Source organism: Anaeromyxobacter sp. SG64, from assembly GCF_022690745.1.
Taxonomy (GTDB): domain Bacteria; phylum Myxococcota; class Myxococcia; order Myxococcales; family Anaeromyxobacteraceae; genus Anaeromyxobacter; species Anaeromyxobacter soli.
In genome coordinates, this window is record NZ_JALCZB010000022.1 from 1 (window position 1) to 55,252 (window position 55,252).

At 74.9% G+C, this 55,252-nt stretch carries 47 protein-coding genes (1 of these 47 cut by a window edge); 26 read left to right on the forward strand and 21 right to left on the reverse strand.

The features are described 5' to 3' along the window. The 4 genes from MNZ29_RS09085 to MNZ29_RS09100 all read right to left on the reverse strand — a co-directional run. Positions 1-248 (reverse strand): hypothetical protein (locus MNZ29_RS09085; protein ID WP_242354967.1); only part of this gene is annotated, 248 nt, incomplete at its 3' end. A gap of 121 nt (positions 249-369) precedes the next feature. Continuing rightward, a complete protein-coding gene (locus MNZ29_RS09090; protein WP_242354969.1) occupies positions 370-999 on the reverse strand; it encodes a cyclopropane-fatty-acyl-phospholipid synthase family protein in 630 nt (209 codons plus the stop codon). A gap of 13 nt (positions 1,000-1,012) precedes the next feature. Then, complete coding sequence (locus tag MNZ29_RS09095; RefSeq protein ID WP_242335051.1) at positions 1,013-2,368, reverse strand: APC family permease; 1,356 nt, start codon at positions 2,366-2,368, stop codon at positions 1,013-1,015. Between the two features lie 202 nt (positions 2,369-2,570). Next, complete coding sequence (locus MNZ29_RS09100; protein ID WP_242335053.1) at positions 2,571-3,770, reverse strand: 3-phosphoglycerate dehydrogenase family protein; 1,200 nt, start codon at positions 3,768-3,770, stop codon at positions 2,571-2,573. A gap of 336 nt (positions 3,771-4,106) precedes the next feature. Here MNZ29_RS09100 and MNZ29_RS09105 point away from each other — a divergent pair, with 336 nt between their 5' ends. Beyond that, complete coding sequence (locus MNZ29_RS09105; protein ID WP_242335056.1) at positions 4,107-5,681, forward strand: GNAT family N-acyltransferase; 1,575 nt, start codon at positions 4,107-4,109, stop codon at positions 5,679-5,681. Next, positions 5,678-6,244, forward strand: a complete 567-nt coding sequence (locus tag MNZ29_RS09110; RefSeq protein WP_242335059.1) for a methyltransferase — start codon at positions 5,678-5,680, stop codon at positions 6,242-6,244. Before MNZ29_RS09105 ends, MNZ29_RS09110 begins: the two co-directional genes overlap by 4 nt. 18 nt (positions 6,245-6,262) lie before the next feature. Here MNZ29_RS09110 and MNZ29_RS09115 read toward each other — a convergent pair whose 3' ends face one another. The 3 genes from MNZ29_RS09115 to MNZ29_RS09125 form a co-directional block, all read right to left on the reverse strand. Further along, complete coding sequence (locus tag MNZ29_RS09115) at positions 6,263-8,899, reverse strand: HD domain-containing phosphohydrolase (RefSeq protein ID WP_242335062.1); 2,637 nt, start codon at positions 8,897-8,899, stop codon at positions 6,263-6,265. 123 nt (positions 8,900-9,022) lie between these two features. Then, entirely contained in the window at positions 9,023-11,593 is a 2,571-nt protein-coding gene (locus tag MNZ29_RS09120; protein WP_242354971.1) for a PEP/pyruvate-binding domain-containing protein, read from the reverse strand. Between the two features lie 91 nt (positions 11,594-11,684). Next, entirely contained in the window at positions 11,685-12,371 is a 687-nt protein-coding gene (locus MNZ29_RS09125; RefSeq protein WP_242335069.1) for a DUF2059 domain-containing protein, read from the reverse strand. Between the two features lie 198 nt (positions 12,372-12,569). Between MNZ29_RS09125 and MNZ29_RS09130 the strand changes: the two genes are divergently transcribed. Next, a complete protein-coding gene (locus tag MNZ29_RS09130) occupies positions 12,570-13,010 on the forward strand; it encodes a hypothetical protein (protein ID WP_242335071.1) in 441 nt (146 codons plus the stop codon). Between the two features lie 84 nt (positions 13,011-13,094). Here MNZ29_RS09130 and MNZ29_RS09135 read toward each other — a convergent pair whose 3' ends face one another. Next, the gene (locus tag MNZ29_RS09135) at positions 13,095-14,036 is read right to left on the reverse strand and encodes a LysR family transcriptional regulator (protein ID WP_242335074.1); all 942 of its coding nucleotides are present in this window, start codon (positions 14,034-14,036) and stop codon (positions 13,095-13,097) included. Positions 14,037-14,719: 683 nt separating this feature from the next. Here MNZ29_RS09135 and MNZ29_RS09140 point away from each other — a divergent pair. From MNZ29_RS09140 to MNZ29_RS09155, 4 genes are all read left to right on the forward strand, one after another. Next, positions 14,720-16,480 carry an MASE1 domain-containing protein gene (locus MNZ29_RS09140; protein ID WP_242354973.1) on the forward strand — a complete coding sequence of 587 codons (1,761 nt, stop codon included), beginning with the start codon at positions 14,720-14,722 and terminating at the stop codon, positions 16,478-16,480. Positions 16,481-16,644: 164 nt separating this feature from the next. Continuing rightward, positions 16,645-18,033: a NapC/NirT family cytochrome c gene (locus MNZ29_RS09145; RefSeq protein ID WP_242335080.1), complete on the forward strand. Its 1,389-nt coding sequence runs from the start codon at positions 16,645-16,647 to the stop codon at positions 18,031-18,033. Next, positions 18,030-19,001 carry a patatin-like phospholipase family protein gene (locus MNZ29_RS09150; RefSeq protein ID WP_242335084.1) on the forward strand — a complete coding sequence of 324 codons (972 nt, stop codon included), beginning with the start codon at positions 18,030-18,032 and terminating at the stop codon, positions 18,999-19,001. The genes MNZ29_RS09145 and MNZ29_RS09150 overlap by 4 nt, the downstream gene beginning before the upstream one ends. 34 nt (positions 19,002-19,035) lie before the next feature. After that, positions 19,036-19,317 carry a GIY-YIG nuclease family protein gene (locus MNZ29_RS09155; protein WP_242335087.1) on the forward strand — a complete coding sequence of 94 codons (282 nt, stop codon included), beginning with the start codon at positions 19,036-19,038 and terminating at the stop codon, positions 19,315-19,317. Between the two features lie 78 nt (positions 19,318-19,395). Here MNZ29_RS09155 and MNZ29_RS09160 read toward each other — a convergent pair whose 3' ends face one another. After that, the gene (locus tag MNZ29_RS09160; protein WP_242335090.1) at positions 19,396-20,070 is read right to left on the reverse strand and encodes a site-specific DNA-methyltransferase; all 675 of its coding nucleotides are present in this window, start codon (positions 20,068-20,070) and stop codon (positions 19,396-19,398) included. 145 nt (positions 20,071-20,215) lie between these two features. Here MNZ29_RS09160 and MNZ29_RS09165 point away from each other — a divergent pair, with 145 nt between their 5' ends. Together MNZ29_RS09165 and MNZ29_RS09170 are read left to right on the forward strand one after the other, a co-directional pair. After that, the gene (locus MNZ29_RS09165) at positions 20,216-20,608 is read left to right on the forward strand and encodes a VOC family protein (RefSeq protein WP_242335093.1); all 393 of its coding nucleotides are present in this window, start codon (positions 20,216-20,218) and stop codon (positions 20,606-20,608) included. 95 nt (positions 20,609-20,703) lie between these two features. After that, the gene (locus MNZ29_RS09170) at positions 20,704-21,768 is read left to right on the forward strand and encodes a DUF475 domain-containing protein (RefSeq protein WP_242335096.1); all 1,065 of its coding nucleotides are present in this window, start codon (positions 20,704-20,706) and stop codon (positions 21,766-21,768) included. A 24-nt stretch (positions 21,769-21,792) separates the two neighbouring features. Here the strand turns inward: MNZ29_RS09170 and MNZ29_RS09175 are convergent, their stop codons facing one another. Next, the gene (locus tag MNZ29_RS09175) at positions 21,793-21,939 is read right to left on the reverse strand and encodes a hypothetical protein (RefSeq protein WP_242335099.1); all 147 of its coding nucleotides are present in this window, start codon (positions 21,937-21,939) and stop codon (positions 21,793-21,795) included. A gap of 136 nt (positions 21,940-22,075) precedes the next feature. On the opposite strand from MNZ29_RS09175, the gene MNZ29_RS09180 reads away from it, so the two are divergent. The 3 genes from MNZ29_RS09180 (at position 22,076) to MNZ29_RS09190 (ending at position 24,326) form a co-directional block, all read left to right on the forward strand. Beyond that, complete coding sequence (locus tag MNZ29_RS09180) at positions 22,076-23,062, forward strand: aldo/keto reductase (RefSeq protein ID WP_242335100.1); 987 nt, start codon at positions 22,076-22,078, stop codon at positions 23,060-23,062. Positions 23,063-23,145: 83 nt separating this feature from the next. After that, positions 23,146-23,625: a YbhB/YbcL family Raf kinase inhibitor-like protein gene (locus MNZ29_RS09185; RefSeq protein WP_242335101.1), complete on the forward strand. Its 480-nt coding sequence runs from the start codon at positions 23,146-23,148 to the stop codon at positions 23,623-23,625. Continuing rightward, the gene (locus tag MNZ29_RS09190; RefSeq protein ID WP_242335102.1) at positions 23,622-24,326 is read left to right on the forward strand and encodes an endonuclease V; all 705 of its coding nucleotides are present in this window, start codon (positions 23,622-23,624) and stop codon (positions 24,324-24,326) included. The genes MNZ29_RS09185 and MNZ29_RS09190 overlap by 4 nt, the downstream gene beginning before the upstream one ends. A gap of 23 nt (positions 24,327-24,349) precedes the next feature. Here MNZ29_RS09190 and MNZ29_RS09195 read toward each other — a convergent pair whose 3' ends face one another. Then, positions 24,350-25,075: a hypothetical protein gene (locus MNZ29_RS09195; RefSeq protein ID WP_242335103.1), complete on the reverse strand. Its 726-nt coding sequence runs from the start codon at positions 25,073-25,075 to the stop codon at positions 24,350-24,352. A 212-nt stretch (positions 25,076-25,287) separates the two neighbouring features. Here MNZ29_RS09195 and MNZ29_RS09200 point away from each other — a divergent pair, with 212 nt between their 5' ends. Then, positions 25,288-25,728 carry a thioesterase family protein gene (locus MNZ29_RS09200; protein ID WP_242335104.1) on the forward strand — a complete coding sequence of 147 codons (441 nt, stop codon included), beginning with the start codon at positions 25,288-25,290 and terminating at the stop codon, positions 25,726-25,728. A gap of 72 nt (positions 25,729-25,800) precedes the next feature. Here the strand turns inward: MNZ29_RS09200 and MNZ29_RS09205 are convergent, their stop codons facing one another. Next, positions 25,801-28,338: a fibrinogen-related protein gene (locus MNZ29_RS09205; RefSeq protein ID WP_242335105.1), complete on the reverse strand. Its 2,538-nt coding sequence runs from the start codon at positions 28,336-28,338 to the stop codon at positions 25,801-25,803. Between the two features lie 294 nt (positions 28,339-28,632). Here MNZ29_RS09205 and MNZ29_RS09210 point away from each other — a divergent pair, with 294 nt between their 5' ends. Continuing rightward, complete coding sequence (locus MNZ29_RS09210; RefSeq protein ID WP_242335106.1) at positions 28,633-29,019, forward strand: ACT domain-containing protein; 387 nt, start codon at positions 28,633-28,635, stop codon at positions 29,017-29,019. A 222-nt stretch (positions 29,020-29,241) separates the two neighbouring features. Here MNZ29_RS09210 and prpR read toward each other — a convergent pair whose 3' ends face one another. Further along, the gene (prpR, locus tag MNZ29_RS09215) at positions 29,242-31,176 is read right to left on the reverse strand and encodes a propionate catabolism operon regulatory protein PrpR (RefSeq protein ID WP_242354975.1); all 1,935 of its coding nucleotides are present in this window, start codon (positions 31,174-31,176) and stop codon (positions 29,242-29,244) included. Between the two features lie 315 nt (positions 31,177-31,491). On the opposite strand from prpR, the gene MNZ29_RS09220 reads away from it, so the two are divergent. From MNZ29_RS09220 to MNZ29_RS09240, 5 genes are read left to right on the forward strand one after another with little or no spacing between them, the layout of a single operon-like run. Beyond that, the gene (locus tag MNZ29_RS09220) at positions 31,492-33,879 is read left to right on the forward strand and encodes a 3-hydroxyacyl-CoA dehydrogenase/enoyl-CoA hydratase family protein (RefSeq protein WP_242335108.1); all 2,388 of its coding nucleotides are present in this window, start codon (positions 31,492-31,494) and stop codon (positions 33,877-33,879) included. Positions 33,880-33,901: 22 nt separating this feature from the next. Beyond that, a complete protein-coding gene (locus MNZ29_RS09225) occupies positions 33,902-35,074 on the forward strand; it encodes an acetyl-CoA C-acyltransferase (RefSeq protein ID WP_242335109.1) in 1,173 nt (390 codons plus the stop codon). A 37-nt stretch (positions 35,075-35,111) separates the two neighbouring features. After that, positions 35,112-36,890, forward strand: coding sequence for an acyl-CoA dehydrogenase family protein (locus MNZ29_RS09230; RefSeq protein ID WP_242335110.1), 1,779 nt, complete (start codon positions 35,112-35,114; stop codon positions 36,888-36,890). 53 nt (positions 36,891-36,943) lie between these two features. Next, the gene (locus MNZ29_RS09235) at positions 36,944-37,747 is read left to right on the forward strand and encodes an electron transfer flavoprotein subunit beta/FixA family protein (protein ID WP_242335111.1); all 804 of its coding nucleotides are present in this window, start codon (positions 36,944-36,946) and stop codon (positions 37,745-37,747) included. Between the two features lie 16 nt (positions 37,748-37,763). Further along, entirely contained in the window at positions 37,764-38,723 is a 960-nt protein-coding gene (locus MNZ29_RS09240) for an electron transfer flavoprotein subunit alpha/FixB family protein (RefSeq protein ID WP_242335113.1), read from the forward strand. A 30-nt stretch (positions 38,724-38,753) separates the two neighbouring features. Here MNZ29_RS09240 and MNZ29_RS09245 read toward each other — a convergent pair whose 3' ends face one another. Further along, positions 38,754-39,062 carry a hypothetical protein gene (locus MNZ29_RS09245; protein WP_242335115.1) on the reverse strand — a complete coding sequence of 103 codons (309 nt, stop codon included), beginning with the start codon at positions 39,060-39,062 and terminating at the stop codon, positions 38,754-38,756. 516 nt (positions 39,063-39,578) lie between these two features. Here MNZ29_RS09245 and MNZ29_RS09250 point away from each other — a divergent pair. The 3 genes from MNZ29_RS09250 (at position 39,579) to MNZ29_RS09260 (ending at position 43,224) form a co-directional block, all read left to right on the forward strand. After that, positions 39,579-41,276, forward strand: coding sequence for a methyl-accepting chemotaxis protein (locus tag MNZ29_RS09250; RefSeq protein WP_242335117.1), 1,698 nt, complete (start codon positions 39,579-39,581; stop codon positions 41,274-41,276). Positions 41,277-41,455: 179 nt separating this feature from the next. Continuing rightward, positions 41,456-42,670, forward strand: coding sequence for a trans-acting enoyl reductase family protein (locus tag MNZ29_RS09255; protein WP_242335119.1), 1,215 nt, complete (start codon positions 41,456-41,458; stop codon positions 42,668-42,670). An 86-nt stretch (positions 42,671-42,756) separates the two neighbouring features. Then, the gene (locus MNZ29_RS09260) at positions 42,757-43,224 is read left to right on the forward strand and encodes a hypothetical protein (protein WP_242335120.1); all 468 of its coding nucleotides are present in this window, start codon (positions 42,757-42,759) and stop codon (positions 43,222-43,224) included. 80 nt (positions 43,225-43,304) lie between these two features. Here the strand turns inward: MNZ29_RS09260 and MNZ29_RS09265 are convergent, their stop codons facing one another. From MNZ29_RS09265 to MNZ29_RS09275, 3 genes are all read right to left on the reverse strand, one after another. Further along, positions 43,305-43,871 carry a hypothetical protein gene (locus tag MNZ29_RS09265; protein WP_242335122.1) on the reverse strand — a complete coding sequence of 189 codons (567 nt, stop codon included), beginning with the start codon at positions 43,869-43,871 and terminating at the stop codon, positions 43,305-43,307. A gap of 331 nt (positions 43,872-44,202) precedes the next feature. Then, positions 44,203-44,826: a PH domain-containing protein gene (locus MNZ29_RS09270; protein ID WP_242335124.1), complete on the reverse strand. Its 624-nt coding sequence runs from the start codon at positions 44,824-44,826 to the stop codon at positions 44,203-44,205. A 108-nt stretch (positions 44,827-44,934) separates the two neighbouring features. Beyond that, a complete protein-coding gene (locus MNZ29_RS09275; RefSeq protein WP_242335126.1) occupies positions 44,935-45,129 on the reverse strand; it encodes a hypothetical protein in 195 nt (64 codons plus the stop codon). Between the two features lie 368 nt (positions 45,130-45,497). On the opposite strand from MNZ29_RS09275, the gene MNZ29_RS09280 reads away from it, so the two are divergent. Next, entirely contained in the window at positions 45,498-48,128 is a 2,631-nt protein-coding gene (locus MNZ29_RS09280) for an AsmA-like C-terminal region-containing protein (protein ID WP_242354977.1), read from the forward strand. A gap of 43 nt (positions 48,129-48,171) precedes the next feature. Here MNZ29_RS09280 and MNZ29_RS09285 read toward each other — a convergent pair whose 3' ends face one another. Next, positions 48,172-48,723, reverse strand: coding sequence for a hypothetical protein (locus MNZ29_RS09285; protein ID WP_242335130.1), 552 nt, complete (start codon positions 48,721-48,723; stop codon positions 48,172-48,174). A gap of 50 nt (positions 48,724-48,773) precedes the next feature. Here MNZ29_RS09285 and MNZ29_RS09290 point away from each other — a divergent pair, with 50 nt between their 5' ends. Beyond that, entirely contained in the window at positions 48,774-49,958 is a 1,185-nt protein-coding gene (locus MNZ29_RS09290) for a dipeptidase (RefSeq protein ID WP_242335132.1), read from the forward strand. A 54-nt stretch (positions 49,959-50,012) separates the two neighbouring features. Here the strand turns inward: MNZ29_RS09290 and MNZ29_RS09295 are convergent, their stop codons facing one another. Further along, complete coding sequence (locus MNZ29_RS09295) at positions 50,013-50,504, reverse strand: hypothetical protein (protein ID WP_242335134.1); 492 nt, start codon at positions 50,502-50,504, stop codon at positions 50,013-50,015. A gap of 129 nt (positions 50,505-50,633) precedes the next feature. Here MNZ29_RS09295 and MNZ29_RS09300 point away from each other — a divergent pair, with 129 nt between their 5' ends. Then, on the forward strand, positions 50,634-51,578 hold the full coding sequence (locus MNZ29_RS09300) for a LysR family transcriptional regulator (protein WP_242354980.1): 945 nt from the start codon (positions 50,634-50,636) through the stop codon (positions 51,576-51,578). Between the two features lie 6 nt (positions 51,579-51,584). On the opposite strand, the gene MNZ29_RS09305 is transcribed toward MNZ29_RS09300, so the two are convergent. After that, a complete protein-coding gene (locus MNZ29_RS09305) occupies positions 51,585-52,685 on the reverse strand; it encodes a hypothetical protein (protein WP_242335137.1) in 1,101 nt (366 codons plus the stop codon). After that, entirely contained in the window at positions 52,682-54,496 is a 1,815-nt protein-coding gene (locus MNZ29_RS09310) for a M20/M25/M40 family metallo-hydrolase (RefSeq protein WP_242354982.1), read from the reverse strand. Before MNZ29_RS09310 ends, MNZ29_RS09305 begins: the two co-directional genes overlap by 4 nt. Positions 54,497-54,629: 133 nt before the next feature. On the opposite strand from MNZ29_RS09310, the gene MNZ29_RS09315 reads away from it, so the two are divergent. Then, a protein-coding gene (locus tag MNZ29_RS09315) for a cyclopropane-fatty-acyl-phospholipid synthase family protein (protein WP_242335143.1) crosses the window boundary here: on the forward strand, positions 54,630-55,252 show its 5' portion. Its footprint extends 199 nt past the window's final position; only the first 623 of its 822 coding nucleotides appear in the window; it begins with the start codon at positions 54,630-54,632; the stop codon falls past the right edge of the window.

Below are 55,252 nucleotides of genomic sequence, written 5' to 3' on the forward strand. Positions count from 1 at the left end.
GAGGCCGGCCCGAGCCAGGCCGCGTCGGCGCGGGCGCGCCGGAGCGAAGCCTCGACGTCCGCGTCCGCCGCGTGCGCCTCGTCCGCCTCGCGCGCGGCCGGCGAGCGGCGGAGCTCCCCGGCGTACAGCAGCACCGCCGCATCGGCGGCGCCCTCGCGCCCGAGGTCCCGCACCGCGCGCACGACGCGCCGCGCCGCCTCGCTCCCGTCCAGCACCGCGACACGACCCAGCCCGCTCCGAACGTCCACCTCGGCCTCCTCGCGCGCCGGCCGCCGCCCTGCGCCCGGACGGGCGGGGGCGGCGTCGCCGTGGACGAGTTCTAGTCGGGAAGGGCGGCGGGGTACACGCGAACGCGGGGTGCGGCGCCCCTTACCTCCCGGTGCGCGCCTGCGCCTTCGTCCGGGCAGGAACGGTCCAGAAGTAGACGGTCTTGCCGTCGACCTGCCGGACCGCGGCCGGCTTCCAGTCGCCCATGTCGAACGCGTGCGACACGATCCGGGTGCCGGGCCGGAGCGCGAGGAGCTTCGGCCGGAGCTTCAGGTTGAGGTCGGGGAGGAGGTAGAGCGTCACGACGGTGGCGTCGGAAAGGTCCAGCTCGAAGAGATCGCCCTCGCGGATCTCGACCCGATCCGCGACGCCCGCCGCCCGCACGTTCGCGCGCGCCTCGGCGATGCGCTCCGGGTCGATGTCCACGCCCACCGCCTTGCGGGCGCCCCGCTGCGCGGCGGCGACCACGATGCGGCCGTCTCCGCAGCCGAGGTCGTACACCACGTCGCCCTTCCCCACCCGGGCGAGGTCGAGCATCGTGGCGACGACCCGCTCCGGGGTCGGGACGAAGATGACGTCGGGCGTGCGCGCGGGCTTCCGCGCGACCGCGGGCGCCTCGGCGGGCGCCGCCGGCGGCGCGGGCTCGGTCTGCTGCGCGAGCACGGGCGGCGCGGCGAGGGCCGCCAGGATCGCGGCGAGCCGCGCGGGGAAGGGGAGCGTGGGCCGGGACATGATCTCGCCTCCTTCACGCTGCGGCAGGAGGGCGCGCCGGCGCCCTGCGCAGCGAGAGCCACATGGGCGCGAGCCCGGTCGCGAGCACGGCCACGCCGGCGATCGCGCCGGGGCCCGCGTAGACGAGGCTCGACCACAAGAGGAACGCGCACGCCGCGCAGAAGACGAGCGGCGTCGCGGGGTAGAGCGGGACCTTGAATGGCCGGGCGGCCGCAGGATCGCGCCGCCGGAGCACGAACAGGGAGATCCCGGTGAGCAGGAAGAAGAGCCAGAACACCGGCGCGGTGTAGGCGACCATCGCCTCGAAGCCGCGCCGGGACAGCACCCCCATGCCGACGAGCGCGAGCGCGATGGCGCCCTGCAGGAGGACGGCGTTCACCGGCGACGCGGCGCGCGCGCTCCACCGCCCCAGCGTGGCGAAGCGCGGGTAGTCCCGGCCGAACGCCCAGACCATCCGGGAGCCGAGGAGCAGCGTCGCGTTCGCGGAGGTCACGACGGCGGCGATGACGATCGCGCCGATGGTCGTCGCGCCCACCGGCCCGAAGGCACGCCCGAGCAGGTCCGCGGCCACCGCGCTCGACGCGCGCACGCCGTCGAGGCCGAGGCCACGCAGGTACGCGGCGTTCGCGAGGACGTAGAGGAGCGTCACGAGGAGCAGGGAGGCGACGAGCGCGGTCGCGATGGCGCGCCGCCCGCCGCGCAGCTCCGCCGAGACGTAGGCCGCCTCGTTCCACCCGCCGTACGCGAGGAGGACGAAGACCATCGCGAGGCCGAACGCGGGCCGCGCCGGGACGGGGGCCGAGGGCGGCGGCGCCGCCGGCAGCGCGAGCCCGGTGAGGATCACGACCAGCAGCCCGAGCACGAGCGCGACGGTGAGCACGTTCTGCACGCCGCGCGCGACGCGGAGCCCGGCGGCGTTCACGAGCGTCAGCGTCACCACCATCGCCGCGGCGAGCGGCCCGCTCGCGCCGGGCGCGCCGAGCAGATCCGCGGCATAGTCCCCGAACACGAACCCGAGGAGCGCGACGGAGCCGGTCGGGATCACCGTGAGTCGCGCCCACGCGAACAGGAACGCGGTCGGACGCCCCAGCGCGCGGGAGAGGAAGTGGTAGTCGCCGCCGGGATCGGGGTACGCGGCCGCGAGCTCCGCGTAGCACATCGCGCCGGCGAGCGAGACGGCGCCGCCCGCGAGCCACGCCGCGAGGATCGCCGGGACGCCCGGCGCGCTCGCGGCGACGGCTGACGGCGCGCGGAAGATGCCGGCGCCGATGACGATGCCGAGGACGAGCGCGACGGCGTCGTGCAGGGCGAGCGCCGGGCGCGGCGCACCGCCCCGACCCTCGCGCCCCGACGAGCCCCCCGCCCCCATGCCGGGCCACGTTCGGCCGCGCTGCCGCGCGCGTCAACGCTCCGCATTCGCCGCGCGCGAGCGGGCGTCGGCCCGCCGGGCGGGCGGCACGGCGCGGCCCGGTGATGTCGGCGTGACCTCGGGTCCCGCGGCGGCCGCCGAGGGCGCCACGAGGTCGCGCCCGTTCGCGGCATTCGCCGCGGGGTGCTCCCTCGGCAGCGGGCTACAGCTCGAACGATCCCACGAACAGCACGTCCGGGATGCGCGTGCGGAGGTGCTCGAGGAGCGCCTCCTGCGGGCGGTCGTCCAGGTCGATGCTGCAGGACGCGGCCTGGTGCTCCTCGAAGATGGTGTTCTGGACCTCCTCGACGTTGATGCCTGCCTCGCGGATCGCGCCGAGGACGTTGGCGAGGACCCCCACCTTGTCGAGGTGGCGCACGACGAGCCGCGCGCGGGCCGGCGTCTTCTCCGCGACGTTCACGCAGTTCGGCACCTCGCCGCTCTTCACGAACGCCTCGACGATGCGGACCGCCTCGCGCGCGATCGCGTCCTGCGCCTGCGCGGTCGACGCGCCGATGTGGTGCGTCCCGTAGACGTTCGGAAGCTTCGCGAGCTCGCTGTCGAAGTCGGCCTTCCCCTTCTCCGGCTCGCCCGCGAACACGTCCGTGCCCAGGCGGATCCGCCCCGTGCGCGCGAGCTCGAGCAGGGCCACCTGATCCACGATCTCCGCGCGAGCCGTGTTGACGAGCGCGGCGCCGGGCTTCATGGCCGCGAGCACGTCGCGGGAGACGATCCCCCGCGTCTCCTTCGAGAGCGCGAGGTGGAGGGACAGGTAGTCCGCCTCGCGCGCGAGCGCGGCGAGGTCGGGCGCACGCTCCACGCCGAGCGCCTTCGCCTTCCGGTCGTCGAGCGAGCGCGACCACGCGACCACCCGCATCCCGAGCGCCTGCGCGCGCGTCACGACCTCCCGGCCGATGGAGCCGAGGCCGGCCACCCCGAGCGTGCGGCCGAAGAGCCCCTGCGCCTCGGAGAAGGTCTTCTTGTCCCACCTCCCGGCGCGCAGGAGCGCGACGTTGTCCGGGATGCGCCGGTCGAGCGCGATGACGAGCCCGATGGCGAGCTCCGCGACGGCGATCGAGTTCTGGCCCGGACAGTTCGCGACGTACACCCCGCGCCGGGAGGCGGCGGGGACGTCGATCGTGTTCACGCCCGCGCCGGCGCGCACGACGAGCGACAGGCCGGAGGCGGACTCGAACACCTCGCCCAGCACCTGCTTCGAGCGGACGACGAGGATGGAGGCGTCGCGAACGGCGGCGGCGAGGTCCTTCGCGGCGACGTCCGGGCGATGATCGACCTCGAGCCCGAGCGACTGGAAGTCGGCGAGCCGCTCGGTCGGGAAGGCATCGGCGACGAGGATCTTCATGGTGGCCTCCGCTGCGGGGGGGCGAATGGGTGGAGCGACGGGGCGCCGCGCGGAGGAGAGCATGCGCGGGCCCCGCCGTCGCGGGACGTGTTGGGCCTAGCGGGGGAGGCATTCCGGCGCCGTCCAAAGAGGCCCGGTGGTGAGCTCAACCCTCGAAATCGCGGGCGATTTCGCCCGAAATCGGCGCCCATCGGGACCGAAACGGCTTGATCGGCGTCAGGGTGGGTTGGCACCCGATACGGTACGTGAATGTGTACCCACCGGGGATGTGGTTCCTTCCTTCGTATGTCCCGCGGCCGCGGGAGTCGGGGACCCGGCACCAGGAGGCGAGCACCGATGCGAATCCCCACCTCGTCCGCCGACGCGAGCGCAAGGCCGGACGAAGACGCCGCTCCGCCGACGCGCGGGTTCGACGCGTCGGCCCCCGAGGGCCCGCAGGCGCGCGTCCACGCGCTCGGGCCGCGCGATCCGGTCCACGGGCCGGTGCTGCCCGGCGACGTGCGCCCCGGCGATCCGGTCTTCGCGCGGGTTCGCCTGGCGGGGACGCCCGGGCCCGGGTCGTCCGCGCAGGTCTGGCGCATGTCGCCCCTCGGCGTCGAGCTCGTGCGCTCCACCGCGCTCGCCGCGGTCTCGCCGGGCGACGCCCTCGATCTCACGCTGCGCGTGGGCGGGAGCGCGAGCACGTTCGGCGCGCTCCGCGTCGCGGCGGTCCGGATGGATCGCGGCCGCGCCATCGTCGCGCTGCGCTGGTCGGAGCCGGCCGGCGACGAGGGCGCGCCCGGCGAGAAGCGGTCGTCCTCGCGCTTCGCGTGCGAGCGCGACTGGCTCCCGACGGGCGTGACGCCGAACGCGGTCCGCTACGACGACCAGATCCACTTCCGCATCGTCGACATCTCGCGGACGGGCATGCAGCTCGTCACGAGCCTGCGGAACAAGTTCCTCATCCCGGGCGTCGAGTTCACCGGGAGCTGCACCTTCCCGACGATGGGCCAGGCGGAGATCGCGTTCCGCGTCGTGCGCGTGCGGGTCGCGCAGCACGGCGCGAAGCGCTGCCTCGCGCTCGGCGTGACGTGGTCGGTCCCGGATCCCCGCGCCCGCGAGCTCGTCGGGCAGTACCTCCTCCAGTTCGGGCCCGAGACGAGCGTGCAGGCGCTGCGCGAGACGGGTTTCCACGTCCGCTCGTCCAGCCGCGCGCTCGACTTCGGCGCGGTGCGGACCGAGGAGGAGTACCGGGAGGTGCTGGCGCTCCGGCGGCTCGCCTACCTGCGCGCCGGCAAGGCCGGGCCGGAGGTGCGGGACGAGGACATGGCCGACGCGCTCGACGCGCGCTCGCGCATCCTCGTCGCGAAGTACCGCGGCCGCATCGTGGCCTGCGTCCGGCTGCTCTTCCCGCCCACCCCGGACTCGCCGCTCAAGCACGAGGACTACCTGGCCCTGCCGCCGGGCACGCCCCCGCGCGACGAGATCGTGGAGCTCTCGAAGTTCTGCACGCACCCGGAGTTCCGCGGGAGCGACCTCTTCTACACGCTCGTGAAGCACTGCGCGCTCACCACGCTGCAGTCGGGCCGGCGCTTCGCGGTCATGAGCTGCACCGACGAGCTCGTGAAGCCCTACGGGCGCGTGGGGTTCCGCAAGCTCGGCGCGTCCTACGTCCACCCCGGGATGAAGCTCGAGCACCACCTCATGATGGCGGAGGTCGCGCGGGTGGTCTCGGGCAAGCACGTGAACCCGGTGATCTGGAACCTCATGGGCGGATGGGAGCTCTGGTCGTTCGCGCGCCTGTGCGGCGTCGCGCCCGCGAGCAGGCTGCTCGACGCGCGCGTCGCGCTCTGGCGGCTGTTCGGGCCCGCCGCGCGCGCCGCGCTGGCGCTGCACCTCAGGCGCAAGGGCGCGCGCGGGTGGCGCCGATGAGCGGTGACCTGCGCCTCGTCGCGCTCGGCGCGCTCGGCGCGCTGGCGTTCGTGTTCCTCGGCGGCGTGCGCCGCGTGTTCCGGCGCCCCGAGGGACCGCACCGCTACCGCGCCTCGCTCGTGTCCGGCCTCGTCCTCGGGAGCGAGGCCGCCGTGATCGCGCTGACGCCGGTGCCGCCCGCGCGGCTCGCCGCCGCGCTCGTCCTCCTCGCCCTGTCGCTCGGGCTGTTCCTGTGGGCGGCGCGGGTCAACCGGGAGCGGCCGCTGCTCCTCGCCTTCGCGGCGCACGTGCCGGAGCACCTCCAGACGCGCGGCCCCTACCTCCTCGTGCGACACCCGTTCTACGCGAGCTACCTGCTCGCCTTCGCGGGCGGCCTCGCGGCGGCCGGCACGGCGTGGCTCCTGCCGCTCGTCGGGCTGGGGGTGCTCACGTACTGGCGGGCCGCGGTGCGCGAGGAGCGGGGGTTCGCCGCGAGCCCGCTCGCGGGAGCGCACCGGGAGTACGCCGCCCGGGTGGGGATGTTCGTGCCGCGGCTCTCCGTCCTCCTCGGCCGCGGTGGCTGAGCGCCCCGGCGTGGAGCGTCAGCTCGCGCCGCCGCCGAGCAGGTTCCGGCTCGCGAGCTCGCGGAGGCCGGACGGGAACGCGGGGAACTGCGGCGCGGCGTCCTCGTACAGGCGCAGGAAGGCCTGCACGCACTCCGGATCGAACTGCGAGCCGCTGCAGCGCAGGATCTCCTCCACCGCCAGCCGGTGCGCGATCCCGGCGCGGTACGGGCGATCGCTCGTCATCGCGTCGTAGGTGTCGCACACCGCGAGCACGCGCGAGAGCGTCGGGATCTGCATCCCCGCGAGCTCGTCCGGGTAGCCCGCGCCGTCGAAGCGCTCGTGGTGGTGGAGGATCGCGCGCGCGACGCCGTCGAGCTCCTTCACCGCCGAGACGATGCGCCAGCCCAGCTGCGCGTGGCGCTTGAAGATCGCGTACTCCTCGGGCGTGACCTTGCCGGGCTTCACGAGCACGGCCTCGGGGGTGCCGATCTTCCCGAGGTCGTGGAGGATCCCGGCGATGCGGATCGTCTCGCACTCCGCCTCGGAGAGCCCGAGCTCGCGGGCGACGCGCTCGGCGAGCAGCGACACGCGGCGCGAGTGGCCGTGGGTGTACGGGTCCTTCGCCTCCACCGCGAGCGCGAACGCCTCCATCGTCTCGAGGAACACCTGGCGCTTGGAGAGGACGAGGTCGAAGTTGAGCTTGGCGAGGTACTCGTTCTTCTCCGCCAGCTCGACGGCGAGCTTGCGCTTGTCGAGCAGCGAGCGGATGCGCGCGCGCAGCTCCGCCACGCTGAAGGGCTTCGCGAGGTAGTCGTCCGCGCCCTCGCGCAGGTTCTCGATCTTGCTCTCCAGGTCGGCCTTGGCGGTCACGAGGATGACCGGCACGTGGCGCAGGCGGGCGTCGCGGCGCAGCTCGCGCAGGAGGTCGGTGCCGGAGCGGCCCGGCATCATCACGTCGCTCACCACCAGCGCGGGCGGCTCGATGGCGGCGGCGCGCAGCGCCTCGTCCGCGCGCTCGGCGCTCCGCACGCGGAACTCGTCCGCGAGCTGGCGCGCCACGAAGTCGAGCAGCTCGCGGTTGTCGTCCACCACCAGGACGAGCGGCTTCGTGCCGCTCGTGGCGCGCGTGACGGGGGAGGGGGTGGGCCGGGCCGGGCGAGGCGGCGGCCGGGCGGCCTCGAGGTGCAGCGCCACGGCGGCGGGCTGCGCGGGGCGGCGGCGGTCCACCGGCACGGGCTGATGGTCCTGGCGCCGGTCGAGCCGCTCGGCGGGATAGGCGGAGCGGTCCAGCGGCAGCTCGAGCGTGAAGCAGGAGCCCTCGCCGACGCGGCTCCGCACGGCCACGGAGCCCATGTGGAACTCGGCGAGCTGCCGCACCAGCGCGAGGCCGATGCCGGTCCCGCCGCGGCCGCGCGAGGCCGGGCCCCGCACCTGGTGGAACCGGTCGAACACGCGCTCGATCTGGTCGTCGGGGATCCCGATCCCCGTGTCCTCGACGGAGCAGAAGAAGCGATCCTCCCGGACGCCGCAGCGCACCGTGACCGCGCCGGGGCGGGCCTCGGACCCGTCGGTGAAGCGGATCGCGTTCGAGAGGAGGTTCAGGACGATCTTCTCGAGCTTGTCGCGGTCCACCGGCAGCGGCGGCACCGGTCCGTCGACGGCGAGGGCGAGCGAGACGTGCCGCTGCGCCGCGAGCGGCCGGCCGCTCTCGACGAGCGAGCCGAGGAGCTCGACCACGTCCAGGTCCTCGAGCCGGAGGAACTCGTGCTTCGCGTCCAGGCGCGAGAGGTCGAGGAGCGTGTTGATCTGCCGGAGCAGCCGCTGCGCGTTGCGCAGCATGAGCTCGAGATCGGCGCGCACCTCAGCGGAGAGGTCGCGCGCGTCGGACAGCATCGCCTCGAGCGGCGCGATGATGAGGGTGAGCGGCGTGCGCAGGTCGTGCGAGACGTTCGTGAAGAAGTTGGTCTTCACGCGGTCGAGCTCGACCTGGGTGGCGAGGAGCTGCTGCTGGGTCTGCCGCTCGCGCCGCGAGGTGAGGAAGGCGCGGACGTCGGTGGTCATGCGCGCCCGGAACAGGAGGACGAGGCCGACCGCCAGCGTGACGACGCTGAAGAGCCGCGCGGGGTGGACGTCCGTGTGGCGCCACGCGATGGCCCACTGGGCGGCGAAGATCGAGGCGAGCGTGGCGACGGCCGTCGGCGCGGACTGGCGGAGGAGGAGCACCCCCACCACCCCGAAGACGAACGCGTACAGGTACGAGACGCTGGGGAGCCACACCACCGTCAGGGCCTGCAGGCAGCTCACGGTGAACGTGAGCACGACGAGCGGCGCGCGCGCCCAGAGGCCGCGCTGCAGCCTCGGCAGGAACGTCGCGGCGAGCAGCAGCGCGTAGACGGCTGAGCTGCCGAAGCGGTACGTGGCCCAGCGCGAGGCGGGCGTGAGCTCGAGCGGGAGGTCGACGAGGAAGTGGTGCAGGACCTGGCCGACGATGGAGCTCACGAGCGCGATGCGCGCGGAGAGGACGATGAGCCGGTCCTCGTGCCCCCGCCACTGCGCGCGCCAGGGCGTGCCGTCGAGCAGGACCTCGGGGAAGAGCGCCGCGAGGACCCGCCTGCGATCGAGCCGGGGGCGGCGCCGCGCGGGCGGCTCGGGGGATGTCGATGGCTCGCTCAAGCGATCTCGCGCCGCCGCCGCCGCGCCAGGTGCGCCGACGGTCGATGGTTGCGCGGAGTGTAGTGGATCTCGGCCCGTCCGTAGAAGCCGGCGCCCGGCGCGGCGGCGTCCCACGACGCGGCGTCATTCCTGGGCGCGGAGGTAGCACATCACCTCCTGCCGGACGCAGTCGGCGTGCAGCCAGAGCGCGCGCCCATCCTCGGGTAGGGGGAAGTCGACCACCCGCACCACGTGCGCCAGGCGCGCGTCGTCGGGCGAGAGCTGCGCGAGGCGGTTCGGCGCCGCCCGCAGGCGCGCCTCGTCGAGCGCGTGGCCGGGGTGGGTGGGATAGAGTGCGACGTACAGCATCCCCGACTCCACGAGATCGTTGAAGAAGTGGGAGCCGAGCGAGACGTCGGGGATGACGTCGCCGAGCCGCATGATCTCGCCGAGCGCGGCGACCCGGCGGATCTCCGCGAACGAGACGGGAACGCCGAGTGAAGGCGTCGTCGTGCCCCACCGGCCGGGCCCGAGGAGGAGCACGCGGCGCGCCGCGTCGCCGGCGCGCGTCACCCGGCCGACCACCCGCGCGACCTCGTAGCGGTCCTGCGTCGCGAGCGTCGCGTACGCGTCCGGGTCGACGAACACGACGCGATCCACGCGCGCGCTCGTGCTCTGGCCGACGACCGGCCCGCGGCTCGCCGCGACGACGGCGTCGGCCGCGAGCCCCTCGGGCGGGGGCGGAACGATCCCGCCCTCCTTCACCTGGAGGGGCCGGCACTGGACGAGGTTCAGCCGGAAGTCGCCGCCGGTGAGGAAGTTCGCGGTGAACTCGACGTCCACCGGGTAGCGGTACGCCTCGCGCAGCGCGGCGAGGAGCGTGCGCACCTCGTCCACGAGCGGGGTCGCCCAGAGGAGCTTCTCGAACGTGAGGACCCAGCCGCCGCCCGGCCCGCGGCGGCGGGTGGCGAACAGGTCGACGGGCAGGAGCGGGCTCTCCGCGACGACCTCGTCGATGGGCGCCGAGGTGAAGCGGTTCGCCTCGAGGTCGAGGACGTCCACCCGGCGCTGGGCGTACTCGGTGGCCTCGTCGAGGCTCGTCTCCGGGCGGAGCTGCGGCGCGTTCAGCGCGACGATGCGCGTGTAGTCGTCGTCGGAGCGGTCCACCGCGCGCGTCCCCATGCCGAAGACGAGGCGCATCACCCCGGCGTCCGGGTCGATGGCGTGGTTCCAGACGTACGGGTTGTACGAGAGCGCGACCCCGGCCGCCTGCGGGTAGAAGAAGCGGCCGTGGACGGCGCCGGACACCCGCTGCACGAGGATCGCCATCCGCTCGTCGCGGTCGAGGAGCCCGCGATCGTCGCGGTAGTGGAGGGCGGCGTCGCTCATCGCGCTCGCGTAGACGGTCCGCACCGCGGCGAGGAGCGCCTCGAGCCGCTCCTCCGGCGCGCCCTGGTTCGGGCAGAACACGCTCTCGTACTTGCCCGTGAAGGCGTTCCCGAAGCCGTCCTCGAGGAGGCTGCTCGAGCGCACGATGATGGGCGACTGGCCGTAGTAGTCGAGCATCGAGACGCACTGCTGGACGACGGCGGCGGGGAACGTCCCCGCGAGCAGGCGCGCGCGCGCCTCGGCCGCGCCCGCGAGCAGCGAGGCGCGGCTCCGCTGGTCGCGCCGCGCCCGCCAAGCGCCGTTCCGGACGAGGTACGTGTAGAACACGTCCGAGCCGATGAACCAGGAGTCGTGCGGCTCGAAGCGATGCCGCCACGCCGGATCGGTGCTCTCCAGCACCGCCCGCGCGAGCAGCATCCCCGAGGCCTTGCCGCCCACGAGCCCCGTCCCGATCATGCGGCGGCGGATCGCGAGCAGCGCGTTGAGGTCGAGGTACCGCTCGGCGAGCTCGGCGAGGCGGGGGTCGTGCGTGAGCATCATCCGCACGAGGGCGCGGAACGCGGCCTGCTCGTCCTGCCACGGCCGCGACCCCGCTCGCACCGCCTCCTGGAGCTCGCGCGCCTCGAGGAAGCGCCGGTCCCAGACGTCGAGGCGCGCGGCGGGGTCGAGCCGCCCCTCGGACGCGCCGGCGAGCGCCTCGGCGAGCACCGCGCTCTCGGTGAGCGGACGGAAGGCGTCGTCCTCCCAGACGTGCGGCAGGTACATCGTGGGCGAGTGGCGTCCGTCCACCTTGAGCGGGTGGACGTAGCGCGTCCGGCCCTGGCGGAAGACGTCGACGAGGAGCTGCGTCGTGTCCCGGATCGCCTGCACCGCCTCGAGCGAGTGGCCGTCGCGCACGACCGCGAAGTACGCGATCGTGTCGAGCTCGAAGAGGTACGGGCAGGTGACGGTGAAGAAGTTCCCGAGCATCAGGTCGCTGCACCAGCCGGCCGCGAGCTCCGAGAGGCAGTCGAAGACGTGGCAGGCGCCGCGCCCCGCGCGCTCGATCGCCTCGTGGATGCCGGCGGTGAAGCTCTCGAACCCCATGGCGGGATCGAGCTCGTGGAGCAGGACCCCGTCGGCCGCGTCGGCGAGGGCGGGGTGGCGCGCGAAGCGGTGGTAGACGACCCGCCGGCCCGCGGCCCGGGCCGCCTCGACGAAGGGGGCCACGAGCGGCGGGTAGTCGTCGAGGGTCTCGACCTGCCAGACGACGTTGTCGCCCGGGCGCAGGTCGCGGAGCACGGCGTCGAGGCCGGGCAACCCGGTGCTGGGCGCGGGGGCGGTCATGACACGCTCCTCGTCGCGCCGTGGCCGGCGGGCTCTCGCCTCCCCGCGAGAGCCCGCCGCAGAAGCTCGCGGCGGCGGCTCCGCCGCGGGGTCACTTCGCCGGCTTGGCCGGCGGCGTCGCGGGGGTCGCGGGGGTCGCGGCCTGGGGCGCGGGCGCCGCTCCGCCGTGGCCGGGGGGCATCGCGCCGTGCGGGCTCGTCTTCGCGCCGGCGGGCCCCTTCACCTTGCCCGCGAGCCGCTCCATGATCTCGGGCATCTTGGCCTGGACCCGCTGCTGCGTCTGCATGGCGATCTTCTGCGAGACGGTGGGCATCACCTCGAGCGACTTCTGGCCGGTCGGCGTCTTGTAGAAGGCGAGGAGATCCTTCAGCTCCGGCTCGGTGTAGCCCGCGGAGAGCTCCTTCGCGTGCAGGTCGAGCAGCGCGTCGTAGGGGAGCGCCGCCTCGAGCTCGGACCGGACCTGCTTGTCGAAGTCCTTCGGGTACTCGAGCTTGGCGCCCGGGTGCATCTGCATCTGGGCCTGGACGTTCTTGGAGAGCGCACCGAGCCCCGCCTCCCAGGTCTTCTTCGGCATGAGGACGCGGGCGAGCTCGCCGGCGCTGGGCTTCAGCTCGACGGGCTTGGCGGCCTCGGGCTTGGGGGCGGCCGGCTTCGCCGCCTCGGGCTTGGCGGCCGGCTTGGCCGCCTCCGGCTTCGCCGCGGGGGCGGGCGCTGCGAGCGCCGGGGCGGCGAGGGTGGAGAGCACGGCTGCGACGGCGAGACGGCGAGCAAGGGACATTCAGGGCTCCGGGTTCGAATGGGCGGAAAACGTTAGTAGCACGCGAGGGGTGCAACCGCGACCCACTTGGTTCGGCTCCCGCCGCGCTCCGCACATGAGCGCCGAGACACCGACCGCGGTGCCTTTGCTGCGGTCGCTCGCTGCGTAGGATGGCGGGCGATCGGCCGCCCTGCGGCCATGAACCGCAGGAGCCTCTCCATGACCGTCCGCCGCGCCCTCGTCGCCTCCCTCGCCGTCGCCGCCGCCCTCGCCTGGGCGCGCCCGGCCGACGCCTCCGTCGCCCTCGGGCTCGGAGCGGACTACCTGCTCGACCCGGAGATCGGCGAGTTCCAGCTCACGCTCGGCGTCGCGACGCCGCTCGCCCGGCACCTCTCCGTCGGCGCGCGCTTCGGTGCGATGCTCCTCTCCGAGCCGTCGCGGGTCGGCGTCCCGCTCGACGTGAAGCTGCGCGTGCGGATGGACCGCCTGTACGTCGAGGGGCTCGCCGGGCCGTGGATCGTGTTCGACGACGACGACGCCCTCAAGCTCCACGCCGCGGTCGGCTTCGGCCTCGTGGCGCGGGCGGTGTCGTTCGGGCTCGAGGTCGGCTACCTCGACCCGACGGCGATGATCGGCGTGCGGCTCGCGTTCCCGCTCTGATGACGAGGCACGAGGGCGTCGTCCGCCTGGGGCGAGCCCGTCGCGAGGCGCGACGGCGTCGCCGAGGCGGGCACCTGAGCCCGGTCAGGGCCCGCAAAGCGCGGGCCGCGCCGCGGCGACGAGCGCGTCGACCCAGTCGATGACCGCGCGCACGCGCGGCGTGCGGCGGAGATCGCCGTGCACGAGCAGCCACAGCTCGTGGTGCGGCGGCTCGGGCGCGTCCAGCCGGACGAGGCCGGCGTCGCCCTCGGCCACGAAGCAGGGCAGGACCGCGACGCCGATCCCGATCCGCACCGCGGCGTGGAGCGAGGCGGTGCTGTTGCACCGGAACACGATGTGGCGCTGCGGCGCGACGCGCGCGAGCCAGCGCTCCTGGGGGGAGCTCGCGAGCGAGTCGTCGAGGCCGAGGAACGGATCCCCCGCGAGATCGACCTCGCCGCGCCGGGCCGCCGGGGACGCACGCCCGGCGTAGAGCCCGTAGGCGACGTCGGACAGCTTGCGCGTGACGAGCCCCGCGTCGCGCGGCCGGCCCATCCGCAGCGCGAGGTCCGCCTCGCGGCGGCTCAGGTCGAAGGTGCGCTGATCGGCGGCGATCTCGAGGAGGAGCGCGGGGTGCCGCTCGCGCAGGGAGGGGAGCGCCGGGACGAGCAGGTGCGCCGAGAGGTGCATCGCCGTCGTGAGGCGCACGGTCCCCGCGATGGCGCGGTCGCGCGCGTCCACGTGCCGGGCGAGCGCGAGCACGTCCTCCTCGATCCGGGAGGCGAGGGCGGCCAGCTCGTCCCCGGCCGCCGTCCGCATCCAGCCCTGAGGGCCGCGCTCGAAGAGCGGGAGCTTCAGCTCCTCCTCGAGCGCCGCGACCCGGCGCGCCACGGTGTTGCGGTCCACCGCGAGGCGCTGCGCCGCGCGCGAGAGGCTGCCGGAGCGGGAGAGCTCGAGGAAGAACCGCAGGTTGCCCCAGTCGAGCCGGCCCGCGCGTTCGTGCGCGGGGGCGGTGCTCGGCTGCGCGTTCAGCGGTGCCCTCGCCATCGCTAGACCTCTCCTCGAACGTACCGCGCGGCGCGCGCGGATCCCGAAAAGGAGTGCACGATGACGTCGCCTGCCGGAAGCCGTATTTCACCGCCCACGTGGGTCCCCGGCGCGTGGGCCCCGGGGCGCCGTGCCGCTACCCCCGAGCCGCCTCGCCGCCGCACCCGACGCGCGATCGAACGCGCCGCGGGTCGCGCGACGCTCGCGGCGGCGCGGCGGGCGGCCAGCGTCGTGACGCCCGACGCGGTCGCGGCGGTGGTGCTGCTCGTCGGCTGGGTGGCGCTCTGGGTGCTCTTCCTGCTCGGGATCGTGGAGCCGGCCTCGGCGCTGCGGCTCGTGCGCTGACCCGGGACGGGCCGAAGGGGCGAGCGGGCGGTCCGACTGAAACCGGACCGCCCGCGTGCCATCTCCCGCTGCGCTTCGACGAGCTCGCCCTCAGCCCATCGAAGGGCGAGGGGTGGACGGGTTCCAACCTGCCGACGCGATCGCGGCCGGACAACGCGCGCCGCTCGCGTCCGGCGCGGTGCGCGACTCCGGTGGCGCTCGCCCGCCCGGTCCGAGCGCGGACTCGGGCTAAGGCTTCGACCGTACCGTGGGCACGGGAGGCGTCGCGGCTCGCGCCCGCGCCCTCGCGCCGTTAGGAACCGCGCCTCCCGCGCGAGCCATCGCGAGCCCGAGCGAGCATGCCCCGAGTCCCATTGCCGTCCGTCCGCGCCGTCGTCGGTCCGCTCGCCCTCCTCGCAGGGTATTTCCTCGCCGCGCGCCTCGGCTCCGCCTTCAACGTCGGCGCCGAGTCGATCGCGGCGTTCTGGGTGCCGAACACGCTCGCGCTCGTGGCGCTGCTCCGCTCGCCCCGGCGCCGGTGGGCGGCCCTCCTCGCGGCGGTCGTCCTGGCGGAGCTCGCGTCCGACCTCGCCATGGGATTCCCGTCCTCGACCGCGGCCGGGTTCGCGGCGGCGAACGCGGTCGAGGTGGTCGTCGCCGCGTGGCTCTTGCGGCGCGCCGGCTGCCCTGCCTCCACCGTCACGATCCGTGTCGCGGCGCGCTTCGCGGTGTTCGCGGTGCTCCTCGCTCCCGCGGTCGCGGCGCTCCCCGGGGCGGCGGCGGCGGTCGCCGCCGGCACCGCGTACGGCACCGCGTGGGGCCGCTGGTTCCTGGGGGACGCGCTCGCGCACCTCACGCTCACCCCCACGATCCTGCTCTGGCTCGCGCGGCGCCCCTGGCGCTCGCCGGGGAGCCGCCGCCGCGTCGCGGAGGCGCTCGCGCTCTGCGCCGGGCTCGCCGTCGCGGTCGCCTTCGCGTTCTGGCACCATGCCGGCGAGAGCGCGTGGCCCGGCGCGCTCTACCTGCCGCTCCCGCTGCTCCTCTGGGCCGCGATCCGCTTCGGCACGCTCGGCGCGAGCACCGCGGTCTCCGCGGTCGCGCTGCTCGCGCTCGCCGCGACGCGCCACGGGCTCGGGCCGTTCACCGGCGCCTCGCCGGCCCACAACGTCCTCGCGCTCCAGCTCTTCCTCGTCGCGACGGCGCTGCCGCTCCTCGCGCTCTCCGTCCTCGACGAGGACCGGAGGCGCGGCGAGGCGCGGCTGCGTGAGGCGCGGGACGCGCTCGAGGAGACGGTCGCGGAGCGCACCGCCGAGCTCGACCGCCAGGTGGCGGCGCTGCGGGAGGGCGAGGCGAAGCTCCGTGAGGCGCACGAGGTGGCGGAGCAGGCGCGCCGCGCCGCCGACGCCGCGAACCAGGCCAAGTCGGACTTCCTCGCCCGGATGAGCCACGACGTCCGCACGCCGCTCAACGCGATCCTCGGCCGGGCGTGGCTGCTCGAGCGCGACGCGAGCGCCGGGCCGCGGGCGCTCGGGCACGCCGCCGTCATCCGGCGGAGCGGCGCGCACGTCCTGGACCTCGTGCAGGATCTGCTGGAGCTGTCGCGCATCGAGGCGGGGCGCCTGGAGCTGCGGCTCGGGACGACGCACCTCCACGAGCTCGCCAGCACGACCGGGGAGCTCGTCCGGCTGGAGGCGGACGAGAAGGGGCTCGACCTCAAGGTGGACGTCGGCGCAGGGCTGCCGACCTACGTCCTCGCGGACGAGGTGCGGCTCCGGCAGGTGCTGCTCAACCTGCTGGGGAACGCGGTCAAGTTCACCGCGCGGGGCGAGGTCGCGCTCGAGGTCCGCGCGGCGGGGCCCGCCGTCTCGTTCGCCGTCAGCGACACCGGGGCCGGCATCGCGGCGGAGGAGCTCGAGGGCGTGTTCCAGCCCTTCCGCCAGGGGGCCTCCGCGCGCACCGCCCGGGCCGGCGTCGGCCTCGGGCTCGCGATCAGCCGCCAGCTCGTGGCGCTCATGGGCGGCGAGCTGCGCGTCGAGAGCGAGGTGGGCGTCGGGAGCCGGTTCTGGTTCGAGCTCGGGCTCGAGGCCGCGGAAACGCCGGTCCTCCGCACGTCCGCCTGAGGCCGCCGAGACCTGCTGCGGTGCATGCTACTGCCCGCGGCAGCCTGCCATCCCGTCGCACCCGCCGGGTCCTCCCCACCGGAGCCGCCATCGCGCGACCAGCGCCGGCGGCCGCGGACGCATGATGGCGGCGGCGTCGCCGGACACGCCGCCGGGGAGGGGAGATGAGGCGCCTGTTCGCGGATCTCACGCGCAGTCCGCTCGGGCTCGCGGGCGCGATCGCCGCCACCGTCGCGGGCATCCTCGTCGTGACCCTGCTCGCGCTCGGGCTGGTCGGGTATCACGGCGGCCCCTACCTCGGGATCCTGGCGTTCGTGATCCTGCCGGGGGTCTTCGTCGTCGGGCTCCTCCTCATCCCCCTCGGCGACTGGCTCGCGCGGCGCCGCCGCGCCGGAGGCGGCGAGGAGCCGGCGCTGCCGGTGGTCGACCTCAACCACCCCGCGACCCGCAGGCGCGTCCTCTTCATCGCCGCGCTGACGGTGGTGAACGTGGTCATCGTCGCGCTCGCGACGTTCGGGGCGGTCGAGGTGATGGACTCGCCGGCGTTCTGCGGGTCGTGCCACAGCGTGATGGATCCGGAGTTCACCGCGTACCAGCGCTCGAACCACGCGCGCGTCGCGTGCGTGGAATGCCACATCGGGCCCGGTGCGCCCTGGTTCGTGAAGTCGAAGCTGTCCGGCGCGTGGCAGCTCGTGTCGGTGACCTTCGACCTGTACGAGCGCCCGATCCCGGTGCCGGTCCACGACCTCCGCCCGGCGCGGGACACGTGCGAGCGCTGCCACTGGCCGACCCGGTTCGTCGGCGACCGGCTGCGCGTGCGCACCTCGCACGCGGACGACGCGGCGAGCACACCGCGGCGGACGGTGCTCGTCGTGCACGTCGGCGGCGGAGAGCAGGGCGGCGGCGGCGTCCACTGGCACGTCCGCCCCGGCGTGCAGGTGCGCTACCAGGCGGATCCTTCCCGGAGCAGGATCGGGGCGGTGGAGCTCACGCTCGCCGATGGCACGCGGCGCACCTTCCGCGCGCCCGAGCCGGTGGAGGGCGCCGGCGGGGAGTGGCGGACGATGGACTGCGTCGACTGTCACAACCGGCCGACGCACGTGTTCGGCACCCCGGAGCGCGAGGTGGACGCCGCCATCGTCGCGGGACGGATCGATCGCGCGTTGCCGTTCGTCCGGCGCGAGGGGGTGCGGCTCGTGCGAGAGGAGCACCCGTCCCACGAGGCCGCGCGCGCCGCGATCCGGGACGGGTTGCGCGCCTTCTACGCCCGGGAGCATCCGGACGTCGCCCGCTCCCGGAGCGACGCGATCGAGGCGGCCGCGGCGGCGCTCGGCGACGTGTACGCCACGAACGTCTGGCCCAGCATGCGCATCGGGTGGGGGACGTACCCCTCGTTCGTCGGGCACGAGGAGGCCCCGGGCTGCTTCCGCTGCCACGACGAGGCGCACGCGGCCGAGGACGGCCGGACGATCTCCCAGGACTGCGATCTCTGCCACCGGGTGCTCGCGGAGGGCGAGGTCGATCCACCCGTGCTGAAGGAGCTCGGGCGGTGAGCGCCCGGTCGAGCGGGGCGCGCCGCCGTCGCCTCTCCGCGCCGCGGCTCGCCCCCCGCGCGCTCGCCGTGCTCCTCACGCTCGTCGCCTGCCGCACCGCGGCGCCGCCGCTGCCCGACGTGCCGCCCGCGCCGTTCGACGACCAGCCGCCACGGGTGGCGCTCGTCCTCGGAGGCGGGGGCGCCCGCGGCTTCGCCCACGTGGGCGTGATCCGCGTGCTCGAGGACGCCCGGGTGCCCATCGAGCTCATCGTCGGGACGAGCGTCGGGAGCCTCGTGGGCGCCGTCTACGCGGCTCAGCCCAACAGCTACGCCCTCGAGCGGATGGCGCGCAGCCTCGACCGACACGACTTCTTCGACTTCTCCCTTGCGCCGGCGCTGTTCGGCGAGGGGCTCGCGACGGGGGACCGGCTCGAGCGGTTCGTGCGCGACCACGTCCACGCGCGGAGGTTCGAGGCCCTGCGCGTCCCGGTCGCGGCGGTCGCGACCGATCTCGACACCGGCGATCGAGTGGTGCTCCACGAGGGGGACGTTGCGCGCGCGGTGCGCGCGTCGTGCGCGATCCCGGGCGTGCTCGAGCCCGTCCGGCTCGGCGGGCGCGTGCTGGTGGACGGCGGCGTCGTCCGGAACCTGCCCGTGGACGTCGCGCGGCAGCTGGGCGCGGACGTGGTCATCGCGGTGGACCTCGCCGCGCTCGAGCCGAAGGCGACCCCCAGGAACTTCGTCGAGGTGATCTTCCGGGTCGTGAACCTCGTGTCGCGCGCCGAGGCCGAGGAGCTCCGGGGGATCGCAGACGTGACGATCCAGCCCGCCGTGGAGGACGTGGGCTTCGTCGACTTCGACCGCAAGGACGCGGCGATCAGGGCGGGCATGGAGGCGGCCCGCGCGGCGCTGCCCCGGATCCGCGAGGTGCTCGCGGCGTGGCCCCGCCCCGCCCCGGCGGCGAGCGCGGGCACCCCGGGCGGCTGACGCGGGCTCCGGCTCGTGCTAGGGGCTTTCGTCGATGCCCCGCCGCGCCCCGACCTGGCACGTCTACGTCCTCCGCTGCGGCGACGGCTCGCTCTACACCGGCGCGACGAACGACGTCGCGCGCCGCCTGGCGAGGCACGCCGCGGGGGAGGGCGCCCGCTACACGCGCGCGCGCCTGCCGGTGGTGCTCGTGTACTCGGAGCGGGCCGGGGATCGGTCGGCGGCGCTCCGCCGCGAGGCCGCCCTGAAGCGGCTCACGCGCGCAGAGAAGCTGGCGCTCGTGGCGGCGAGGCCGCGCCGCGGGCGCGCTCGATAGGCACGGCGGGTTCCTGCGCGCGACGCCCGGGGGCGTGGCGGGGGGCCGCGCGGCTCGCGGAGGCAGGCGGCGACGAGGTCACGCGGCGGGCAGGGCGAGCGCCCGCGCCCGCTCCGCGCGCTGCCGCGAGAGCTCGACGCCGATCGCGTCGAGGCCGTGCGCGTTCGCCACCGCGAGCATCGACCCGAGGCCGCAGAACGGGTCCACCACCGCCCGGCAGCGGGTGTGGGCGCGGAGGAACCGCGCGGCCGCGGCGCACGCCTCGAGCGGCATCGCCCGCGCCCAGGTCATCGCGCCCGGGACGGGGAGGACGTCCGGCGACGACCGGCCCGGCAGGAGCCGCAGGCCCCGGCTCACGCAGAGGAGGTGAGCGTAGGCGGGGCGGCCGAAGGTGGTCGTCCCGGGCGGCACGCGGCACACGATCTTGTGCCAGAGGAGCCCGCTCCCGGCGCGCTCGGCCGCGAGCTGCACGAGGAACGCCTTGTCCACCCAGCGCCCGTCCCGCTTCACGTCGGTCTGGTAGAAGATCGCGACCGCCTCGTCCGCGACCGCCCGGCAGGCGCGCTCCGCCGCGTGGACGAACCAGCCCCGCCAGCCCTCGGGCCCGAGCGCGGGCAGCTCGGACGCGTCCGGCAGGGAGGTGACGATCGCGTGGTCCGCCGGGAGCGAGGCCGCCTCGAGCCAGGCGACCCCGTCGCCCGCGTGGACGGTGCGGCGCGGCGCGAGGGGCGGGCGCGTGGGATCGTCGGGCATGCGCGGGGGACGATAACCCGGGGCCGGGGTCCGCGGGCCGGGAGCGAGCGGCGCCCCGGCCCGGCGCCGGGGTCATGGAGCGGAGCGGGCCGCGCGAGGGAGCGGAGGCGGGTGACATTCGCCGCGCCGCGGAGATACTGCGGTCATGGCCGCCCGCTGGACGCACGTGGTCGTCAAGGTCGCGGAGCTCGAGCGCTCGATCGCCTTCTACCGCCGGTTCTGCGGCCTGGAGGTGGTCCGGGACGGCCGGCCGGACGGGCACACCGTGTGGCTCGCGCCGGCCGCGCGCCCCGAGGGCACGCCCGCGTTCGTGCTCGTGCTCTACCTGACGCGCGTGGACTTCCGGCTCGACCACCTCGGGTTCCAGTGCGACGCGCGCGCCGAGGTGGACCGCATCGCCGCGGAGGGCGCGCGGCTCGGCATCCTCGCCGAGCCGCCGTTCGACGGGGGCGGTGACATCGGGTACGTCACGATGGTCCGCGATCCCGACGGTCACCTCGTCGAGTTCACGTTCGGGCAGCCCATCCGCGGGCTGTGACGGCGCGGCGGCGCCCGCCGCCGTCCGTTGCCAGCCGGCCCGCCGAGCGGCATGATGCGCCCCGTCGCGCCGCCGGCCGCGCGGCTCCTCCCGCGATGGCCAACTCCCGCTCCGAGACCCTCCGCTTCTTCTCAGGCTCGCTCGTCTTCACCGCCGTCTCGCTCCTCGCGGGCGCGGCGCTCGGCGTCTACTACCACGGGACGGTCGCCGGGGTGCTCGGGACGGTGTTCATCGTGGCGGTCCTCGGCGTGCTCGAGACGTCGCTCTCCTTCGACAACGCGGTGGTGAACGCCACGGTGCTCCGGGACATGACGCCGGTCTGGCGCCACCGCTTCCTCACCTGGGGCATCGCCATCGCGGTGTTCGGGATGCGGCTCGTGTTCCCGCTCCTCGTGGTGAGCGTCGTCGCGCGCGTCGGGCCGCAGGAGGCGCTGCGCCTCGCGGCCCTCGATCCCACCGAGTACGCCCGGATCCTGACGAGCGCGCACACCGTGCTGGGCGCGTTCGGCGGCGCGTTCCTCGGCATGGTCTGCCTCGGGTACTTCTTCGACGAGGAGAAGGAGATCCACTGGCTGCGGGGGCTCGAGATCGGGCTCGCGAAGCTCGGCAAGGTCGACGCCGCCGAGCTCGGCCTCATGCTGCTCGTCATCTACGGGTTCTCGCGGTTCGTCCCGGCCGGCGAGCACGAGGCGTTCCTCGTCGCCGGGATCTTCGGGATCGTCACGTTCATCGCCGTGGACGGGATCGGCACGGCGATGGAGGTCGGCGAGGAGGCGATGCGAAACGTCCACCGGGCGAGCGCGGCGAGCTTCCTCTACCTCGAGGTGCTCGACGCGAGCTTCAGCTTCGACGGCGTCATCGGCGCGTTCGCGCTCACGAACAACCTCTTCATCATCGCCATCGGCCTCGGCATCGGGGCCATGTTCGTCCGGAGCCTGACGGTGATGCTCGTCGAGCACGGCACGCTCGCGTCGTACCGCTACCTCGAGCACGGCGCGTTCTACGCCATCGGCGCGCTCGCGCTGCTCATGTTCATGGGCACCGCCATGCACGTGCCGGAGGCGTTCACCGGGCTCGTCGGGGCGGCGTTCATCGGGCTCTCGCTCTGGTCGTCGATCCGCTTCAACCGGCGCTACCAGGCGGCGCGGCCGGTCCGCTGACGGCGACCGCGGGCCCCAGGCGGCTCACTCGATGGGCTTCTCCCGCTCGTCCTTGCGCCGGTCGAGCATCCCCCAGCCCCACTTCTCGCTCCACAGCCCGGGGCCCGTCAGCAGCACGCCGAGGAGCGTGAGCACGAGCGCGCCGATCACCGCGATGGGGTCGATGTCCATCCTGCCTCCGGGTCCTTCGCCGGAGTGATAAGGAACCGGCGCGCCTGCCGCACGTCCCCCGACCGCCGGCGCTGCGACACGACGGCGGTTGCGCGCGGCGGGCGACGGGAGCACCACTCCACGTCGGAGGTGGGCAATGCAGAAGCGCAGGCTCGGGAAGCAGGGGCTCTCGGTGTCGGCGATGGGCCTCGGCTGCATGGGGATGAGCGAGTTCTACGGCCCAGGCGACGAGGCGGAGTCGATCGCCACGATCCACCGGGCGCTCGAGCTCGGGGTCGACTTCCTCGACACCGCCGACATGTACGGCCCCTTCAAGAACGAGGAGCTCGTCGGGCGGGCGATCCGCGACCGGCGCGATCGCGTGGTGCTCGCGACGAAGTTCGGGAACGAGCGGCGCGCGGACGGGACCTGGGTCGGCGTGAACGGCAAGCCGGACTACGTGCGCAGCGCGTGCGACGCGTCGCTGCGGCGGCTGGGGGTGGACGTCATCGACCTCTACTACCAGCACCGCGTCGACCCGACGGTGCCCATCGAGGACACCGTGGGCGCGATGGCGGAGCTCGTGCGCGCCGGCAAGGTGCGCTACCTCGGCCTCTCCGAGGCCGCGCCGGCGACGATCCGGCGGGCGCACGCCGTCCACCCGATCAGCGCCCTCCAGTCCGAGTACTCGCTCTGGAGCCGCGACCCGGAGGACGAGATCCTCCCGACCGTGCGCGCGCTCGGGATCGGCTTCGTGGCCTACAGCCCCCTCGGCCGCGGCTTCCTCTCGGGTCGGTTCCGCTCGCCCGCCGACCTCCCCGAGGGCGACTACCGGCGGAACGCGCCGCGCTTCCAGGGGGAGAACTTCGCGAAGAACCTCGAGCTCGTGGAGCACGTCCGCAAGCTCGCCGAGGGCCGCGGGGTGACCCCGTCGCAGCTCGCGCTCGCCTGGGTCCTCGCGCGCGGCGAGGACCTCGTGCCCATCCCGGGCACCAAGCGGCGCAAGTACCTCGAGGAGAACGTCGCCGCCGCCTCGATCCGGCTCACGCCGGAGGAGCTCGCGCGCATCGATCGGATCGCGCCGAAGGGGGCCGCCGCCGGTGAGCGCTACCCGGAGGCGGGGATGAAGACGGTCAACCTGTGACGCCCGGGGCGCGGGTGCGCCGAGGGGTGCTCGTGGCCGCGGCGACGGAGTCGATCACCGCGGCGGGAGAGAGGGGAGGCGCCATGGCGATGTCGATCCGCTCCACCGCGTTCGAGGACGGAGGCGAGATCCCGCTCGTCCACACGTGCGAGGGCAAGGACACCTCGCCCGCGCTCGCGTGGTCGGGGATCCCGGCCGGCGCGAAGAGCCTCGCGCTCATCGTGGACGATCCGGACGCGCCGGACCCGAAGGCGCCCAAGATGACCTACGTGCACTGGGTGCTCTACGGGCTCGCGCCGGACGCGAAGGGCCTCCCGGAGGCCGCCCAGGCGAAGGCGCTGCCGGCGGGCGCGCGCGAGGGGACGAACGACTGGAAGCGGACCGGCTACGGCGGCCCGTGCCCGCCCATCGGGCGGCACCGCTACTTCTTCAAGCTGTATGCGCTCGACACCGAGCTGCCGGATCTCGGACACCCGACGAAGGCGAAGCTCGAGGCGGCGATGAAGGGGCACGTCCTCGAGGAGGCGCGGCTCATGGGGACGTACCAGAAGAAGAAGCCTTGAGCACCGCCTCGCCGCCGGCCTGGCCGCGCACGCGGGCGGAGCTCGAGGCGGCACAGGCGTCGCTCGGTCGGACGCGCCCGCCGCCGTGGCGGTGGGAGGGCGAGCGGCTCCGCGTCGCCGGCTGCGCCCTCGTCGCGGGGCGCGGGAGGACGGGAGGCGAGGGCGAGGACGGGTTCGCCGCCGCTGCGCTCGTGGAGGTGGGCGCCGGGGCGCCGTGCGTGCTCGTGTACGGGGACGCGAGCGGTCCTCTCGGCGCCGGGTTCGAGAGCGGGCTGCTCGCGCTGCGCGAGGGGCCGCTCCTCGCCGCGGCCGTCGCCGCCCTGCCCGAGCCCCCGGACGTGCTCCTCGTCCACGCGGCCGGGCGCGATCACCCGCGCGGCGCGGGGCTCGCCGTCATGCTGGGCGCGATCCTCGACGTGCCCTCGATCGGCGTGACGCAGAGACCGCTCGTCGCGGCGGGACCACCGCCGGAGGACCGCGCCGGCGCGCGGGCTCCGCTCGCACGCGACGGCGAGGAGCTCGCGTGCTGGCTGCGGATCCGCCGAGGCGTCCGGCCGATCGTGGCGCACGCGGCGTGGCGGACGACGCCCGACGTCGCGGCGGGCCTCGTCCTGGCGACGACGCTGGGCACCCTCATGCCCGAGCCGCTCCGGCGCGCGCGCGAGCGAGCCCGCGCCCTGCGGGACGGGCGCGCCGCGTGAACGGGCAGCGCCGCGCACCAGGATCAGCGCACGATCTCGCGCACGATCCCGTCCATCTGCTTCGGCACGAGGCCCGCGTCGTTCAGCACGCGGCCCCAGGTCGCCTGGCCACTCCGGACCTTCTGCACGAGCGGCACGGCCGGGGAGCCGAGCTTCCTCGAGAGGACGGTGGCGAGGATCGTCTCCTCCGTGGACGCGCCCGCCTGCCGCACCGCGCGCACGGCCTCCGCGCTCGCGCCGGCACGGCGGACGAGCACGTCGTCCACGGCGATCCCGGCGAGCTCTCGATCCGGCGCGCCGCGCGCGAGCGCGGCCGCGAACGGGCCGTCGAGCCCCTTCGCGCCCGCGAGCGCCGGCTTCCAGGCGCCCTTCGCGCCCTTCGCCTCGAGCAGCGCGCCCGCATCGCCGCCGGATCGCGCCGCGGCGAAGTGCGCGATCCACAGGTCCTCGGGCGCGGTCCCGGTCATCACCGCCTGGACGAGGCTCGCCTTGCCGGGACCGAACGCCGCGGAGAGGAGCGAGCTGCGCGTCGTCGCGAGGATGTACGGGTCGGCTGCGGCCGGGCGCTCGAGCTCGAAGGTGCGATCGCGGAAGCAGTGGCAGCCTGCCGTCGATTTCGTCCCGGCCCCCGGGGCCGCCTCTCCGCTGGCCGCCGTCTCCGCGCCCGGCTTCATGAGGTACGACTGCGCGAGCGCGGGCCCGGCCAGGGCGAGGGCGGCGACGAGTAGCGAACACCTGATGGGGATCATGCGCGCGGCAGCCTACCCGGGGAGCGGGGGCCAGGACAACGCGGCGGCGGTCAGCGCCGCCGGGCGGACGGGCAGGCGCACGCGCAGCGGGCGGGGAGGGTTTGCCGTCACGCGCGCGCCATACCTCGGCAGAGCTCCCGTCTCACGCGCGGCGCTGCCGCCGGCGACGGTCGTCCTCGCCCGCGCGGGCGCTTTCGCGGTACGGGTGGGCGATGGCCCGCGTCGAGATCGCGCTCCCGGACACGTTCCTCTTCCGCACCGAGCTCCCCGTCCGCATCGGCGACGTGAACTACGGCGGCCACCTCGGCAACGACGCCGTCCTCTCCATCGCGCACGAGGCGCGCGTCCGCTTCCTCGCGGCCCACGGCTTCACGGAGCTCGACGTGGCGGGCGCCGGGATCATCATGGTCGACGCGGCCATCGTGTACCGGGCCGAGGGCCGGTACGGCATGACGCTCGCGGTCGAGCTCGCCGCGGACGACGTCCGGACGCGCGGCTGCGATCTCCTGTACCGGATCGCGGACGTCGCGACGGGGCAGGAGATCGCGCGGGTGAAGACCGGGATCGTCTTCTTCGACTACGCGGCGCGCCGGGTCGTGACGATGCCCGCGGCGTTCCGCGAGGTGGTCGGCGCGCCCGCCCACCGAGCGTGAGGGGCGCGCCCGCCACCGCGCGCGGCCAGAGCGCCCGGGGCGGCAGGGCGCCGTCCCGGACGCTGCTCGCCGTCAGCGCACCCACCACGTCCAGTGCTGCGTCGCCGGCGCCGCCGTCGTCCCCGAGAACGCCGCCCCGTCCTCCACGCGGAACGGATCGTGCGAGTAGCAGCCGTTCGGGTCGTACCAGAACCCGACGCCGCCGTTCGCGGCGACGCACGCGTCGGCCGGGCCGGCCGGGCTGCCCGGCGCGGCGAACGGCATCCCGCGATCGCGCAGGAAGCAGCTCGTGGTGGACTGCGGCCCGCACAGCGCCTCGGCGACCGCGAGCGCGTTCTGGCCGGCGATGGCGTAGTCCGCGGCCAGCCTCGCCTTGCGGAGCCGCGCGACCTGCGTGACGCCGTCCGCGGAGAAGCGCAGGTACGCGTTCCGGAGGAGGGTGAGGCGGCGCAGCTCCTCGAGCGGGAACACGTACTGGTCCGAGAGCACCTTCGGCGCGACCACCGGGCTCCCCACGCCGGACGTGAGCCAGTCCGAGTAGGACTGCGTGTAGGCGAGGCTCGCCGGATACTCCGCCCCGCGCGTGGAGCGGAGGACCAGCGTCCAGCCGCCGCCGAGCGTGCGCATGTCGCAGTAGGCGGTGAGCGCGGAGGTCCCGTTCGGCGCGATGGGGTACGTGCCGGTGGGGAACTTGAGCCCGGTGCGCTTCAGCGCGACGCAGCTCGAGGCGGAGCACTTGCCGGCCACGCACGCGCCGGCGTTGCAGTCGGCGGGGGTCGTGCAGGTCCGGCCCAGCGGACACTGCGGGCAGGTCCCGCCGCAGTCCACGTCGCTCTCGCTCCCGTTCTTCACGGCGTCCGTGCAGGCCGGCGCGCGGCACACGCCGCTCACGCAGACCCGCGAGGCGCAGTCCGACGCGGTGGCGCAGGCCCGGCTCGCGCCGCAGTCCGGGCACGTGCCGCCGCAGTCCACGTCGCTCTCGCTCCCGTTCTTCGTCCCGTCGGCGCAGGTCGCCGGCGTGCAGACGCCGCCCGTGCAGACGCTCGACGCGCAGTCGCTCCCGATCCCGCAGCCGCCGCCGTCTCCGCACGGAGCGCAATCCGGGCCGCCGCAGTCGAGGCCGGTCTCGCCCGGATCGGGCTGGCCGTTCGTGCAGGTCGGGGCGACGCACACGCCGCTCGCGCAGACTCCGGAGGCGCAGTCCGCGTCGCTCGCGCAGCCCTCGCGGTTCGCGCAGGCGGCGCAGGTACCGCCGCCGCAGTCCTTGCCGGTCTCCGCCCCGTTCTTCACGCCGTCCGTGCAGGTCGGGGGCTGGCAGACGTTCCCGGTGCACACGCCGGACGCGCAGTCAGGGCCGGCGTTGCAGGGCCCGCCGTCCGCGCACCCGGCGCAGGAGCCGCCGCAGTCCACGCCGGTCTCGAACCCGTTCCTCACCTGATCGGCGCAGGTCGGGGCCTGGCAGGCGCCGTCCGCGCAGATGCCGGAGGTGCAGTCCGTGCCGGTCGCGCACTGGTAGCCCGTCGTGCAGGCATTGCAGGTCGGTCCGCCGCAGTCCACGTCCGTCTCGGCGCCGTTCTTCACGCCGTCGCTGCAGGTCGGGGCCTGGCAGGCGTTGCCGGCGCAGACGCCGGAGGAGCAGTCCTCGGGGGTGATGCAGGCCCCGCCGTCGCCGCAAGGAGCACACGACCCGCCGCAGTCGACGTCCGTCTCGTCGCCGTCCAGCCGCCCGTTCCCGCAGAACTGCGGGTAGCAGACGCCGGCGATGCACTTCCCCGAGGCGCAGTCGGCGGGAGCCCCGCAGGAGAACCCGTCGACGCAGCCCGCGCACGCGCTGCCGCCGCAGTCCACGTCGCTCTCGTCGCCGTTCTTCACGAGGTCCGTGCAGGACGGCGCCTGGCACGCGCCGCCGGTGCACACCTGCGAGGCGCAGTCGGCCGGGACGCCGCAGGCCTGCCCCGCGCCGCACGGCGGGCAGGTGCCGCCGCAGTCGGTGCCGGTCTCGTCCCCGTTCAGCTTCCCGTCGGTGCAGCTCGGAGCCACGCAGATGCCGCCGGCGCAGGTGCCCGAGGCGCAGTCGGCACCGCTGCCGCACCCGCCGCCGTTCGGGCACGAGGCGCAGGTGGGCCCGCCGCAGTCGGTGCCGGTCTCGTCACCGTTCCTCACCAGATCGCCGCAGGTCGGCGCGGCGCACGCGCCGGACACGCACACGCCGGACGCGCAGTCCCCCGCGCCCTCGCAGCCCGCGCCGTCCGGGCAGGGCGCGCAGGCGCCGCCGCAGTCCACGTCGGACTCGGCGCCGTTGGTCACGCCGTCCGAGCAGGTCGGCGCGGCGCACGCGCCGCCCGAGCAGACGCCGGAGTCGCAGTCGCCCGGCACGGTGCAGGCGCCGCCGCTCGGGCACGGCGCGCAGGCGCCGCCGCAGTCCACGTCGGACTCGCCGCCGTCGCGCACGCCGTCCGTGCAGGAGGGTGGGCTGCACACCTCCCGCACGCAGAGGTTCGGCGCGGAGCAGGTCTCGCTGCAGGGCTTCGGGTCATTCCTCGGGCTCGAGCTGGAACAGGCCGCGACGAGCGCGGCGAGCATCAGGCCGGCGAGCGATCTCGACTGCATGCTTCCCCCAATGTCCCGGCACACGGCCGGCGAAGGCTGGATGGCTCGGAAGGTAGGCAGCGGTGCAGGCGGGCGCCTGTCGCCCGTCCGACGGACCCGCACCGGGGGTGGACCCCCGGCCCGTGTCCGGCCGGCGAGTGACTCACGGTGACTGTGGCGAGCGATCTACCGCGAACGCCCGACCCTCCATGGGGAGGGTCTCCGCGAGGGCGGCGCGCACGAAGAGTCGCACCCTCTGCGTGAGCTTGCCCCGAGCGGCGCAGCGCGCTGCGATGTCGGGTCGGGAGGAAGACGATGCCGAGAGCGAAGGAGCTGAAGATCCGCGTGCCCAGCCGGCCGGGCATGCTGGGAGAGATCGCCGCCGCGCTGGGCGAGAAGCAGGTGAACCTGCGCGCGGTGAACGCCTGGGTCGAGGGGAACGAGGGCGTCGTGCGGATGGTGGTGGACCGCGCGGCCGCTGCGAAGCGCGTGCTCGCGAAGCGCGGCTGGCCGGCCGAGGAGCAGGAGGTCCTGGAGCTCGAGCTGCCCGACAAGCCGGGCGCCCTCGGACGCGCGGCGACCGCGATCGGCAAGGCCGGCGTGGACATCACCCACGTGTTCATCGGGACGGCGCCCGCCCGGAAGACCACCGTCTTCTTCGGCGTCACCGATCTCAAGACTGCGCTGAAAGCAGTCCGATAAACGGGGGACTGCGTCCCCCGCCCCGCCGAGCGAAGCTCGTCGGGGCCCCACCCCGGCTCGCCGGGTCCCGTGCGCCGCCGCGAGCGGCGTCGCCCCCTGCCCGGGGGGGCCCCCGGGCGCGCGCGGGGGCCGGGGCCCCGCGGGGCGGGGGGGCGCGGCCCCGGGGGCCCCGCCCCGGCGGGCTCGCTACGCTCGCCTGTTCGCGAATCGTTTAGGTGATGGTCACGCCCGCCCGAGCTTCCGGTAGAGCGTCGTCCTGCCGATGCCGAGCCGGCGGGCGGCCTCGGTCTGGTTGCCGCCGCACTCGGCGAGCACGCGCTCGACGTGCGCCCGCTCCAGCGCGTCGCGCGCCGCGCGCAGATCCGCGCTGGAGGCCGCGGGGGCGGGGACGGGGTGCTCGAAGACCTCGGGCATCGCGGCGCGCAGCTCCTCCTCGGGGATCCGGGTCCGGGGGCCGCGATCGACGAACAGCGCGGCGACGCGCTCTAGCACGTTCTCGAGCTCGCGCACGTTGCCGGGCCAGCCGTAGCCCGCGAGGCGCGGCAGGACGAGCGCCAGCGCGCGGCGGTGCGCGTCGGGTTCCCCGTGCCGGAGCAGCGCGCGCTTGAGGAGGTCGGAGGCGATCTCCTGCACGTCGTCGCCGCGCTCGCGCAGCGGCGGGATGTGCAGGGGGAGGATGGCGAGGCGGTAGAAGAGGTCCTCGCGGAACTCCCCGCGCCCGACCGCGCCGCGCAGGTCCCGGTGCGTCGCCGCGATCACGCGGACGTCCACGGGCGTCGGGTCGTTCGAGCCGAGGCGCAGCACCTGCCGCTCCTGCAGGACGCGCAGGAGCCGGGTCTGGAGCGTGGTCGGCACGTCGCCGATCTCGTCGAGGAAGATCGTCCCGGTGTGCGCCGCCTCGAAGAGCCCCGGCCTCCCGCCGCGGCGGGCGCCCGTGAAGGCGCCCTCCTCGTGCCCGAACAGCTCGGCCTCGAGCAGCGTCTCCGGGAACGCCGCGCAGTTCACCGCCACGAACGGCCGGTCGCGCCGCCGGCTCGCGCGGTGGATGCCCTGCGCGACCATCTCCTTGCCGGTGCCGCTCTCGCCGGTGATGAGCACGGTCGCGTCGCTGCGCGCGTAGCGCTCGGCGAGCGCGCGCACGCGCGCGATGGCGGGCGAGGTCCCGAGGATGCCGGCGAGGTCGAAGCGGGCGACGAAGCGGGGCGGGCGGTGCTCGGAGCGCAGGCCGCGCTCGAGCCGCTGGATGGCGGCGGAGTCCTGACAGGTGAGGAGCGCGCCGCGCTGCACGCCCGCCTCGCGCAGGGGCAGCCGGCTCACCACCAGCGTGCGGCCGCCGAGCCGCTGGACGACGTCGAGCTCCGGGGTGCCGGTCTCGAGCACGCGCGCGAGCGACAGCTCCGGCGCGATCGCCGACAGGCGGCGGCCGGTGACCTCCGCGCTCGTCACCCCGAGGACCCGCTGCAGCGCCGGGTTGAGCGACTGGATCCGCTCGTCCCCGTCCACCGCGAGGACCCCCAGGTCGAGGTGGCGGAGGACGCGCTCGACCTCGAGCCGCTTGGCCTCCGCGGCCCGGGCGATGCGGGCGACCTCCGCGGCGTGGCGGATCGCCTCCGAGAGCGAGTCCTGCCCGTAGAGCAGCACCGCCGGCAGGCCCTGGCGCTCGGCGAAGTCGCACACCGGCCCGGGGCCGACGATCACCCCGAACCCCTGCGCGGCGAGGTCCGCCACGTGCGCCTTCACGTCCTCCGGCGTGACGTAGGGCCGCTGCTCGATGACGAGGTCGCTCATGAGGCCGGCGCTCTGCTCGATCCCCGCGACGACGCGCCGGAAGTTCACGACGCCGATGCGGTTCGAGAGCTTGCGGGCCTGCACGAGCGCCTGGAGCGCGTCCACCGTGGAGGCCATCACCACCACCACCGGCACGTCCGCGTGGTCCCGCAGGTACGCGCCGTTGGCGCCGGCCGCGACGAACGCGTCCACCTCCTCGCCCGCCTCGACGAGCGACCGCGCCACCTGCAGCGCCTCCTCGAAGCCCTTGTCGAAGACGCGGACCTCCGCCACGTTCGCGAGGAGCGGAGCGACGCTCTCGAAGACGTGGCGCAGGCGGCTCGTGCTGAACGCCCAGACGATGGGGCGGCGGTCCGCGTCGGCGGCCATCGGGCTCCTCCTCGGGTTCGCGACGCTCCCGGCCCAGCGCCGGCGGTGTACCGGGTTCGGAGCATACCTGTTCCGCGTGCGGTGCACCGAGGCGCCGCCCCGTCGGGGGCCTGATGGCCGCGCCCGCAAGGCGATCGTCCGCGAACCCGCAGGGTTGTACCCAGGTGCGCCCGATGGCCGCGTGCGGGTGCGCTGGATGCAATGGAGCCGATCGCGTCCGAGCCGCTCCCGCCCCGGGGGCGGCTCGGGATGAACCGAAGGTGTAGCGCGATGCGCGGACACGCACGCGAAGACCCGCCACCAGGGAGAGCGACCATGGAACGGATCGAGAAGGTGGCGGTGCTCGGGTCGGGGGTGATGGGGGCGACGATCGCCGCCCAGCTCGCGAACGCCGGGCTCCGCGTGCTCCTGCTGGACATCGTCCCGAGGGAGCCGACCGCGGAGGAGCGCGCGGCGGGGCTCGGGCTCTCGGACCGGCCGGTGCGCGACCGGCTCGCCGCGGCCGCGCGGGCCGGGCTCGAGAAGCTCTCGCCCGCGCCGCTCTACCTGCCCGCGTACGCGGCGCGCATCGAGGTGGGCAACCTCGAGGACGACCTGCCGCGCCTCCGCGACTGCGACTGGGTGATCGAGGTCGTCCTCGAGAACCTGGAGGTGAAGCGGGCCCTCCTCGCGCGCCTCGCCCCGCACCTCAGGCCCGACGTGGTGCTCTCGACGAACACGAGCGGGCTCTCGGTGAACGCGCTCGCGGAGGCGCTCCCCGAGCCGCTCCGGCCGCGCCTGCTCGTCACCCACTTCTTCAACCCCCCGCGCTACATGCGGCTCGTCGAGCTCGTCTCCTCGCGCTACACCGACCCGGCGGTCGTCGCGCGGATGGCGGAGCTCATCCGCGTGCGGCTCGGGAAGGGCATCGTCACCGCCAAGGACACGCCGAACTTCGTCGCCAACCGGATCGGCGTGTTCTCGCTGTGCAACGCCATCCACCACATGGTGGAGCTCGGCCTCACCGTGGAGGAGGTCGACGCGGTCGCCGGGCCGGCCACCGCGCGCCCGAAGAGCGCGGCCTTCCGCACCGCCGACCTCGTCGGCCTCGACACCCTCGCCCACGTCGCGCGGAACTCGTACGAGCTGTTGCCGGGGGACGAGCGCCGCGCCTCCTTCCTCCTGCCCGAGTTCGTCGAGGGGATGATCCAGCGCGGGCTGCTCGGCAATAAGACGAAGGGCGGCTTCTTCAAGAAGACGAAGGGGCAGGAGGGGAGCCAGGTCCTCTTCTTCGACCACCGCTCGGGCGAGTACGTCCCGGCGAGGAAGCCGCGGTTCCCGTCGGTGGAGGCGGCGAAGGGGATCGACGACCCGGGGAAGCGCCTCCGCGCCGTGCTCGCCGGCAACGATCCGGCCGCGACGTTCGCGTGGCGGAGCCTGCGCGACACCCTCCTCTACGCCTTCGCCCGGATCCCGGAGATCGCGGACGACGTGGTGAACGTCGACGCCGCGATGCGCTGGGGCTTCGGCTGGGAGCTCGGGCCCTTCGAGATGATGGACGCGATCGGCGTCGCCGAGCTCGTGCGGCGCGCCGAGGCGGACGGCGTGAAGGTCCCGGCCGCCCTGTACGGCGTGCCGTCCTTCTACTCGGAGGAGGGCGGGAAGCGGCGGTTCGTCGACCTCGCCCACGGCGGCGGCTGGCTGGAGGTGCCGCGGCCGGCGGACCACCTCGACCTCACCGTGCTCGCGAAGGCGGGCGCGGTCGTGGAGCGGAACGCGGGCGCGTCGGTCCTGGATCTCGGTGACGGCGTCTTCTGCCTCGAGTTCCACACCAAGATGAACGCCATCGGCAACGACGTGCTCGCCATGGTCCACGAGGCGCTGCGGCGCGCCGAGACGGAGGGCCAGGGGCTCGTCATCGCGAACCAGGGCCAGGCGTTCTCGGCCGGCGCGAACCTGATGCTCGTGGCGATGGCCATCGCGGAGGGCGCCTACGACGAGATCGCGCTCACCGTGCGGGCGTTCCAGCGGGCCATGATGGCGGTGAAGTACGCGCGGGTGCCGGTGGTGGCCGCGCCGCACGGGCTCGCGCTCGGCGGCGGCTGCGAGGTCTGCCTGCACGCCACCGCGATGAACCCCCTCGCCGAGACGTACATGGGGCTCGTGGAGATCGGCGTCGGGCTCCTGCCCGCCGGCGGCGGCACGAAGGAGCTCGCGCTCCGCGCCATCCGGCTCGCGGAGCAGTACGAGACGGACGTCTCTCCCTTCCTGTTCAAGCACTTCACCACCATCGCCACCGCGAAGGTGAGCGCCTCCGCCGACGAGCTCCGCGGCATGGGGCTCCTCCGGCCGGGCGACGGCGTCACGCTCTCGCCGGACCGGCTGGTGCACGACGCGAAGGCGCGCGTCCTCGCGCTCGCCGCGAACCACCGCCCGGGCGAGCCGGCGACGGACCTGAGGGCGCCGGGCCGGAGCGTCGCCGCGAGCCTCGCCACCCAGCTCTGGAACATGCGGATGGGCGGCTTCATCACCGAGTACGAGGAGAAGCTCGGGAAGACGATCGCCGGCGTCATCACCGGGGGCGACGTCCCCGCCGGCACCGCCGTCACCGAGCAGTGGCTGCTCGACCTCGAGCGGGAGGCCTTCCTGCGCCTCTGCGGCGAGCGGAAGACCCTCGAGCGGATCCAGCACATGCTGAAGAAGGGCAAGCCGCTCCGCAACTGAACGACGGCAAGAGGTGATCGCCATGAGTGGAGCCTACGTCCTCGCCGCAGTCCGCACCCCCGGCTGCAAGGCCAAGAAGGGAAAGCTCCGGGACGTCCGCCCGGACGACCTCGCCGCGACGGCGATCCGCGCGCTCCTCGAGCGCGCGCGGGTCGAGCCGCACGCCGTCGAGGACGTCATCATGGGCTGCGCCTTCCCGGAGGGCGAGCAAGGCATGAACCTGGGCCGCGTCGCGGCGCTGCGCGCGGGCCTGCCGGTGGAGGTCCCCGGCCAGACGGTGAACCGCTTCTGCGCCTCGGGCCTCCAGGCGATCGCGACCGCCGCCGAGCGGATCCTGGCCGGCCACGCCGACGCCATCGTCGCGGGCGGCGCGGAGAGCATGAGCCTCGTCCCGATGGGCGGCGCGAAGTTCAGCGCGAACCCCGGGCTCGCCGCGGACTGGCCGGAGTCCTACGCCGCGATGGGTGTCACCGCCGAGCTCGTCGCCTCGCGCTACCGCGTCTCGCGCGAGGACCAGGACGCGCTCGCGGCGGAGAGCCACGCGCGCGCCGCGGCCGCCCAGGCGAAGGGGCTGTTCGCGGGCGAGCTCGCCCCGGTGGACGTCGAGCGGGTGGCGCTCGTGGGCGGCAAGCTGGAGCGCCGGCAGGAGCGGGTGGACGCGGACGACGGCGTCCGCGCCGACACGACGCGAGAGGGGCTCGCGCGGCTCAAGCCCGCGTTCAAGGTGGACGGGAGCGTCACGGCCGGGAACGCCTCGCAGATGACCGACGGCGCGGCCGCGGTCCTGGTGGTGTCGGAGGCGTTCCTCGCCCGCACGAAGCTCACGCCGCTCGGCCGGTTCGTCTCGTACGCGGTGAAGGGCGTGCCGCCGGAGATCATGGGCGTCGGCCCGATCGAGGCCATCCCGGCCGCGCTCGCGCGGGCGGGCGTCCGCCAGGCGGACGTCGGGCAGGTGGAGCTCAACGAGGCCTTCGCGGTGCAGGCCCTCACCTGCGTGCGCGCGCTCGGCCTCGACCCGGCGCGCGTGAACCCGACGGGCGGCGCCATCGCCCTCGGCCACCCGCTCGGCTGCACCGGCGCCAAGCTCACCGCGACGCTGCTGCACGGGCTCGCGCGGACGGGAGAGCGCTACGGGATCGTGTCGATGTGCATCGGCGGCGGGATGGGCGCGGCGGCGGTCTTCGAGCGCGCCTAGCGACGCGCGGCTTCGTACAGGGCATCCGGAGGTGACCATGGCGGCGAGACTCTTCAAGGGCGCGGAGTACCTCATCACCGAGGCGACGAAGGACGACGTCTTCACGCCGGAGGACTTCACGGAGGAGCAGCGGCAGATCGCGCACACCGCGGACCAGTTCGTCCGCGACGACGTGACGCCCGTGCTCGACCGGCTCGAGCACCAGGAGCCGGGGCTCTCCGCCGCGCTCATGCGCAAGGCGGGCGAGGCGGGCCTGCTCATGATCGACGCGCCGGAGGCGTACGGCGGGCTCGCGCTCGACAAGGCGACGAGCATGCTCGCCGCGGAGCGCATGGGCGCGGCCGGCGCGTTCTCCGTGTCCTACGCGGCGCACAGCGGCATCGGCACGCTGCCCCTCGTGTACTACGGGACCGAGGCGCAGAAGGACCGGTACCTCTCCAAGCTCGTGACGGGCGAGTGGAGCGCGGCGTACTGCCTGACGGAGCCGGAGGCGGGGAGCGACGCGCTCGGCGGGAAGACCACCGCGACGCTCACGCCCGACGGCAAGCACTACGTCCTCGACGGCACGAAGCAGTTCATCACGAACGGCAGCTTCGCCGATCTCTTCACGGTCTTCGCGCGCATCGACAAGAAGCACTTCACCGCCTTCCTCGTCGAGCGATCGACGCCGGGCCTCACGGTCGGCCCGGAGGAGAAGAAGCTCGGCATCAAGGGCTCCTCGACGACCTCGGTCATCTTCGAGGGCGCCCAGGTGCCGGTCGAGAACGTGCTCGGCGAGATCGGCAAGGGGCACAAGATCGCCTTCAACGTGCTCAACGTCGGCCGCTTCAAGCTCGGCGCGGCGGTGACCGGCGCGGCGAAGCTGGCGTTCAGGACCGGCGCCGCGTACGCGAACGCGCGCAAGCAGTTCGGCGTGCCCATCGCCCGCTTCGGCGCCATCCAGGAGAAGCTCGCGGACCTCACCGCGGGCATCTTCGCCGCGGAGTCGCTCGTGTACCGGCTCGCCGGGCTCATCGACGATCGGCTCGCCACCATCCCGAAGGACACCGCGGGCTACTACGAGGCCTACCAGCAGGGCATCGAGGAGTACGCGATCGAGTGCGCGATCGCGAAGGTGTTCTGCAGCGAGGTGCTCGCCGACGTGGTCGACGAGGTGGTCCAGATCCACGGCGGCTACGGGTTCATCCAGGAGTACCCGGCGGAGAAGTACTACCGGGACGAGCGCATCAACCGGATCTTCGAGGGCACCAACGAGATCAACCGGCTCCTCGTGCCGGGCACCATCCTGCGCCGCGCGATGAAGGGCGAGCTGCCCCTGCAGCGGGAGGCGATGAAGGCGCTGGAGGGGCTCATGACGCCCTCCCTCGACGAGCTCGATCCCTCGCTGCCCTTCGCGGCCGAGCGGGCCGTGCTCGGCGGCCTCAAGAAGACCTTCCTCGTGGTGTCAGGCGCCGCCGTCCAGCGGTACGCGGAGGGGCTCAAGGACGAGCAGGAGGTGCTGCTCGCGCTCGCGGACGTGGCCATCCAGATCTTCGCGATCGAGAGCGCGCTCCTCAGGGCGGAGAAGATCTCGCCGCGCCTGACGGAGTCGCTGCGCGCGGACGCGGCGGCCGCCGTGAAGGTGCACACCTTCGCGGCCGTCGAGAAGATCGCCGCCGCCGCCCGCCGGGCCGCGTTCTACGTCGCCGAGGGAGACACGCTCACGGTCCTCCTCGGCGGCATCCGCCGGTACACGAAGTACGACGCCACCGGCCTGCTCCCCGCGAAGCGGCGGCTCGCCGCCGCCGCGCTCGAGTCCGAGCGCTACCCGCTCTGAACGACGGTTCGCGATTCGGATCACGCCGTCCACCGCAGAGGAGAACTGCCGAGATGCCCCTCAAGCTGCTCGTCACCGTGAAGCGCGTCGAGGACCCGGAGTCGAGGATCAGGGCGAGGCCGGACGGGACCGGCATCGTCACCGACGGCGTGAACTACAAGATGAACCCCTTCGACGAGATCGCCGTCGAGGAGGCCCTGCGGCTCAAGGAGAAGCACGGCGGCGAGGTGGTCGTGGCGAGCATCGGCGGGGCGGCGGCGATGGTCGAGCTCCGCGCCGCGCTCGCGATGGGCGCCGATCGCGGCCTCCTCGTCCGTCACGACGGCGCGCTCGACCCGGGGGTGGGCTCGGCGCTGCTCCAGGCGCTCGTCGCGCAGGAGCGGCCCGACCTCGTCCTGCTCGGCAAGCAGGCCATCGACGACGATCAGAACCAGACCGGCCAGATGCTCGCCGCGCGCCTCGGCTGGCCGCAGGCGACGTTCGCCTCCAAGAAGGAGAGCCTCGAGAGCGAGGCCGAGCAGAAGAAGCAGCCCGGCGTGGTCCTCGCGGCGGACGGCGGGCGCGCCCTCGTCGTGCGGGAGGTGGACGGCGGCGTCGAGACGCTCGACGTCGCGCTGCCGGCGGTCGTGACGGTGGACCTCCGGCTCAACAAGCCGCGCTTCGCGTCGCTGCCCGGGATCATGAAGGCGAAGAAGAAGGAGGTGCGCGAGATCCCCGCGGCCTCGCTCGGCGTGGAGCTCGCGCCGGCGGTGGTGGTGCGGCGGCTCTTCGACCCGCCGCGGCGGCAGGCCGGCGTGAAGGTCGCCGACGTCGCCGAGCTGTGGACCCGCCTTCACGCCGAGGCGAAGGTCCTCTAGGGCCTTCGAGCGCGCCATGTCGAACGTCCTCGTCGTCGCCGAGCAGTCCCGCGGCACCCTCAGGAAGGCCACCCTGTCCGCGCTCACCGCCGCGCGAGAGGTGGCGCGCCGCACCGGCGGAACGGTGAGCGCGCTCGTCCTCGGCAGCGGCGCCGCCGCGGCCGCGGAGGAGCTCGCCGCGCACGGCGTCGCGGTCCGCCTCGCCGACGCGCCCGTGCTGGCGCACCCGCTCGCGGAGGCGCACGCGCCGGTGGTCGCGGACGCGGCGCGGGTGGCCGGCGCGAGCTGGATCGTCACGGCCGCGACCGCGTACGGAAAGGATCTCCTGCCCCGGGCTGCGGTCGCGCTCGGCGCGGCGGTCGCGACCGAGGTCCTCGCCGTCGCGGGCGAGGGGGCGGAGATCCTGCTCCGCCGGCCGATGTGGGCCGGGAACGTCATCGCGGAGGTGGAGCTCCGCGGGACGGTGAAGGCGTTCAGCGTGCGCCCGACGGAGTTCGCGCCGGCGGCGCGGGCGCCGGGCGGTTCGGTCACGCCGCTGCCGGTCTCGGTGGACGCGGCCTCGCTCCGGACGCGCTTCGTGGAGCTGCAGGAGGTGAAGAGCGAGCGGCCCGAGCTCACCGACGCGCGCGTGGTCGTCGCGGGCGGCCGGGGCACCCGGGGCGACTTCGGCCCGCTCTCCGGGCTCGCCGACGACCTCGGCGCGGCGGTGGGCGCCTCCCGCGCGGCGGTCGACGCCGGCTGGGTGCCGAACGACTGGCAGGTGGGGCAGACCGGCAAGGTGGTCGCGCCGGAGCTCTACGTCGCCGCGGGGATCTCGGGCGCGATCCAGCACGTCGCGGGCATGAAGGGGGCGAAGGTGATCGTGGCGATCAACAAGGACGCGGACGCGCCCATCTTCCAGATCGCCGACTACGGCCTCGTCGCGGACCTGTTCCAGGCGGTGCCAGCCCTGCGCGAGCGCCTCAAGGCCGGGTAGGGCGACCGCCGCGCCCCCGGACGGGACGGCTCACTCGCTCGGGAGCAGGTCGAGCTGCGAGGGGGGAACGCCGCGGGCGACGCCGTGCCCGGCGAGGATCGCCATCCGCCGCCGCTCGAAGCGCCGCTGCCGCTCGGCGCGCACGCGCTCCAGCATCGAGCGGGCGCTCTCGACGTCGGCGTACACGTCCGGGACCTCGCGGCCCAGGAGCCGGTCCCGCCGCCGGAGGTACGCCTCCTCCGCCGCGAGGTGATCGACCTCGAGATCCTCGATCTCGACGGCGAGCCGCTCCTCCGCGTCCATCGCGCGGAGCGCGTCGCGCTGCTCCGCGGTCATCATCCGGATCCTCTCCAGCACACCCATGACGCTCTCCGGTCACGCCCCACCACCGCGCTCCTGCCACTCGGGATCAAGCTAGGGGGGCCTCCCGGGCGCGCAAGGGCGCTCGTGTGGGGAAGTCAAAGAAATGACGCCGGGAGCCCCGAAGGAGTTCGCGGGCCGGCCGCTGTCAGGGAGGGCGGATAGCCTCGGGACATCAGCGGTCGCCCTCGGGCGCCGCGAGCGACATTCACTGACGGTCGATGCCATCGCATGCGGCCGGGTGGGCGTGCGCGCGCCGCGGTCGCGCGCCTGGCGCGTCGCCTGAGGCGACGTGCCCCGGGCGGATTGGACCCGGGGCCGGCCGCACTCCCGGTCGCTGCGCGTCGACGCAGACGCTGCGCGCGTCGGCCGACGCGCCGAACCCATTGGAAAGACGGGCTCGATTCCACGGTCAACGCGCGCCCGGCCTCGGAGCCGCTCATCGGTACGGGTCTTCCAAGCGCGCAGGTCCTGCACCCCACGACCGGAGCGCCCATGAAACGCCTGCTGGGAAGCCTCACCATCGTCACGAAGCTCCGCATCGTCGTGGGCGCGAGCGCCGTGGCGCTCGCCGCGCTCGTCTGGCAGGCCGTGCGCGTCGTCGAGTCGCGCATGCTGGAGGAGCGCGAGGCGAAGGTCCGGGCCGCCGTCGAGACGGTGCACGGGGTGCTCCGCGAGCAGGCCCGCCTCGCGGAGGAGGGACGCATCCCCGTGGCCGAAGCGCAGGCGGCCGCGATCCGGACGATCCGCGCGCTGCGCTACGAGGGGAACGAGTACTTCTGGGTGAACGACCTCGCCCCGCGCATGATCGTCCATCCGATGAGGCCGGAGCTCGACGGAAAGGACCTCGCGAGCGAGGTCGATCCCAGCGGCAAGCGGCTCTTCGTCGAGTTCGTGGACACCGCGAGGCGCCACGGCGCCGGAATGGTCGCCTACCTGTGGCCCAAGCCGGGCTCGCGCGACCCCGTCCGCAAGGTCTCGTACGTGAAGCTTTTCGAGCCGTGGGGCTGGATCGTCGGCTCGGGCGTCTACGTCGACGATCTCGAGGCGGCGGCGGCGCTCGAGGCACGGCGGATCGCCGGCGCGGCGCTCGCGATCGTCCTCGTCCTCTTCCTCGGTGCGGCGATCGTGGTGCGCAGCATCACCGGGCCGCTCGCCGGGGCCATCCGGGTGGTGGAGCGGGTCGCCCGCGGCGACCTGCGCGAGGCGGTGGCGGTCACCCGTCGCGACGAGCTCGGCAGGCTCCAGGCGGCGATGGCCGGGATGGCGGACAAGCTCGCGGTGGTCATCGCCGAGGTGCGCGCGGGCTCGGAGGCGCTCGGGGGCGCCTCGCAGCAGGTCTCCGAGACGTCGCAGCTCCTGTCGCAGGGCACGGGCGAGCAGGCCGCGAGCGTGGAGGAGACGACCGCCTCCCTCGAGGAGATGAACGCGTCGATCGCCCGGAACGCGGAGGGCGCGCGGGAGACCGCCGCCGCGGCCACCGCGGGCGCGGCGCGGGCGGAGGAGGGCGGGCGCGCGGTCGCCGAGACGGTGCAGGCGATGAAGGCGATCACCGAGCGGATCTCCGTCGTCGAGGAGATCGCCTACCAGACGAACCTGCTCGCGCTGAACGCGGCCATCGAGGCAGCCCGCGCGGGCGAGCACGGCCGGGGGTTCGCGGTGGTCGCCGCGGAGGTGCGCAAGCTCGCCGAGCGCGCGCAGAAGGCGGCGAAGGAGATCGGCTCGCTCGCGGGCTCGAGCGTGGCGGTGGCGGAGCGCTCGGCCTCGCTCATCCGCGAGCTCGTGCCGGGCATCCGGAGCACCGCGGAGCTGGTGCAGGAGGTGGCCGCGGCCTCCCAGCAGCAGGCGGCGGGGGTCGAGCAGGTCTCGAGAGCGATGGCGATCGTGGATCAGACGACCCAGCGAAACTCGGCCGCCGCGGAGGAGCTCTCCTCCACCGCCGAGGAGATGGCCGCGCAGGCGGCGTCCCTCCAGCAGCTCGTCGGCTTCTTCCGGGTGCGGGAGGGGCTCGAGCGCGCCGCGACGCCGAAGGCGAAGCCCGCGCCGAAGGTCCTGGCGCAGCCGGCGCCGCCGCCTCCGCCCGCCGCGAGCCGTCCGGCGCTCGAGGACGGCGCCGGCTGGGTCGCGTGGCGCTCCGGCGCCGCGACCGACGCAGAGCCGCGGTCCCTCCCCAGGGCGAGGACGGGCTCGTAGCGCTCGCCGGGGCGGAGCGCGCCCGTGTCGAGACGGCGGCGCGCCGGCGAGGGTGCCCGAGCGCGCGCTCACGGGCGGGCGCGCGGGCGCGCCCTCGCCGGGGTGAACCCGCCCAGGCGAGTGCACGCGGCCGGCGGGGGTGAGAGGAGTGCCTCGAGGACGCGGGCGGGGGCTTCGAGGTGGCCGGCAGGCCGTACGACGTGACGCTGTTCGGCGCGACCGGCTTCACCGGCCGGCTGGCGGCGCGCTACCTGTCGGAGCACGCGCCGCCCGGGCTACGCTGGGCGGTCGCCGGCCGCAGCGGCGCACGGCTCGAGCTCGTGAAGGCGGAGGCGCACGCGAGCGGGCTCGTCGTCGCGGACAGCGCGGATCCCGGGTCGATCGACGCGATGGCCGCCGGCACCCGCGTGCTCGCCACGACCGTCGGTCCCTTCGCGCACCACGGCGGGCCGGTGGTGGACGCGTGCGTCCGGCACCGCGTCGACTACGTGGACATCACGGGCGAGACCGCGTGGGTGCGCGGCCTGGTCGATCGCCACCACGAGGCCGCCGCGCTCGCGGGCACGCGCATCGTGCCGTTCTGCGGGTTCGACTCGGTCCCCTCCGATCTCGGCGCGCTCCTCGTCGCGTCGTTCATCCGGGATCGCTGGGGGCAGGACACGAGGCGCGTGAGCGCGAGCTTCGCGCTCCGGGGCGGCTACGGCGGCGGGACGCTCGCCACGGTGCTCCACTCGGCCGAGACGGGCGAGCTCGTCGTCGGCCGCGACGTGCTGCTCCTCAACCCGGCGGAGCACCGGACCGGCGCCGAGCGGGCGCGCAGCGCCGACCTCTTCGCCGTCCGGCGCGACCCGGTCCGGCAGGTCTGGCTCGCGCCGTTTCCGATGGCGCGGGTGAACACCCGCGTCGTGCGGCGCTCCAACGCGCTCCTCGAGGCGGTCGGGCGCGGCTACGGCCCGGAGTTCGCCTACGAGGAGGCCGCCGAGTACCGCTCTCGCCTCGGCGCAGAGGCGGCGCGGCTCGGGCTCCGCCTCTTCGAGCGCGCGCTCGCGGCGGAGCGGGTGCGGGCGCTCCTGCGCCGCTTCGGACCGGCGCCCGGAGAGGGCCCCTCGCCGGCGGCACGCGAGCTCGGGGCCATGCGGCTGCGGCTCGTCGGTGAGGCGGCCTCCGGGCGGAAGGTGCTCGCGACGCTGCGCGCCCGCGGGGATCCCGGCAGCCGGGTGACCGTCATGACGCTCTGCGAGGCGGCGCTCGCCCTCGCCACCCAGCGCGAAGCGCTCCCGCGCGCGCCGGCGGGCGGCGTGCTCACGCCCGCGACCGCGGTCGGGCTCCTGCTGCTCGATCGGCTGGAGGCGGCGGGGCTCCAGGTCGAGGTGGGGCCCGTGGTGCGCACGTGAGCCGTGAGGTCGAGCGAGCGGGGCGGCGGCCCGCAGGCACGGACGGGCCGTTGAAGGCGTACCGGTGGGTCCCTAGGGGTGAAGGGATGCCCCTCGCGTGGATGCCCCTCGTCGCCGTGCTCGCCAGCAGCGCCTCGAGCGCTGGCGGCGTCGTGCTCCGCCCGCTCGAGCGACAGCTCGTCGCCCCCTCCGCAGCGCTCCGGCTCGCCGCCTCCGGCGCCGCGACCCGCCCGGCCGCGGGGGACGCCGCCGCGCCGCCCGCGTGCGTCGGCGACGTGTGCCAGCCGCGCGTGTCCGTGCCGGGCTACGAGCCGCGGGTGTCGTCCCGCGGGAAGCGGACGGAGCTCGCGGCGCACCTCCTCTCCCGCGCGCACATCGAGCCGCTCGCGAGCGTGGCGAGCTTCCTCGTGGTCACCGGCCTCCGCCTCGACTTCACCCCGGGGGCGCTCGAGAGCGGGCTCTCGCGCGGTCCGGAGGGCTGGGGGCATGCGCAGCTCATGCTCCGCTGGCGCATCGACGCGCTCGGCAAGCCCGTCTGGGTGATCGTGAGGTAGCTGGCGCGAGACCGCGCCCTCGGGTGCGTTCGCCAGCCGTCGCGGGTCCAGGCGCCGGCGGGGTCCGTCGGGACGTCGCCTCAGCCCCAGGAGCTCACGAAGATCGCGCGGTCGGTGCCGGGCTCCCATACGAGATCCACCCGCGCCGCGCGCCCCGCCCAGGCGTAGAGCCCCTCGATCCCTCCGCACGACCGCAGGAGGTGCGCGCGGTCGCGCGAGACGGGCGGGAGGTCTTCGAGCACGACGTGGACGAGCCCCGGCCCGCGCCGCAGGTAGGTCGCGTGCCCCGCGTTGCGCGTCGCGACGTTCCAGCCCTTCGCCGCGATCCAGGCGAGCACCTCGGGCCGGCGGCCCAGCATCGCGAGCGTCGCCGTCACGAGCGGCCGGAGCACCGGCGTCTCGGTGGCGACGCGCCCGAGCGCGCGGCCGAGCTCGCGCACGCCGTCGTCGCCCCGGCGCCGCTGCACGGCCTGCACGATCTCGACCTCGAACGCGATGGGCAGCCAGCCCGCCGCGGGCGCCTCCTCCACGCGGCGGACGGTCTCGGTCCGCACGTCGCCGCGGATCGACGCCGCGTCCCCGTCGCCGAAGGTGCGGAGCTGCTCGAGGTAGAGCTTCAGCAACGCCGCCCGGATCTCGGGTTCCATTCGTCTCCGGTCGACCGACCCGCCGCGCGAGGAGAGCAGCATTCGGCGGGTGAGGGGAATCCCGGGACGGCGGGACTTGCGGGCGGGGTCGAATCGGGCGTTCGCCTGTCCGTTGGTGGACAAACGAAGGAGACCGGCGCACACGCGCGCGGCCCGAGCGGACGCGGGCGTCCGCGGAGTGCCTCGTCCGAGCCGACCCCCGGAAGGCAGCGCGGCGGAGGGCTACGTGTCGGTCCCGGCGGAGGCGAGCGCTGTGAGCGCTCGCGCCGCGCGCGGCGAAGGATCCTGCTCGAGCGCCTCGCGACGGGCTCGACCCGAGCGAGCAACGCTGTCAGGCCCGCTGGTCCGCCTCGGCGGTCCGGGCCCCCTCGGCCGCCGTGGCCGCGAGCTCCTCGAGCACCTCCCGCGCCACGGGGTCGGCGCGCAGCGCGCCCTCGGGGAGCCTGCGGAGCGCGATCTCGGCGAACTCCCCGGCGCCGCGCAGCGTCTCGGAGAGCCACAGGTGCGAGCCGTCGGAGAGCGTCAGGTAGAACCACCGCTGGAGCGGGTTGTAGGCGACGCTCGAGACGGAGGTCCAGCTCACGTTGCGGCGCGTGAGCACCCCGACGCGCTCGATGAACGTGTCGTGCACGACGATGCGCTGGCGGAACGCCGAGGCGAACTGGTGCGCGGTGACGGCGAGCATCGCGAGCGTGGCGGCGGCGCCGAGGAGGAGCCCGGGGACGCCCGTCTGCCCCCCGACCCAGACCCGCGTCACCAGCCCCGCGAGCACGATCGTGGGGAGGAGCGCGCCGATCCCGAGCATCACCCCGTTCCGGCGCAGCGGACGCAGCACGAGGGCGCCGCCCGCCGTCGAAGCGCGCTCGCGCGGCGCCGCCGAGCTCCGCCGGAACAGCGCGCGGCCGCCCAGCATCACGAGGAACAAGGCGACCAGTGCGATGGCGGTCTCGAGCATGTGCGCGAGTCTGCCTCATCGACGGCGGCCGGAGAAGCGGGTGCCCTCGCTTTCGACCGACCGCCGCGCCAGGTGCGGCGCGACCGCCGGGTGGAGCTCGGCGCGGCTTCAGCCTCCGCGGCGAACCGTCTTCCACGGCGCCGCGTTGCCGTTCTCGTCGACCCGGACTCGGATGTGGTCCGGCCCGCGCCACACGCTGCCCGCGATGACGCGCCCCGGGATCCAGGGGTAGCGCGCGCGCGTGTCGTCCGAGACGAACACGACCGGCGAGACGGGCGGAGAGTCGGGCGTCGCGGCGGGCACTCCCTCCTCGGTCAGCTGGATACGCTCCGGGCGGCGGCCCCCCGGCCCGCGGACGGGGCGCTGGCGACGGCGCTTGTTACCTCGCCCGCCGGCGCGGTTCTCGTGATGCTGCGGTCTCTCCAACATGGGCTCCTGGCCTTGGGGGCAGCGCCGGCGACGCTCCTCGCGTCTGCTCGGCGGCGATACGGCTCGCGATGTGGTGGATGCGCCGCGTCCCGGGATCTGACGTCCGGTCGGCGCTCTGGGTCGTATGTATCCCGGACGACGGAGGATTTCAACGATGTCGCGCCCTGCGTCCCCCGCGCGAGCCCCGCGCGCACCGCACCGGAGTCGCTGACAGAGGTCCGCTCCTGCCGTAGCCTCCGCGCATGTCCGAGCCCCGCACGCGCAGGCGCTGGCCGAAGATCCTCGGTGCCGTCCTCCTCGTCCTCGTCGTCGCCGTGGTCGGGCTGCTGTTCGCCCTCGACCGGATCCTGCTCTCGCAGGCGCGCAAGCAGGCAGCGGCCCTCTCCCAGCAGCTCGGCCGGCCCGTCGAGATCGGCGGCGTCGCGACGCGGCTCTGGGGCGGGCTCGGCGTGCGCGTCACCGACGTCGCGGTGGGGGCAGGAGAGGGGGAGCCCCTGCCCCTCGCCGAGGTCCGGCGGGTGGAGGTGAAGGCGGACCTCCTCCGCGCGATCCTGACGGGCGGCAAGGAGGTCCACGTCCGCGAGGCCGTCGTGGAGGGCCTGCACGTCAACGTCGTGAAGCTGCCGGACGGCACGACCAACGCGCAGCGCGTCGCGGACCGGCTGGCGAAGGGCGCCAAGCCGGCCGAGCCGGAGGCCCCCGCCCCCTCGAAGGAGCCGACCCTCCGCCTGCTGCGCGTCGACCGCGCGGCCGTCGAGAACGCGCGCATCGCCTTCCTCGACCGGACCGTGCCGAACGCGAAGGAGCTCGCCGTCGACGACCTCGACGTCGAGGTGAAGGACCTCGAGACCGGCAAGCCGCTCGAGCTCGTCGTGCGCGCCGCGGTGCTCGCCGCGAAGCAGAACCTGGAGCTGCGCGTGAAGGCGGCCCCGCTGCCCGCGTCGCTCGAGCCCGTGCCGGAGGAGATCGTGCTGAAGGTGGAGCCGATCGTCCTCGACCCCCTCGCGCCTTTCCTGCCCCCCTCGGCGGGCTTCCGGGGCGGACGCTTCCAGGCCGATCTCTCCGCGAAGCTCGGCGCGGCCGTCCCCGGTGGCGCGGGGCCGCTCCGGGTGAAGGGCGGGTTCCGCGCGACGCAGCTCGCCTTCGCGGGGCAGGAGGGTGGGAAGGCCCTCGACGTCGGCCTCGACGCGGACCTCGAGGCGGACGCGCAGGCGGGCGACCTCCGCATCGGGAAGCTCGTCTTCACGGCGGGCCCCGCCTCCCTCGTGGGCAAGGGCCGCGCGACCGGACTCAAGGGAGACGCGCCGAAGTTCGAGGGCCTCGAGATCGTCGGGCACGGCCTCGATCCCGAGGCGCTCGCGGCCTACTACCCCCCGCTGCGCAAGCAGATGGGCGGCGTGGTGATCGCGGGCCCGGTGGGGCTCGTCGTGCGGGGCTCGGGCGGGGAGACCGCGCAGACGGCGGAGATGCGCGTCGACCTCACGCCGGTGCGGCTCGTCGTGCCCGCGCAGCTCGCGAAGGCGGCGGGCGCGCCGATGACGCTCGTGGTGCGGGCGGACGCCGCGCAGTCGGGCGGGCGCGTCCGCTTCGACGCGGCGCTCGATCTCGCCGGGGCGGATCTCCGCCCGGGCGGCACGCTCGCGAAGAAGCCGGGCGACCCGCTCTCGGCCCGCGCGGCCGGCGCGTATCGCCAGGCGGGCGAAGGCCAGGAGGTGCGGCTCGACACCCTCCAGCTCACGCTCCTGCGCTCGCGGCTCGACGGGAAGGCGAAGGTGGACCTCGCGGGCAAGGGCCCGAAGGCCACGACGCGCTTCGAGGCGGAGCTCCGCGGCGATCGCCTCGACCTCGACGAGCTGCTCCTCCCCACGCCGCCGTCCGAGAAGGGCAAGAAGCCGCCCGAGACGAAGCCCCTCGACCCCGCCGCGTTCGCGGGGCTCTCCGGCGTCGCGGACCTGCGCCTCGGCCAGCTGCGCATGAGCAAGGTCGAGGCCCGGAACGTCACGCTGCGGGTGCGGGTCCAGGGCGACGAGGTGACCCTCGAGCAGGCGCGGCTCGAGGCGTTCGGTGGCACCGTCTCGGCCGCCGGGACGCACCTCGCGGTGGCGCGCCCCGACGCGCCGTTCGAGGTCGCCCTCGATCTGAAGGGCGTCGCGGGGGAGGAGGTCCTGAAGCTCCTCGGCGACCACAAGGTGCTCGGCGGGACGCTCGACGCGGGCCTGAAGCTGGGCGGGAAGGGCTGGAAGCTCGGGCTCCTGTCGGAGTCGGTCACGGGGGGCGTGGACGGCGTCCTGAAGGGCGGCGCGTTCTACGGGAAGGACCTCGTCGCGTCCATCGCGGCGCCGCTCGCGTCGAAGCTCCCGTTCGCCGCCTCGAAGCTGCCGGAGCGGGGCGCGACCTCTCTCGGCAAGGAGCTGCCGTTCGGGCTCAAGATCGCGAACAGCCTCGCCTCGCTCTCGAAGCCGCTCCGCGCGGAGACCGGCGAGGGCGCGCTCTCGCTCGAGGGCGGCGTGAAGCTCGACGGGACGCTGGAGATGCCGGCGACGTTCTCGCTTTCGCCGGAGCTGATCTCGAAGCTGACGGGCGGGCGCGCGAAGCCGACGGCGCCGATCCCCGTGGCGTTCCGGCTGGCGGGTCCGGCCTGGAAGCCGCGGCTCGACGGGCTCTCGCTCGACGGGGCGGTGAAGGCCATCGTCCAGCAGGCCGCGGCGGGCGCCCTCGGGCGCGCGGTCGGCGCGGAGGGCGCGAACGTCGGGGACGTCGCCGCGAAGAAGAAGGCCGAGGCGGAGGGGAAGGCGCGCGACGAGGCGGAGCGCCAGAAGAAGCGGCTCGAGGACGAGGCGAAGAAGAAGCTGAAGGGCCTCTTCGGGCGCTGAGGGCGCCTGCGCGGGAGAAGCGGCGCCGGCCTGCGAGAGATCGTCAGGACGGGCGGCCGGCCGGCGCCTCGCCGGCGGGCCGCAGCCCGATGGCCGCCACGATCGCGGCGTGCTGCTCGGGCGAGAGGTAGACCTCGAGGGCGCCGTCGGTGAGCTCGAAGCGGGCGGGCTTGCGGAACCCGCTGCGCGGGGGCTCCGGGGCCGTGGTCCGGACCACCGCGCTCGCCGGCACCCGGATCGCGATCCGGCCGGCGCTCCGCGCCGCGGCGAGGCCGCGCGCGTCGAGCGGCTCGGGGTCGAGCGCACGGCGGCGCGCGGGCAGGGTGAGCCAGTACACCGCCTGCGCGGCGACCGCGCCCCACAGCACCGCCGCGCTCCGCCAGGTGAAGACGTTCACGAGGACCGCGGCGATGGACCCGAGGAGCAGCGCGGTGGTCACCCGCTGCAGGAGCTCGGCCCGGGGCGCGGGTCGCACGACGACGAGCTCGTCCCGGCCGGCGTAGAGCTGTCCCCGCGCCGCGCCGCCGCTGACGGGCTTGCCGGCCGGGTTCACGAGCGTCGCGAGCACCACCCCGATCGCCTTGGGATCTTCCATGGCGGCGACTCTACCGTACTCCGCCGCCTCGAACGCTGCCCTGGCGTACGATGCCGTCCGTGCTCCGCCGCGCCGCCTGGATCGCCGCCGTCCTCCTGCTCGCCGCCGCGGGGAGCTTCTTCTTCGCGCTCGCGCCGGCGGTCGCGGCGCGGATGAACCGGGTGGACGCCCGCCGGCCGCTGCCAGCCGTCTCCGCTCGAGCCCGCGGCCTGCACGCGACGCTCCGGATCGTCGACCTGCACGACGACCTCCTGCTCTGGGACCGCGACCCGCTGAAGCGCTCGACGCACGGTCACAGCGACGTGCCGCGGCTCGCCGAGGGCAACGTCGCGGTGCAGCTCTTCTCCACGGTCACGGAGGTGCCGCGGGGCTTCAACTACGCCACGACGCCCGGGGCGGGCGACCTCGTCACCGCCCTCGCCGTCGCCTCGCGCTGGCCGCCGTCGACCTGGGGGAGCCGCCTCGCGCGGGCGCTCCACCAGGGCGAGAAGCTCCGGCGCGCCGCGGCGGCCTCGGGCGGCGGGCTCGTCGTCGCGACCTCGCGGGCGGAGCTCGCCGCGGCGCTCGAGGCGCGCGCGGCCGAGCGGCAGGGCCGGCGCGCGGTGGTGGCGGTGCTCGCCACCGAGGGGCTCCAGGCGCTCGATGGGAGGCTCGAGGCGCTGGACGCGCTCTTCCAGGCCGGCTTTCGCTCGGCGGGGCTCGCCCACTTCGCGGACAACGCCGCGGCCGGCTCGGCGCACGGGGCCGCGAAAGGCGGGCTCAGCGCGCTGGGGCGCGCGGCGCTGCGGCGGATGGAGGAGCGCCGCATGATCGCGGACCTCGCGCACGCCTCCCCGCGGGCCTTCGACGACGCGCTCTCCCTGGCGCGCCGGCCGGTGATCGTGTCGCACACGGGCGTGAGCGCCACCTGCCCGGGGCCGCGCAACCTCACCGACGACCAGCTGAGGCGCCTCGGGCGGAACGGCGCGCTCGTGGGCATCGGCTACTGGGAAGGCGCGGTGTGCGACCGCACCCCGCAGGCCGTCGCCCGGGCGATCCACCACGCGATCGCCGTCGCGGGCGTGTCGCACGTGGCGCTCGGGTCGGACTTCGACGGGGCGACCACGGCGCCGTTCGACGCCGCGCGGCTCGAGGTGCTCACGCAGGCGCTGCTCGACGAGGGGCTACAGGACGCGGCCATCCGCGCCGTCATGGGCGAGAACGCGATCCGCTTCCTGCTCGAAAACCTGCCCTGACGCCCGCCGTCCGCTGCCGCGCGGGCGGCGATCGCGGCGGGCGCCAGGAGCCGGCTAGACCGGGTAGACGAGCTCCTCGACGGAGCGCGAGGTCCGCACCGCGTCCGCACCCAGGAAGAGCGGCGTGAGATCCACGCACGGTTCCGGGGCGCGAGGCGCGAGCGACTCGAAGGTGCGCGCGAGCGTGCTGCCGCCCTGCGCGAGCACGGTGCCGACCAGGCTGAGCCCCCAGGCGCGTTCGTCGGGGGGGAGCCTGGACAGCGCCTTCCGCCAGATCGCGTCCTCGAGTGCCGAGAACGCGGCCTGCACCTCGGTGACGTCGAAGCCGCCCGCGAACCGCTCGTGCGCCATACGCGTGACGTGCGCGCGCAGGGCGTTGAGGTCGCGCGTGAGCACCGCGTCGACCAGGTGGCGGTGGAGCAGCTCGAGCCGTCCGCGCGTCGCCTGCGCGCCGTCGCGGCGGTAGTGCTCGAGCTCTGCGACGGCGTGGGTGGCCTCGTCCAGGATGGCCGCCTCCTCGCCCAGCAGAAGGTCTTCGATCGTCATCTTTCGTCGTCTCCCGTGTGGCTCCGGAGGTCCGTCCCGTGAACCCGCGCGCAACCTAGCCGACTGGGCATGTATGAGGGAAATGCATTCTTGCTATGCTGGCCATAACCCAGGGACATGGAGGTGGACGTGGACGTACAGGCGCTGCGGTACTTCGTCGAGGTGGCGCGCCAGGGCGGCTTCACGCGGGCGAGCCAGTCGCTGCACGTGACCCAGCCCGCGATCAGCAAGATGGTGAAAGCGCTCGAGGAGGAGCTCGGCACGCCGCTGCTCGTCCGCGAGCGCCGGCGCGTGACGCTCACCGACGCGGGCCAGATCGTGCTGGAGCGGGCGGAGGGCGTGCTCGACTCGCTGCGGGTCATCGAGGAGGAGGTCTCCGAGCTCTCGGCGCTGCGGCGCGGACGGCTGCGCATCGGCATGCCCCCCATCACCGGGGTCACCTTCTTCGCGCCGCTGCTCGCGGAGTACCACCAGGCATACCCCGGCATCGTGCTCGAGCTGCGCGAGGAGGGCTCGCACCACCTCGAGGCGCTCGTGATGAACCGCGAGCTCGACGTCGGCGCGGTGGTGCTCCCCACGGACGAGGAGGCCTTCGGCATCATGCCGTTCGTGAAGGACGAGCTCCGGGCCGTCCTCCATCCGAGCCACCCGCTGGCGCGTCGCCGCTCGGTCGAGCTCCGCGAGCTGGCGGGCACGCCGTTCGTGCTCTACCGGCCGGAGTTCGCGCTCCACGGGCACATCCTCGAGGCGTGCCGCCGGGCCGGGTTCAAGCCGGCCGTCGTGAGCGAGAGCTCGCACTGGGACTTCATCGTCGCGACCGTGGCCGCGAACATCGGCGCCGCGCTGCTCCCGAACACCATCTGCCACCAGCTCGACCCCCGCCAGGTCCTCTCGGTGCGGCTCTCGGAGCCGAGGATCCCCTGGGACGTGGCGCTCATCTGGCGCAAGGACCGGCACCTGCCGCCGGCCACGCGCGCCTGGCTCGAGCTCGCGCGGCGCCGCTGGGGCAACGGGGTCGTGGCGAGCCGCGCGCGGCCCTCCGCGCCGCCGGACCCGAAGCCGCAGGGGCGCTGACGGCCCTCACTCGACCCAGTCCGCCACGAACACGTTCGTCTCGCCGGGCCGCCGCGCGTTCCGGTTGGAGGCGAAGACGAGCGTCTTCCCGTCCGGCGAGAACATGGGGAACCCGTCGAAGGTGTCGTTCGTGGTGATGCGCTCGAGGCCGCCGCCGTCGTCGTTCACGAGGTAGAGGTCGAAGTTGCGGCCCTTCGGGTCCCCGACGTTCGAGGCGAAGACGATGCGCCGACCGTCCGGGTGGAAGAAGGGCGCGAAGCTCGCCGCGCCGAGCCGGGTCACCTGCCGCACGCCGGAGCCGTCCGCGTTCATGACGTAGATCTCGAGCCTCCCCGGGCGGACGAGCTTCTGCGAGAGGAGGCGCCGGTAGTCGGCGAGCTCCGCCGCGTCGGCGGGCCGGCTGGCGCGGAACACGATGCGCGCGCCGTCGGCGGAGAAGAACGCCCCGCCGTCGTAGCCAGGAGTGTGCGTGAGCCGCACGAGCCCGGAGCCGTCGAGCCGCATCTTGTAGAGCTCGAGATCGCCGTCGCGCGTCGAGGTGAAGACGATCCAGCCGTCCCGCGAGATCGTCGCCTCCGCGCTGTACGCGCCGGGCGCCGGCGCGAGCGGGGTGAGATCGGAGCCGTCCGGCCGCGCGGTGTAGAGCTGGTAGTCGAAGAGGGGCCAGACGTAGCCCTGGGAGAGGTCTGGCTTCGGCGGGCACTCCGCGCCCGACGCGTGGGTCGAGGAGTAGAGCAGCCGCTCTCCTCCGGGGAAGAAGTAGCCGCAGGTGACGCGGCCCAGGCCGGACGAGACCTGGCGCCGCTGCGTGCCGTCGGCGCGCATCACGTAGAGCCGATCGCAGCCGGCACCCTCGGGCGTCGACTGGAACACGAGCTCCCGCCCGTCGAAGCTGAAGTACGCCTCGGCGTTCTCGCCCCCGAACGTGAGCTGACGGACGTTGCGGAGGTGCCGCTCGCCCGGGAGAGCCAGGTCTCGAGCGGCGTTCGCCGGCGGGGCGCCGACGGGCGCCGCGGCGGGAGGGACCGGGCCGGTCGGCGCCTTCGGCGCGGCGCAGGCGGCGGCGAGGACGGCGGCGGCGAGCGTCGGGGTGAGGGTCCGGGTCATCTGCGCTCCTCCAGCTTCACCTTCGCGGTCCGCCGCTCCGCCCCGTGCGCCCACTCGACCTCGACCTCGTCGCCGGGCCGGTGCGAGCGGAGCGCGAACGCGAGATCCTGCAGGTTCATCACCTTCGCCGCTCCGAGGCGGAGGAGGACGTCGCCTTCGGCGAGGCCGGCCCGCTCGGCGGGGCTGCCCGGGCGGACGCCGGTGAGGAGCACCCCCGGCTCGGCGCGCTCCGCGAAGTCCGGGATCGCGCCGAGGTAGGTGCCGTAGCTCCGCTCGCCGCGCTCGCGCGGCGGTGGCGCCGCCGTGCGGACCACCTCGAGGCGGCCATCGCGCTCGGCGGCGTCGCGGGCGGCGCGGTAGGCGAGCCGCGCCACGGCCGCGAGGCCCGGGCCGTCGATCTTGTCGGCGGTATCCGTCGGCCGGTGGTAGTCGGCGTGGGGTCCGGTGAAGAGGAAGAGGACCGGGACCCCGCGCGCGTAGAAGCTCGTGTGATCCGAGGGGCCGTACCTGTCGCCTCCGCCGAACGCGATCCGGAGCGGCAGGCGCGGCGAGCGCTCCGCGAGCGCCACCACGCGGTCCCGCAGCCCCTTCGCGGTGTCCGCGCCGTCCACGTACACCTTCCCCCCGCGGGGACGGCCCACCATGTCGAGGTTCACCATGAGCTGCATCTTCCCGATGGGGCAGCGCGGCGGCGGATCCTTCGCGAGCTCGGACGAGCCGAGGATGCCGAGCTCCTCCGCGGCGAACGCAGCGAAGAGGACCGTGCGCCTCGGCGCGCCCTCGGCGACGAAGGCGCGCGCGACCGCGAGGAGGGCCGCGACGCCGCTCGCGTTGTCGTCCGCGCCCGGGTGGACCGTCCCGAGCCGCTCGGGGGCGAGCGAGGCGTCGCCGCCGAGGCCGAGGTGATCGTGGTGCGCGCCCACCACCACGCACTCGTCCGCCACCGCCGGGTCGCGGCCGGGCAGGATGGCGACGACGTTGGCGGTCGCGGCCCGCTCGTGGAGCACCTCGACCGAGAGCCGCGCCCGGAGCCCGAGCGGCCGCGAGTGGGGCCTCCCGTCCGCCTCGCCCGGCGCCGCCAGCGCGGCCACGTCGATCCCCGCGCGGCCGAGCGCCGCGGCCGTGACCCGCGCCGCGACGAGGCCGGCCCGCGAGGCGACCTGCCCGCGCCAGCGCGGGACCTCGTCGGGAGCCTCGTGGGCCCATACGTCGCGGACGCCGAGGATCGCCGCCGCGCCGTGGTCGCGCGCGTTCATGGCCTTGTAGCGCCACTCGGAGAAGCGGTACCGGCGGGGGTCGCGGAACGGGGAGGCGGGGTCCGCCTCGCGCGGGAAGTCCTGTGCGACGAGGACGATCTTCCCCTTCACGTCGAGCCCGGCGTAGTCGTCGTGCCCGAGCTCGGGCGCCGTGATGCCATGACCCGCGAACACGAGCTCCGCCTCGATCGTGCCGTCGTCGCTGAAGCCGAAGGGGAGGAAGTCCCGCTGGAGCGCGAGCGGCGCGCGGCCGATCGCGAGCGCGTTCCGCGCCTCGAGGGTGGCGCGGAAGGGCGCCTCGAACTCCTCGAGGTAGCCGCCGTCGCGCGCGGGCGCGAGGCCCGCCTCGCGGAACCGGTCGGCGATCCAGCGCGCGGCCTGGGCGCCGCCGGCCGTCCCGACGCCGCGCCCCTCGCGCGCGGGATCTGCGAGCCAGGCCACCTCCGCGAGCGCGCGGGCAGGATCGATCACCGGCTCCCGCGCGGCGTGGCCTGCGCCGCGGGCGGTGCAGGCCGTCAGGGCGAGCGCGAGGGCGAGCCTGCCGAGCTTTCGCATGCGTCGCACATAGAGGGCCGGCGCGTCCCGGGCAGCGTGGACGCCGGGGCGCACCCGGCCGAGACGCGTCCGCCCCGCCGCGGCCGCGAGCGAATTGCCGGGCAGCGGAGGGAAGGGTATGGAGGGCGCCCGAATGCGCCCCGCGAACCGCGCCCCCCGAAGCGCCGCCCCTCCGAAGCCCGGCCCCCGCGACCGCCACCGCCTCTACGAGCGCGCGGTCCAGGACCCGCAGGCGGACATCGCCATCATCGAGCGGGTCCTCCGCGGGCGACGCCCGGCGCGGCGGCTCCGGGAGGACTTCAGCGGCACGGCGGCGCTCGCCGCGAGCTGGGTGGCGAAGGGGCCGCTGCGGACGGCCGTGGCGGTCGATCTCGATCCCGCGGTGCACGCCTGGGCCCGGACGTACCGCCTCCCCGCGCTCGGCGCGGCGGCCTCGCGGCTCGAGCTCGTGACCGCCGACGTCCGCGCGCCCCGCGGCGAGGGGTTCGACGCGATCGTCGCCCTCAACTTCAGCTACGGGGTGTTCCGCACGCGCGAGGCGCTCGGCGAGTATCTGCGCGCCGCGCTCGGCGCGCTGGCGCCGGGCGGCGCGCTCGTGCTCGACGCCTTCGGCGGGTGGGACGCGCAGCGGGCGCTCGTCGAGCGCCGGCGGATCGGCCGCGGCGTGACCTACGTCTGGGAGCAGGAGGGGTTCGATCCCATCACCCACCGGATCCGCTGCACCATCCACTTCGAGCTCGAGGGGGGCCGGCCGAT

Bases quoted from the DNA above. Each gene is read 5' to 3' on its own strand.
- MNZ29_RS09090 (WP_242354969.1), bottom strand. From the start codon at position 999: ATGTCCCGGCCCACGCTCCCCTTCCCCGCGCGGCTCGCCGCGATCCTG.
- MNZ29_RS09095 (WP_242335051.1), bottom strand. From the start codon at position 2,368: ATGGGGGCGGGGGGCTCGTCGGGGCGCGAGGGTCGGGGCGGTGCGCCG.
- MNZ29_RS09100 (WP_242335053.1), bottom strand. From the start codon at position 3,770: ATGAAGATCCTCGTCGCCGATGCCTTCCCGACCGAGCGGCTCGCCGAC.
- MNZ29_RS09105 (WP_242335056.1), top strand. From the start codon at position 4,107: ATGCGAATCCCCACCTCGTCCGCCGACGCGAGCGCAAGGCCGGACGAA.
- MNZ29_RS09110 (WP_242335059.1), top strand. From the start codon at position 5,678: ATGAGCGGTGACCTGCGCCTCGTCGCGCTCGGCGCGCTCGGCGCGCTG.
- MNZ29_RS09120 (WP_242354971.1), bottom strand. From the start codon at position 11,593: ATGACCGCCCCCGCGCCCAGCACCGGGTTGCCCGGCCTCGACGCCGTG.
- MNZ29_RS09125 (WP_242335069.1), bottom strand. From the start codon at position 12,371: ATGTCCCTTGCTCGCCGTCTCGCCGTCGCAGCCGTGCTCTCCACCCTC.
- MNZ29_RS09130 (WP_242335071.1), top strand. From the start codon at position 12,570: ATGACCGTCCGCCGCGCCCTCGTCGCCTCCCTCGCCGTCGCCGCCGCC.
- MNZ29_RS09135 (WP_242335074.1), bottom strand. From the start codon at position 14,036: ATGGCGAGGGCACCGCTGAACGCGCAGCCGAGCACCGCCCCCGCGCAC.
- MNZ29_RS09140 (WP_242354973.1), top strand. From the start codon at position 14,720: ATGCCCCGAGTCCCATTGCCGTCCGTCCGCGCCGTCGTCGGTCCGCTC.
- MNZ29_RS09145 (WP_242335080.1), top strand. From the start codon at position 16,645: ATGAGGCGCCTGTTCGCGGATCTCACGCGCAGTCCGCTCGGGCTCGCG.
- MNZ29_RS09155 (WP_242335087.1), top strand. From the start codon at position 19,036: ATGCCCCGCCGCGCCCCGACCTGGCACGTCTACGTCCTCCGCTGCGGC.
- MNZ29_RS09160 (WP_242335090.1), bottom strand. From the start codon at position 20,070: ATGCCCGACGATCCCACGCGCCCGCCCCTCGCGCCGCGCCGCACCGTC.
- MNZ29_RS09165 (WP_242335093.1), top strand. From the start codon at position 20,216: ATGGCCGCCCGCTGGACGCACGTGGTCGTCAAGGTCGCGGAGCTCGAG.
- MNZ29_RS09170 (WP_242335096.1), top strand. From the start codon at position 20,704: ATGGCCAACTCCCGCTCCGAGACCCTCCGCTTCTTCTCAGGCTCGCTC.
- MNZ29_RS09175 (WP_242335099.1), bottom strand. From the start codon at position 21,939: ATGGACATCGACCCCATCGCGGTGATCGGCGCGCTCGTGCTCACGCTC.
- MNZ29_RS09180 (WP_242335100.1), top strand. From the start codon at position 22,076: ATGCAGAAGCGCAGGCTCGGGAAGCAGGGGCTCTCGGTGTCGGCGATG.
- MNZ29_RS09185 (WP_242335101.1), top strand. From the start codon at position 23,146: ATGGCGATGTCGATCCGCTCCACCGCGTTCGAGGACGGAGGCGAGATC.
- MNZ29_RS09195 (WP_242335103.1), bottom strand. From the start codon at position 25,075: ATGATCCCCATCAGGTGTTCGCTACTCGTCGCCGCCCTCGCCCTGGCC.
- MNZ29_RS09200 (WP_242335104.1), top strand. From the start codon at position 25,288: ATGGCCCGCGTCGAGATCGCGCTCCCGGACACGTTCCTCTTCCGCACC.
- MNZ29_RS09205 (WP_242335105.1), bottom strand. From the start codon at position 28,338: ATGCAGTCGAGATCGCTCGCCGGCCTGATGCTCGCCGCGCTCGTCGCG.
- MNZ29_RS09210 (WP_242335106.1), top strand. From the start codon at position 28,633: ATGCCGAGAGCGAAGGAGCTGAAGATCCGCGTGCCCAGCCGGCCGGGC.
- prpR (WP_242354975.1), bottom strand. From the start codon at position 31,176: ATGGCCGCCGACGCGGACCGCCGCCCCATCGTCTGGGCGTTCAGCACG.
- MNZ29_RS09220 (WP_242335108.1), top strand. From the start codon at position 31,492: ATGGAACGGATCGAGAAGGTGGCGGTGCTCGGGTCGGGGGTGATGGGG.
- MNZ29_RS09225 (WP_242335109.1), top strand. From the start codon at position 33,902: ATGAGTGGAGCCTACGTCCTCGCCGCAGTCCGCACCCCCGGCTGCAAG.
- MNZ29_RS09230 (WP_242335110.1), top strand. From the start codon at position 35,112: ATGGCGGCGAGACTCTTCAAGGGCGCGGAGTACCTCATCACCGAGGCG.
- MNZ29_RS09235 (WP_242335111.1), top strand. From the start codon at position 36,944: ATGCCCCTCAAGCTGCTCGTCACCGTGAAGCGCGTCGAGGACCCGGAG.
- MNZ29_RS09240 (WP_242335113.1), top strand. From the start codon at position 37,764: ATGTCGAACGTCCTCGTCGTCGCCGAGCAGTCCCGCGGCACCCTCAGG.
- MNZ29_RS09245 (WP_242335115.1), bottom strand. From the start codon at position 39,062: ATGATGACCGCGGAGCAGCGCGACGCGCTCCGCGCGATGGACGCGGAG.
- MNZ29_RS09250 (WP_242335117.1), top strand. From the start codon at position 39,579: ATGAAACGCCTGCTGGGAAGCCTCACCATCGTCACGAAGCTCCGCATC.
- MNZ29_RS09260 (WP_242335120.1), top strand. From the start codon at position 42,757: ATGCCCCTCGCGTGGATGCCCCTCGTCGCCGTGCTCGCCAGCAGCGCC.
- MNZ29_RS09265 (WP_242335122.1), bottom strand. From the start codon at position 43,871: ATGGAACCCGAGATCCGGGCGGCGTTGCTGAAGCTCTACCTCGAGCAG.
- MNZ29_RS09270 (WP_242335124.1), bottom strand. From the start codon at position 44,826: ATGCTCGAGACCGCCATCGCACTGGTCGCCTTGTTCCTCGTGATGCTG.
- MNZ29_RS09280 (WP_242354977.1), top strand. From the start codon at position 45,498: ATGTCCGAGCCCCGCACGCGCAGGCGCTGGCCGAAGATCCTCGGTGCC.
- MNZ29_RS09285 (WP_242335130.1), bottom strand. From the start codon at position 48,723: ATGGAAGATCCCAAGGCGATCGGGGTGGTGCTCGCGACGCTCGTGAAC.
- MNZ29_RS09290 (WP_242335132.1), top strand. From the start codon at position 48,774: ATGCCGTCCGTGCTCCGCCGCGCCGCCTGGATCGCCGCCGTCCTCCTG.
- MNZ29_RS09295 (WP_242335134.1), bottom strand. From the start codon at position 50,504: ATGACGATCGAAGACCTTCTGCTGGGCGAGGAGGCGGCCATCCTGGAC.
- MNZ29_RS09305 (WP_242335137.1), bottom strand. From the start codon at position 52,685: ATGACCCGGACCCTCACCCCGACGCTCGCCGCCGCCGTCCTCGCCGCC.
- MNZ29_RS09310 (WP_242354982.1), bottom strand. From the start codon at position 54,496: ATGCGAAAGCTCGGCAGGCTCGCCCTCGCGCTCGCCCTGACGGCCTGC.